50 protein-coding genes and 2 pseudogenes are annotated in these 50,636 nt (G+C 69.6%); 30 read left to right on the top strand and 22 right to left on the bottom strand.

The genetic code is table 11. The features are described from left to right. Positions 1 to 57 precede the first annotated feature (57 nt). Both AB0J64_RS17225 and AB0J64_RS17220 read left to right on the top strand, forming a co-directional pair. Positions 58 to 396: a hypothetical protein gene (locus AB0J64_RS17225; RefSeq protein WP_364027473.1), complete on the top strand. Its 339-nt coding sequence runs from the start codon at positions 58 to 60 to the stop codon at positions 394 to 396. A gap of 89 nt (positions 397 to 485) precedes the next feature. Beyond that, positions 486 to 1,055 (top strand): GNAT family protein, encoded by a 570-nt coding sequence (locus AB0J64_RS17220; RefSeq protein WP_364027491.1) that lies wholly within the window; start codon positions 486 to 488, stop codon positions 1,053 to 1,055. 6 nt (positions 1,056 to 1,061) lie between these two features. On the opposite strand, the gene AB0J64_RS17215 is transcribed toward AB0J64_RS17220, so the two are convergent. Beyond that, complete coding sequence (locus AB0J64_RS17215) at positions 1,062 to 2,345, bottom strand: MFS transporter (protein WP_364027470.1); 1,284 nt, start codon at positions 2,343 to 2,345, stop codon at positions 1,062 to 1,064. Positions 2,346 to 2,514: 169 nt separating this feature from the next. On the opposite strand from AB0J64_RS17215, the gene AB0J64_RS17210 reads away from it, so the two are divergent. Beyond that, positions 2,515 to 3,429 carry a LysR family transcriptional regulator gene (locus tag AB0J64_RS17210; RefSeq protein ID WP_364027467.1) on the top strand — a complete coding sequence of 305 codons (915 nt, stop codon included), beginning with the start codon at positions 2,515 to 2,517 and terminating at the stop codon, positions 3,427 to 3,429. Between the two features lie 3 nt (positions 3,430 to 3,432). Here AB0J64_RS17210 and AB0J64_RS17205 read toward each other — a convergent pair whose 3' ends face one another. Then, positions 3,433 to 3,996, bottom strand: coding sequence for a TetR family transcriptional regulator (locus AB0J64_RS17205; RefSeq protein ID WP_364027464.1), 564 nt, complete (start codon positions 3,994 to 3,996; stop codon positions 3,433 to 3,435). A 72-nt stretch (positions 3,997 to 4,068) separates the two neighbouring features. Between AB0J64_RS17205 and AB0J64_RS17200 the strand changes: the two genes are divergently transcribed. Next, complete coding sequence (locus AB0J64_RS17200; RefSeq protein ID WP_364027461.1) at positions 4,069 to 5,667, top strand: FAD-dependent monooxygenase; 1,599 nt, start codon at positions 4,069 to 4,071, stop codon at positions 5,665 to 5,667. A gap of 7 nt (positions 5,668 to 5,674) precedes the next feature. Here AB0J64_RS17200 and AB0J64_RS17195 read toward each other — a convergent pair whose 3' ends face one another. The 4 genes from AB0J64_RS17195 to AB0J64_RS17180 form a co-directional block, all read right to left on the bottom strand. Next, complete coding sequence (locus AB0J64_RS17195) at positions 5,675 to 6,244, bottom strand: TIGR03086 family metal-binding protein (RefSeq protein WP_364027458.1); 570 nt, start codon at positions 6,242 to 6,244, stop codon at positions 5,675 to 5,677. Between the two features lie 29 nt (positions 6,245 to 6,273). Then, a complete protein-coding gene (locus AB0J64_RS17190) occupies positions 6,274 to 6,810 on the bottom strand; it encodes a hypothetical protein (protein ID WP_364027455.1) in 537 nt (178 codons plus the stop codon). A gap of 153 nt (positions 6,811 to 6,963) precedes the next feature. After that, positions 6,964 to 8,034 (bottom strand): helix-turn-helix transcriptional regulator, encoded by a 1,071-nt coding sequence (locus AB0J64_RS17185; protein ID WP_364027452.1) that lies wholly within the window; start codon positions 8,032 to 8,034, stop codon positions 6,964 to 6,966. Positions 8,035 to 8,191: 157 nt separating this feature from the next. Further along, positions 8,192 to 8,392: a hypothetical protein gene (locus AB0J64_RS17180; RefSeq protein ID WP_364027449.1), complete on the bottom strand. Its 201-nt coding sequence runs from the start codon at positions 8,390 to 8,392 to the stop codon at positions 8,192 to 8,194. Between the two features lie 73 nt (positions 8,393 to 8,465). Here AB0J64_RS17180 and AB0J64_RS17175 point away from each other — a divergent pair, with 73 nt between their 5' ends. Beyond that, the gene (locus tag AB0J64_RS17175) at positions 8,466 to 9,005 is read left to right on the top strand and encodes a hypothetical protein (protein WP_364027446.1); all 540 of its coding nucleotides are present in this window, start codon (positions 8,466 to 8,468) and stop codon (positions 9,003 to 9,005) included. Positions 9,006 to 9,015: 10 nt separating this feature from the next. Here AB0J64_RS17175 and AB0J64_RS17170 read toward each other — a convergent pair whose 3' ends face one another. Beyond that, positions 9,016 to 9,399, bottom strand: a complete 384-nt coding sequence (locus tag AB0J64_RS17170) for a DoxX family protein (protein WP_364027443.1) — start codon at positions 9,397 to 9,399, stop codon at positions 9,016 to 9,018. A gap of 192 nt (positions 9,400 to 9,591) precedes the next feature. On the opposite strand from AB0J64_RS17170, the gene AB0J64_RS17165 reads away from it, so the two are divergent. Next, complete coding sequence (locus AB0J64_RS17165) at positions 9,592 to 10,752, top strand: serine hydrolase domain-containing protein (RefSeq protein ID WP_364027440.1); 1,161 nt, start codon at positions 9,592 to 9,594, stop codon at positions 10,750 to 10,752. 103 nt (positions 10,753 to 10,855) lie between these two features. Beyond that, complete coding sequence (locus AB0J64_RS17160; RefSeq protein WP_364027437.1) at positions 10,856 to 11,977, top strand: methyltransferase; 1,122 nt, start codon at positions 10,856 to 10,858, stop codon at positions 11,975 to 11,977. Here AB0J64_RS17160 and AB0J64_RS17155 read toward each other — a convergent pair. The 5 genes from AB0J64_RS17155 to AB0J64_RS17135 are packed head-to-tail and all read right to left on the bottom strand — an operon-like array spanning position 11,902 to position 15,229. After that, a complete protein-coding gene (locus tag AB0J64_RS17155; RefSeq protein ID WP_364027434.1) occupies positions 11,902 to 12,159 on the bottom strand; it encodes a hypothetical protein in 258 nt (85 codons plus the stop codon). The two genes, AB0J64_RS17160 and AB0J64_RS17155, sit on opposite strands and share 76 nt — an antisense overlap. After that, a complete protein-coding gene (locus AB0J64_RS17150) occupies positions 12,156 to 13,184 on the bottom strand; it encodes an ABC transporter ATP-binding protein (protein ID WP_364027488.1) in 1,029 nt (342 codons plus the stop codon). The genes AB0J64_RS17155 and AB0J64_RS17150 overlap by 4 nt, the downstream gene beginning before the upstream one ends. Beyond that, positions 13,184 to 14,005 (bottom strand): ABC transporter permease, encoded by an 822-nt coding sequence (locus AB0J64_RS17145; RefSeq protein ID WP_364027431.1) that lies wholly within the window; start codon positions 14,003 to 14,005, stop codon positions 13,184 to 13,186. The genes AB0J64_RS17150 and AB0J64_RS17145 overlap by 1 nt, the downstream gene beginning before the upstream one ends. Before the next feature lie 5 nt (positions 14,006 to 14,010). Further along, the gene (gene modA, locus AB0J64_RS17140) at positions 14,011 to 14,808 is read right to left on the bottom strand and encodes a molybdate ABC transporter substrate-binding protein (RefSeq protein ID WP_364027428.1); all 798 of its coding nucleotides are present in this window, start codon (positions 14,806 to 14,808) and stop codon (positions 14,011 to 14,013) included. Between the two features lie 10 nt (positions 14,809 to 14,818). Beyond that, positions 14,819 to 15,229 carry a helix-turn-helix transcriptional regulator gene (locus AB0J64_RS17135; RefSeq protein WP_364027425.1) on the bottom strand — a complete coding sequence of 137 codons (411 nt, stop codon included), beginning with the start codon at positions 15,227 to 15,229 and terminating at the stop codon, positions 14,819 to 14,821. A 531-nt stretch (positions 15,230 to 15,760) separates the two neighbouring features. On the opposite strand from AB0J64_RS17135, the gene AB0J64_RS17130 reads away from it, so the two are divergent. From AB0J64_RS17130 to AB0J64_RS17120, 3 genes are all read left to right on the top strand, one after another. Further along, positions 15,761 to 16,582 carry an FRG domain-containing protein gene (locus AB0J64_RS17130; protein WP_364027422.1) on the top strand — a complete coding sequence of 274 codons (822 nt, stop codon included), beginning with the start codon at positions 15,761 to 15,763 and terminating at the stop codon, positions 16,580 to 16,582. Positions 16,583 to 17,286: 704 nt separating this feature from the next. After that, a complete protein-coding gene (locus tag AB0J64_RS17125) occupies positions 17,287 to 17,760 on the top strand; it encodes a DUF4142 domain-containing protein (protein ID WP_364027419.1) in 474 nt (157 codons plus the stop codon). A 29-nt stretch (positions 17,761 to 17,789) separates the two neighbouring features. Next, on the top strand, positions 17,790 to 18,653 hold the full coding sequence (locus AB0J64_RS17120; protein WP_364027416.1) for an SDR family oxidoreductase: 864 nt from the start codon (positions 17,790 to 17,792) through the stop codon (positions 18,651 to 18,653). 71 nt (positions 18,654 to 18,724) lie between these two features. On the opposite strand, the gene AB0J64_RS17115 is transcribed toward AB0J64_RS17120, so the two are convergent. Further along, positions 18,725 to 19,288 (bottom strand): hemerythrin domain-containing protein, encoded by a 564-nt coding sequence (locus tag AB0J64_RS17115; RefSeq protein WP_364027413.1) that lies wholly within the window; start codon positions 19,286 to 19,288, stop codon positions 18,725 to 18,727. A gap of 339 nt (positions 19,289 to 19,627) precedes the next feature. Next, positions 19,628 to 20,482, bottom strand: a complete 855-nt coding sequence (locus AB0J64_RS17110; protein WP_364027410.1) for a helix-turn-helix transcriptional regulator — start codon at positions 20,480 to 20,482, stop codon at positions 19,628 to 19,630. A gap of 136 nt (positions 20,483 to 20,618) precedes the next feature. Here AB0J64_RS17110 and AB0J64_RS17105 point away from each other — a divergent pair, with 136 nt between their 5' ends. Next, positions 20,619 to 21,614: an aldo/keto reductase gene (locus AB0J64_RS17105; RefSeq protein ID WP_364027407.1), complete on the top strand. Its 996-nt coding sequence runs from the start codon at positions 20,619 to 20,621 to the stop codon at positions 21,612 to 21,614. 36 nt (positions 21,615 to 21,650) lie between these two features. Here the strand turns inward: AB0J64_RS17105 and AB0J64_RS17100 are convergent, their stop codons facing one another. Beyond that, entirely contained in the window at positions 21,651 to 22,193 is a 543-nt protein-coding gene (locus AB0J64_RS17100; RefSeq protein ID WP_364027404.1) for an XRE family transcriptional regulator, read from the bottom strand. A 98-nt stretch (positions 22,194 to 22,291) separates the two neighbouring features. Between AB0J64_RS17100 and AB0J64_RS17095 the strand changes: the two genes are divergently transcribed. Beyond that, positions 22,292 to 23,590, top strand: coding sequence for a benzoate/H(+) symporter BenE family transporter (locus tag AB0J64_RS17095; RefSeq protein ID WP_364027401.1), 1,299 nt, complete (start codon positions 22,292 to 22,294; stop codon positions 23,588 to 23,590). Here AB0J64_RS17095 and AB0J64_RS17090 read toward each other — a convergent pair. The 6 genes from AB0J64_RS17090 to AB0J64_RS17065 form a co-directional block, all read right to left on the bottom strand. Then, entirely contained in the window at positions 23,488 to 24,228 is a 741-nt protein-coding gene (locus AB0J64_RS17090) for a hypothetical protein (protein WP_364027398.1), read from the bottom strand. The two genes, AB0J64_RS17095 and AB0J64_RS17090, sit on opposite strands and share 103 nt — an antisense overlap. 48 nt (positions 24,229 to 24,276) lie before the next feature. Further along, a complete protein-coding gene (locus AB0J64_RS17085; RefSeq protein WP_364027395.1) occupies positions 24,277 to 24,699 on the bottom strand; it encodes a serpin family protein in 423 nt (140 codons plus the stop codon). Further along, on the bottom strand, positions 24,696 to 25,268 hold the full coding sequence (locus AB0J64_RS17080; RefSeq protein WP_364027392.1) for a hypothetical protein: 573 nt from the start codon (positions 25,266 to 25,268) through the stop codon (positions 24,696 to 24,698). Before AB0J64_RS17080 ends, AB0J64_RS17085 begins: the two co-directional genes overlap by 4 nt. Before the next feature lie 60 nt (positions 25,269 to 25,328). Then, on the bottom strand, positions 25,329 to 26,513 hold the full coding sequence (locus AB0J64_RS17075) for an ABC transporter substrate-binding protein (protein WP_364027389.1): 1,185 nt from the start codon (positions 26,511 to 26,513) through the stop codon (positions 25,329 to 25,331). Between the two features lie 325 nt (positions 26,514 to 26,838). Next, positions 26,839 to 27,540, bottom strand: a complete 702-nt coding sequence (gene prfH, locus AB0J64_RS17070) for a peptide chain release factor H (RefSeq protein WP_364027386.1) — start codon at positions 27,538 to 27,540, stop codon at positions 26,839 to 26,841. Continuing rightward, the gene (locus AB0J64_RS17065) at positions 27,537 to 28,727 is read right to left on the bottom strand and encodes an RNA ligase RtcB family protein (RefSeq protein ID WP_364027383.1); all 1,191 of its coding nucleotides are present in this window, start codon (positions 28,725 to 28,727) and stop codon (positions 27,537 to 27,539) included. The genes prfH and AB0J64_RS17065 overlap by 4 nt, the downstream gene beginning before the upstream one ends. Before the next feature lie 541 nt (positions 28,728 to 29,268). On the opposite strand from AB0J64_RS17065, the gene AB0J64_RS17060 reads away from it, so the two are divergent. From AB0J64_RS17060 to AB0J64_RS16975, 18 genes and pseudogenes are all read left to right on the top strand, one after another. Beyond that, positions 29,269 to 29,487 carry a PASTA domain-containing protein gene (locus tag AB0J64_RS17060; protein WP_364027380.1) on the top strand — a complete coding sequence of 73 codons (219 nt, stop codon included), beginning with the start codon at positions 29,269 to 29,271 and terminating at the stop codon, positions 29,485 to 29,487. 816 nt (positions 29,488 to 30,303) lie between these two features. Further along, positions 30,304 to 32,445, top strand: a complete 2,142-nt coding sequence (locus AB0J64_RS17055) for a DUF3427 domain-containing protein (RefSeq protein WP_364027377.1) — start codon at positions 30,304 to 30,306, stop codon at positions 32,443 to 32,445. 427 nt (positions 32,446 to 32,872) lie between these two features. Then, the gene (locus AB0J64_RS17050) at positions 32,873 to 35,455 is read left to right on the top strand and encodes an AAA family ATPase (RefSeq protein WP_364027374.1); all 2,583 of its coding nucleotides are present in this window, start codon (positions 32,873 to 32,875) and stop codon (positions 35,453 to 35,455) included. A 101-nt stretch (positions 35,456 to 35,556) separates the two neighbouring features. Continuing rightward, complete coding sequence (locus AB0J64_RS17045) at positions 35,557 to 36,006, top strand: Hsp20/alpha crystallin family protein (RefSeq protein WP_364027371.1); 450 nt, start codon at positions 35,557 to 35,559, stop codon at positions 36,004 to 36,006. Positions 36,007 to 36,022: 16 nt separating this feature from the next. Next, positions 36,023 to 36,511 carry a general stress protein gene (locus AB0J64_RS17040; RefSeq protein WP_364027368.1) on the top strand — a complete coding sequence of 163 codons (489 nt, stop codon included), beginning with the start codon at positions 36,023 to 36,025 and terminating at the stop codon, positions 36,509 to 36,511. Between the two features lie 26 nt (positions 36,512 to 36,537). Further along, complete coding sequence (dnaK, locus tag AB0J64_RS17035) at positions 36,538 to 38,394, top strand: molecular chaperone DnaK (protein ID WP_364027365.1); 1,857 nt, start codon at positions 36,538 to 36,540, stop codon at positions 38,392 to 38,394. Position 38,395: 1 nt separating this feature from the next. Next, positions 38,396 to 38,890, top strand: coding sequence for a nucleotide exchange factor GrpE (locus tag AB0J64_RS17030; RefSeq protein WP_364027362.1), 495 nt, complete (start codon positions 38,396 to 38,398; stop codon positions 38,888 to 38,890). After that, positions 38,890 to 39,822 (top strand): DnaJ C-terminal domain-containing protein, encoded by a 933-nt coding sequence (locus tag AB0J64_RS17025; RefSeq protein WP_364027359.1) that lies wholly within the window; start codon positions 38,890 to 38,892, stop codon positions 39,820 to 39,822. The genes AB0J64_RS17030 and AB0J64_RS17025 overlap by 1 nt, the downstream gene beginning before the upstream one ends. Further along, a complete protein-coding gene (locus AB0J64_RS17020) occupies positions 39,819 to 40,112 on the top strand; it encodes a chaperone modulator CbpM (RefSeq protein ID WP_364027356.1) in 294 nt (97 codons plus the stop codon). The genes AB0J64_RS17025 and AB0J64_RS17020 overlap by 4 nt, the downstream gene beginning before the upstream one ends. 10 nt (positions 40,113 to 40,122) lie before the next feature. Continuing rightward, positions 40,123 to 42,741, top strand: coding sequence for an ATP-dependent chaperone ClpB (gene clpB / locus AB0J64_RS17015; protein WP_364027353.1), 2,619 nt, complete (start codon positions 40,123 to 40,125; stop codon positions 42,739 to 42,741). Position 42,742: 1 nt separating this feature from the next. Next, on the top strand, positions 42,743 to 43,171 hold the full coding sequence (gene trxA, locus AB0J64_RS17010) for a thioredoxin (protein ID WP_364027350.1): 429 nt from the start codon (positions 42,743 to 42,745) through the stop codon (positions 43,169 to 43,171). Beyond that, positions 43,168 to 44,832, top strand: coding sequence for an FAD-dependent oxidoreductase (locus AB0J64_RS17005; protein ID WP_364027347.1), 1,665 nt, complete (start codon positions 43,168 to 43,170; stop codon positions 44,830 to 44,832). Before trxA ends, AB0J64_RS17005 begins: the two co-directional genes overlap by 4 nt. Positions 44,833 to 44,837: 5 nt before the next feature. After that, positions 44,838 to 45,287, top strand: coding sequence for a DUF1931 family protein (locus tag AB0J64_RS17000; RefSeq protein ID WP_364027344.1), 450 nt, complete (start codon positions 44,838 to 44,840; stop codon positions 45,285 to 45,287). 143 nt (positions 45,288 to 45,430) lie between these two features. Next, positions 45,431 to 46,269, top strand: a pseudogene (gene htpX / locus AB0J64_RS16995) (zinc metalloprotease HtpX); the annotation flags it as partial. A 188-nt stretch (positions 46,270 to 46,457) separates the two neighbouring features. Next, entirely contained in the window at positions 46,458 to 47,036 is a 579-nt protein-coding gene (locus AB0J64_RS16990) for a DUF1345 domain-containing protein (protein WP_364027341.1), read from the top strand. Positions 47,037 to 47,241: 205 nt separating this feature from the next. Further along, on the top strand, positions 47,242 to 48,462 hold the full coding sequence (locus tag AB0J64_RS16985; RefSeq protein ID WP_364027338.1) for an NAD(P)/FAD-dependent oxidoreductase: 1,221 nt from the start codon (positions 47,242 to 47,244) through the stop codon (positions 48,460 to 48,462). Then, positions 48,459 to 48,713: a cytochrome ubiquinol oxidase subunit I gene (locus tag AB0J64_RS16980; protein ID WP_364027335.1), complete on the top strand. Its 255-nt coding sequence runs from the start codon at positions 48,459 to 48,461 to the stop codon at positions 48,711 to 48,713. Before AB0J64_RS16985 ends, AB0J64_RS16980 begins: the two co-directional genes overlap by 4 nt. A 70-nt stretch (positions 48,714 to 48,783) precedes the next feature. Beyond that, the gene (locus tag AB0J64_RS16975; protein ID WP_364027332.1) at positions 48,784 to 49,881 is read left to right on the top strand and encodes an aromatic acid exporter family protein; all 1,098 of its coding nucleotides are present in this window, start codon (positions 48,784 to 48,786) and stop codon (positions 49,879 to 49,881) included. 86 nt (positions 49,882 to 49,967) lie between these two features. Here the strand turns inward: AB0J64_RS16975 and AB0J64_RS16970 are convergent. After that, positions 49,968 to 50,396, bottom strand: a pseudogene (locus AB0J64_RS16970) (MFS transporter); the annotation flags it as partial. Positions 50,397 to 50,636: the final 240 nt, after the last annotated feature.

Here is a 50,636-nt window from a genome sequence, read left to right as displayed (position 1 = left end):
TCAACAACACCTGGGCCCTCGCCACTACCACTCCATAACAAGAGGGTGAGTCAGCTCATGTTGACCCACCCACCAAGATCTTCAGGACACTCCTATGGCCTGTTCCTGGCGGGCGACGTGCCCGTCACCCTCTCCGGCCAGGTCGCCGCGGGTCCGGAGACGTACGAGTGGACCCTGTACGGGTCCGAGCGGTCGTACCGGATCACCGACTGGTCGCGCCTCTGGCGCGGCGTCCACCGGGAATGGACCCCGGTGGACCTCGAAGAGCCGCGCGGCAGCGAGCACACGCGGCTCAGCGAGTTCGCCCGCGCCATGCGGGGCGAGGAGACCACCCTGGCCGACTTCGCCGCCGGCCTGCGAGTCCAGCACCTTGTCGAGCACTTCCACCGGCAGTAGTAGACGGCAGAACACCCTCAGGCGGGATTGCGGCCCACCCGTGAGAGGATCTCCTGGCGATATGGCCTGGTTTGAGCGTTGGGGGCATGATGTACGCAATTTCCCTGGGCGAGGGCGGCGCGGAGTTGCGGCCGCTGGAGCCGTGGCGGGCGGAGGAGTTTCTGGCCCACATGGAGCGGGGCCGGGAGTTCATCGGGCGGTACATCGCGCTGCCGGACGCCGTCACGGATGTGGAGTCGAGCCGGTCGTACCTCCAGTCGTACGCGGACAAGGCCGCTGCGGACACCGGCCGGATCTACGGCATCTGGGCGGACGGCACGCTGGTGGGCGGGGTGCTGTTCCGGACGATGGACGTCAGGCTCGGCAACGCGGAGGTGGGCTGCTGGCTGGAGCCCGCGGCGGTGGGCAAGGGGCTGGTGACCAGGGCCGTACGGGTGATCATCGATTGGGCCGTCGAGGAGCGGGGCCTACACCGCGTGGAGTGGCAGGTCGCGGCGGGGAACGCGGCCAGCGTCGCGGTGGCCCAGCGGCTCGGGCTGACGAAAGAGGGCGTGCTGCGGGAGAGCTACCCGTACCGGGGCAAGCGGCATGACATCGAGGTCTGGTCGGTGCTCGCGCCGGAGTGGCGGTCGGCCCGCACCCTTGCCCAGCGGTCCTGACCGGTCTCAGGCCCGCCTGCGCCACCATGTGACGAGCGCCCCGCCGGCCAGGACCACGGCCGCCACGACGCGGTAGCCGGCGCTCATCCCGTACGTGGCCATCACCGTGCCCATGACGGCGACCCCGACCGCGCTGCCGAGCTCACGGGTGGCGCTGTTGAGCCCGGAGCCCAGCCCGGCCCGCTCGCGCGGCAGCGCGGACATGATCTCGTGCGACAACACCGGCAGGCACACCCCCATCGCCGCGCCCATGACCACCAGTCCGGCGGCGTACACCGGGTACGGCATGGCCGCGTCCGCGAACGACAGCAGCGCCAGCCCCGCCACGATCCCCGCCAGCCCGGCCGGGACGGCGGTGAGGGCGGGCAGGCGGCCCGAGAGGCGCGACAGGATGATCATGGGGATGGTGAGCGGCACGATCGCCAGGCCGGTGACCAGCGGCGAGAAGCCCTTGACCTCCTGAAGGTAGCGGGCGTTGACGAAGAACAGCGCGAACAACCCGAAGAACGTCACCGCCACGCCCAGCGTCCCCGCCCGCAGGCGCGGCAGCGCGAACAACCGGGGGTCGAGCAGCGGCCGCCGCGCGCGGAGCTGGTGCCCGACGAAGACGCAGAACAGCACAACCGCCGCGCCGAACGCCGACAGCACGAGCCCGCTTCCCCACCCGGCCTCGGGCCCTTCGATGACCCCGGCGAGCAGCGCCACGGACGCGGCCGTGAGCAGCGCCGTCCCCGGCAGGTCGAGCGGGGCCGCCTCCAGGCGGGGCGCGCGCGGCACCACCACGGCGACCAGCACCGCCAGCACACCGGCCAGCAGCACCGGCACGCCGAACAGGGCCCGCCACGGCAGATACTCCATGACCACGCCGCCGCCCACGTTGCCGAGGACCCCGGCGGCGCCGGTGGCGGCGGTCCATGCGGCGACGGCGTGCCCGCGCTCGGCGGCCGGGTAGGCGCCCACCGTCAGCGCCAGGGAGGCGGGCATGACCATCGCCGCTCCCGCGCCGCTCACCGCCCTGGCGGCGATCAGCGTGCCGATGTCCGGTGCGAGCGCGGCTACCAGGCAGCCGGCGGCGAACACGCCCATGCCGGTCAGCAGCACCCCCTTGCGGCCGAACCGGTCGCCGGCCGCTCCGGCGGGAATGAGCAGGCAGGCGAAGACGATGACGTACGCGTCGACGATCCAGAGGATCTGCGACGACGACGGGCGCAGGTCGCTTGCGGCGATCGTGGGGATGGCGAGGTTGACGGCGGCGACTAAGGCGACCGCGAGGATCACGGAGGAGGCCATCACGGCCATGATCCGCGTTCGGGCCGGATGTCCGGTTTCCAGCATTGTTGCGGGCATGCGAAACCCCCGGTTTGTGGAGATGGGTGATGAGTTGAGCGGAGGCCTCCCGCGTGATTCACCGTAGACTCGGCATCGGCCTTACCTCAAATGCATCTTTGGCAGGTGTTATATGCGCCAGACGCAACCGAGCCTCGACCTGCTGATCGCTCTGGACGTGCTGCTGGAGGAGTGCAGCGTCTCGGCCGCCGCGCAGCGGCTGCACCTGTCGGAGCCGGCCATGAGCCGCACGCTCGGCCGTATCCGCAAGGCGATGGGGGATCCCGTGCTGGTCCGCTCGGGGCGGCAGATGGTGCCCACGCCGCGGGCGCTGGCCGTGCAGGCGGAGGTACGGGGGCTGGTGGAGGCGGCGAGGAAGGTGTTCACGCCGCCGGGCCGGCTGGATCCGGCCACGCTGGTGCGACGGTTCGTCATCCTGGCCTCGGACGCGGTGATCACCGCCATGAGCGTGGCGCTGCTGACGGAGGCGGCCAGGTCGGCTCCGGGGGTCCGCTTCCACTTCATCCCCGAGGGGTACGGCGACGCGCAGGCGCTGCGTGACGGGAGCGCGGACCTGGAGGTGACCGTGATCTCGGACCCGGCGCCGGAGACCCGCGTCGAGCCCATCATGGTGGACCGGGCGGTGGGCGTCGTACGTCCCGGGCACCCGCTGCTCGACGGCCCGGTCACGGCGGAGCGGCTGGCGGTGGCCGAGCACGTGATCGCCTCCCGGCGGGGCCGCGCGGCGGGCCCCGTGGACGAGATCCTGGCCGGCATGGGGCTGAGGCGCCGGATCGCGGGCTCGGTGCCGACGTTCGAGGCCGCGCTAATGGTGGTGCGGCAGTCCGATCTGGTGGGAATGACGCCGGAGCGGCTGACCGGGCCGCTGGTGGAGGCGCTGGGGCTGGTGAGGTTCCCGATCCCGTTCCCGTTGCCGGAGATGACGCTGTCGCAGGCGTGGCATCCCCGATACGACGTGGACCCCGCGCACGTGTGGCTGCGGGAGCTGGTGCGCGAGGTCCTCGGCGGCCACGACCGAGCAACCTGATGTTCAGTCGAGGAATCCGCGGAGCAGGGCCCGGGCTATGGCGGGAGTCTCCATGGCCGGCACGTCAAGGGTGAGGCGGTCGAAGGCGATGCCGGTCAGCAGGGAGGCGATCGCGTCCACCTGCTCCTGGGTCACGTGCGGGTAGGCGGCCCGGATCTGGGTGGCGCGGATGCGCAGGGTGACGGCGCGAAGTTCGCGCATGAGGGCGGCCAGTTCGGGGCTGCGCGCGGCTTCCAGTGACAGCTCGAACCGGGCGAGATAGCGGTTGCGCGCCGGGCCGGTGCCGGCGTCCACGGCGGCGGCCAGGAGCTCGGCGACGTCCTGCGGGGTGGCCGCGCTGGGGCCGGCCGGTTGTTCCTGCTCGGCGGCCAGCTGCTGGTCCAGGATGCGCCGGGCGATGGCCTCGTACAGGGCGGCCCGGGTGCGGAAGTAGTTGGACGTGGTCCCGGCCGGCACGCCGGCGGCCTGGTCGACGGCCCGGTGCGTCACCTGGGCCAGGCCCAGCTCGTCGATCAGGCGGAGCGCGGTGTCGGCGAGCAGCTCTCGTCGGTCGGTCTTCTTCGGCATGCCCTTGACTCTACTACGCCGTAGTACTACAAATAAGTACTACAGCGTAGTGAAACGGAAAGGGGCGGTCTGATGACGCGGAACATCGAGGTCCTCGTGGTGGGTGCCGGGCCGACCGGCCTGACCCTGGCGCTGGAGCTGGCCCGCCGCGGCGTGCCGTACCTGGTGATCGAGAAGAACGCCGGGCCCGCGATCGGCTCGCGCGGCAAGGGCCTGCAGCCGCGCAGCCTGGAGGTGCTCGACGACCTGGGCGTGATCGACGAGATCCTGGCCAACGGGGAGACCGGCCTGCCGCTGCGCCTGCACCAGGGCCACACCCTCAGCGTGGAGCTGGCCACCGCCGCCGGCACCGGCGCCCGGCCGGGGGTTCCGTACCCGGACCTGGTGCTGCTTCCGGAGTGGCGGGTGGAGAAGGTGCTGCGGGACCGCCTGGCCGAGCTCGGCGGCGAGGTCCTGTACGGGGCCGGGCTGGCCTCCTTCCAGCAGGACGCCGACGGCGTCACCGCCGTGCTGGAGAACGGCGAGACCGTCCACGCCCGGTACCTGGTCGGCTGCGACGGAGGACACAGCACCGTACGGCGGCAGCTGGGCGCCACCATGGACGGACGCACCCACGACGACCAGTACTTCCTGGTCGGAGACGTGACGATCGACGGGCTGCGCGACGACGCCGCCTACGCCTGGTTCGGCGACGACGGCGGCTACCTGGCCGTGTCGCCGTTGCCGAACGCCGACGGCGCCTGGCAGTACCAGGCCAACGTGGTCCCCGGACCCGACGGCTCGGTTCCCGACCCGACGCTGGACCTCTTCCGCGAGCTGTTCGCCGCCCGCTCCGGCCGTACCGACGTGACGCTGACCGAGGCGACCTGGCTGTCGCGCTACCGCTTCAACGCCCGCATGGTCGAGCACTACCGCCACGGCCGCGTCTTCCTCGCCGGCGACGCCGCTCACGTCCACTCCCCGGCGGGCGGTCAGGGCATGAACACCGGCATCCAGGACGCGTACAACCTCGGCTGGAAGCTCGCGGCCGTCCTGAACGGCGCTCCCGGCGAACTGCTGGACAGCTATGACGCGGAGCGCATCCCCGTCGCGGCCGAGGTGCTGGCCGGCAGCTCCCGGGGCTTCGAGTCGGTGTTCGCGCTGCGCGGCGCCCGCCGCTTCCTCCGCGACCACCTCATCTTCCCGCTGGTCAGGCGGCCCGCCATCATGAGCCGCCTGCTCGCGAAGACCAACCAGCTCGCCATCGCCTACCCCGACTCCCCCCTCACCGTGACCGAGGACTCCAGGCACGGCGGCCCGCGCGCCGGCGACCGCGCCCCCGACGCCCGCGGCATCACCGCGGACGGCGCCCCGGTCCGGCTGTTCGACATCACGCGCGGCACGCACTGGACGGTGCTGGGCTTCGGAGCCGAGACCGCCGTACTGCTGCGGGAGCTCCAGGACACCCACGACGCGTACGTCCGCGCCTGCCTGGTCGTGGACTCCGGCCCGGCGGACTTCCCCACGATGCTGGCCGGCCCGGAGGCCGGGCGCCTGTTCCGCGCGCACCCGGGGACGCTGGTCCTGATCCGCCCCGACGGCTACCTCGCCCTCCGCACCACCAGCTCCCGCACCGTCGACGACTACCTCGCCCGGACCGTGTCGCCCGCCGCCGCACCCGCCACGGCCTGAAGGCACGTCAGCGCGGCGCGACGGCGCGGCCGAGAAAGGCCAGCAGCCGGTGGTGGGCGAGGGCGCCGGCCGGGGCGGGGAGCGCGGGGCCGAACATGCCGGGCTGGCGGAAAGCGTCGAAGTCCATGCCCTGCATGATCGTCAGGAGGTCCGCGCAGGACTCCTGGTCGACGAGGTGCTCCTGATCGGTGGCGACGGCCAGGTCGGCGCCGTGCACGAGGAGTTCGGTGAGGTGGATGAGCGCGGCCATCCGGCCGGGGACGGCGCCGAACCCCAGGCGGACGGTCCCTTCCAGCGCGTCGGGGCGGTGCCAGGCCGCGCGGTCGAGGTCGGCCGCGGTGGCGAAGGCGCCGTACGGGTCGGTGCCGAGCCAGTCGGAGTCGTGGTCGGCGCCGGCGTCGGTGCCGGTGAGCTCGGCGGCGAAGATGCGCATGCCGCCGACCAGGTGGTTGAGCTCGGCACGTACGTCCCAGCCGGGGCAGAGCGCGGGGGCGGAGAGCCGGTCGTCGGTGATGCCCTTGACGATGGCGCCGGTCATGTCGAGGGCGCGGTCGATCTGGTCGGTCACGGTGGTCATGTCGTACTCCAGAAGAGGTGAGAACGGGGTCAGGCGGCGTGGCCGAGGACGTCGTCGAGCCAGTCATAGACGCGGGCGAAGGCCAGGCGCTGGGCGCCGGACTGGCAGTGGGCGTCGGCGCCCTGGTCGGCGGTGAACTCCGGCAGCGTCTTGGGGCAGGTCAGGTGCTCATACAGCAGTTCGGGCCGGCCCAGGAAGAAGCCGTCGTCGGCGCCGGCGCAGACCAGCGTGGGGCAGCTGATCTTCTCGGCCATGCCGTCGCGCAGGTGGAAGTCGAGGTACGTGGCGCCGAACGCGCGCGGGGTGTCCACGCCCATGGCGTACATGCCGTGTTCGATCGCCCACCGCATCATCGGACTGGCGGCCATGGCGGCCTCCAGCATGGCGTCGAGCTCGGGGTCGTGCTCGGCCCGCAGGCGGCGCTCGGCCTCGGCGCGCGGCAGGGGAAGGGAAGCGGTGGAGATGTGGCCCAGGTCGTAGACGCCGTCCAGGGCGATGACCGCGGCGACGCGCTGGTCGAAGGCGGCCGCGCGCGGTGCGAGCAGGCCGCTCATGCTTGGCCGCATGGCTTCTCCTAAAGCAGTTAACGGCTGCGTTTAGAAGCACTGTAGGGGGCGGATCCGCGCAAACGCAAGTCACTACTGCGTTAATGGGGAAGGGGTGGTCACGCCGCACGTGCGCGCGTCCGTCGGCGCCTCGGCCGGGTGAAGAAGCGGCGATCAGCCGGCGATCGCCGCGATGAGCTCGTCCCGGCTCTGCGCCCCGGTCTTCCGGTACACCGATTTCAAGTGGTCGTTGACGGTGTAGGTGGACAGGTCCAGGGCGCGGGCGATCTGTTTCGCCGCCGCCCCGGCATAGAGGTGCTCGATGACGCGGCGTTCGCCGGCTGTGATGCCGTACCAGTCGCAGAATGACGGCAGCAGCAGTTTGCCGCCGGCCGCCTGGATGAGAATGGCCACGTCGCTGTCGCCGTTCTCATCCAGCGGCTGGCCGTGGATGAGCACCCAGCGGCCGAAATTGGCCGCCGGCGCGCAGATCAACGGCGTCCAGGCGTGCGGATCACGAGTATGTGTCCGTACGTGCAGGGAGAGCCCCACCCAGAAGGCGTCGGCGATCCAGTCAGGCACCCCGCTCCCGGCGGCCGGCCACATTTGCCGCATCCATGCCCGCGCCTGGGGCGAGATCGACCGTACCGTGTGATCGGCGCCGATCGTGATGACCCCCGTCGGCAGCGCCGGAACGGTGGGTGCCAGCGGGCCGGCCGTCACATATTCGCGCAACGCCACCAGCAGCGCGGGGGCGAGCTGCTGGACCTGGCGGACGTCGCTCTCGCCGAAGGGCCTGCCCCCCTCGGCGCGGAGCAGGCCGAGCAGGCCCCACGCCCCCTGGCGGTCGCGGATCACCAGGCGCAGTTCGCTGCCCGCCCCGTGGGAGGCCAGCACCCGCCGGATCTGCGTGTTGCGCCGGCCGTCGCCGGCGCCCGCTCCCACGACGCACACCGGCACGCTCTGCTGGGCGAGGACCGGCAGCGGGCACGGGTCGCCGTGCAGATAGCGGTTGAGGACCAGGTCGCTGATCAGCGCGGGCCGGTATTCGTGCCAGAAGCTGAACGCTCCCAGGCCGATGCCGAGCGCCGGATTGAGGCCGACCAGCCGGAGCGCGTCGTGCGCCACCCGGCGTCCGACGATCTGCGAAATCGCGGCACCCACTTCGGCCGGGTTGCCGGGCGGGCCGAGCGCCGAGCACAGCTCTCGGGCGATTCGGCCCTCGCTGACCATTCGCGCTTCCATCAGATATGAATTCTAGTTGCCGCCCAAAAGAATGACCAGCCATTAGAATTCAGTAATTGTCGACGCTTTTTCTATTGCCTGCACTATATGTGTAGGCTTTTGTCGATGTGATTCTTATATCCCTTCTATTGCGATTCGGCTCGCGGCGATCGGCTTGTTACCGCGGACCGGAGGGACCCTTGGTGTCGCGTTCGCCTACGGCTGCGGCGAGGGCGCCGATCGTCATCCCGATGCCTGCCAGAGCGAGGGCCGTCTGCTGGGTCATGGGGGAGTCCCTCTCGGCGCCCAACGCGGTCAGCCCCGCGATGAGCAGGAAGAGCACGCCGATGATGAGCAGGGCACGATAGAGATATCGCATGATCGAGGATGCTACTCAGTCAGCCCGGCCGTCGCGGGCCTAACCATATGGTGAAATATGCCATGTGGAGCGGATGAGACAGTTGGTGGGTGAGATGCTCATCTACTGTTTCGTGGTCGCCCTGGCCTCGGGGGCTTTCCTCGCATACTTCTACGTGCCAAGCGGCCAGACGGTGCCGTACGGCGGCGGCTATGAGCCGCTACGGAACATCCCCATGAGCGCCGCGTACGACTCCGTGCTGAAGATCAGCTTTGACGTGCGCGGCGGCCTGTTCATGCGGCAACTGCACCACCAAGCCTCCGTCCTGCTCGTGGTGGGGACCGTCGTGTGGGCCCTGCTCGGTCGTTTCCGGTACGCGTTCGCGCTGGTGGGGCTGGGCCTGAGCCTGCTCGGCGCACTTGCCGGCTACGGATCCGCCGACGACCTGCTGGCCGATACCGTCCTGGGCAAGATCCCCGTCCTCCTCTGGTACGGTCTGCACCTTCTTGCGGCACTGGCCCTGGGCATCGCGCTGGTGGACTCTTCCCGCAGGGAGGCCGCCAGGCAGCCCAGGACGCCGGCCTTCATGGCCCTGAGCCTCTGCCTTGCCGTGCTGGTGATCTTCTGGCTCTGAACGCGCTGACTCAGCCGATGAAGGACTGAGGGCCGAAGCGGCCCCACGCCACGAAGAGGGCCAGGGCGAGATAGGCGAGATTCACCACGATCACCCGGTTCTCGTGACGGCGCAGATGCGTGATCATCGCGCCGACCATCAGCAACGCCACACCGACGGCAGCCAGCGGCACCAGAACCGGCGCGATGCCGAGCACCGCGGGCAGGATCAGGCCCACCGCGGCCAGGACCTCGACGGCGCCGATGGCCTTGATGGCGCCGGAGCCGAAGTCCTCGGTCCATCCCCCGCCGGGGGCGGCGGCCAGCTTCTCCTTGGGCAGGGTCAGCTTGAGGACGCCGCCGGACAGCAGGGCCACGGCCATCAGTGCCGCAATGATCCACAGAGCGATGTTCATGAGGGGTTCTCCTCGCAGGTGATGTGTTCGCCTCAGGAGTACGACGACACAGCCCCTCGGAAGGTCAGGAAGGTACGGCTGGCTGTACCTGAATGCTCCAGTGGGCAGGATCGATCAAAGGTGCCGTCCATCGACATGCTGGGTGATGTCCGAAGCGGACAACCCCTCACCCAGAAATCAGGAGCGTTTCCCATGTCGCGTACCTCTTCCGAGTCGCAGTCCTCCCGGCGCGCGCGGGTTCTGGCGGCGGCGCTGGCCGGGCTGGCAGGCCTGGTCGTGGCGGGAACGCCGGCCGCCGCGGCCACCGGCCTCGACCGCGGCGACCAGGTCATGCAGAAGAAGCTGGACGGGCTGATCACGAAGGACAAGTTCCCGGCGGCGCTGGCCGCGGTGCAGGACGGCGAGGGGCGGACCCGCCACTACACCGCCGGTGTCGCGGATCTGACGACCAGGGCGAAGGTCCCGGTCGACGGTCGGGTGCGGATCGGCAGCAACACCAAGATGTTCACCGCGGTGGCGGTGCTGCAGCTCGTCGGCGAGGGCAAGGTCGACCTGGACGAGCCGATCGAGACGTACCTGCCGAAGGTGGTCCGCGGCAAGGGCATCGACGGGAGGAAGATCACGGTACGGCAGTTGCTGCAGCACACCAGCGGCCTGCCGAACTACACCCGCTGGATGCCCAGCGCGATCAAGACGCGTGATGTCTACCGCTCGCCCCAGGACCTGCTGAAGATGGCGTTCGCGCACAAGGCGTCGTTCGCGCCGGGCAAGAGCTGGGAGTACAGCAACACCGGATACGTCCTGCTCGGTCTGCTGATCGAGAAGGTCACCGGGCGGCCGCTGAGCGATGAGCTCAACGACCGGATCATCAAGCCGATCGGGCTGCGCCACACGTACTGGCCGGCCAAGAGGGATCAGATGATCCGCGGGCCGCACCCGAAGGGGTACGGGTCGGAGAAGCCGGGCGGCAAGCTGGTGGACATCACGAACCTGGACCCGTCCTGGGGGTGGGCGGCCGGGCAGCTGATCGCCACCCCGAGCGACGTCAACCGGTTCATGAGCGCGCTGATAGACGGCAAGCTGCTCAAGCCGGAGCAGCTCGCGGCCATGAAGGACACGGTGAAGGCGCCCGGTTTCCCGGCCGGCTGGGAGTACGGGCTCGGCCTGATCAAGATGCGACTGACCTGCGGCGACGTCGCCTGGGGGCACGGCGGCGACATCGACGGCTACGAGACCCGCAACGGGGTGACCGAGGACGGCCGGGCCGCCACCGTCGCCGTCACGGCGCTGCCCGGCTCCGAGAAGGCCGTGCAGCACGTGATCGACGCGATGGACACCGCCCTGTGCCGGTGACCATCTCCGGGCAGCCGGGCTCCCATTCGTCCAAGACCGAGCGGATCGGTCGCGTGGTAGCTTCCGGGCAGAGCGAGCCCTGATCCCACGAGAGGAGCGGGTCGTGGCTGTGACCAGCACCGGAGACGAGCAAGGCCGGCCGTCGGCATGGGAAGCGGCATGGGAAGTACTGGCACCCGTGACGGACCTGGTCACGCCGATGGCGGTACGGGTCGCGGCCACGCTGGGCCTGACCGATCTGATGGCCGGCGAAGCGGTGCCCGTCGAGGAGCTGGCACGCCGGTCCGGCACCGACGCGGACGCGCTGGGCAGGCTGCTGCGTCACCTGGTCTGCCACGGTGTCTTCACCGAACGCGAGCCGGGCAGGTTCGCGGTCAACGAGCCCGCCGCGCTGCTGGCGTCCGACCACCCTTCCGGGATGCGGGCGCAGCTCGACCTGGGCGCCTTCGGCGGGCAGATGGACCTGGCGTTCACCGGTCTGCTGCACACGGTCCGCACGGGCCGACCGGCGTGGGAGACGGTCTTCGGCGCCCCGTTCTGGCACCATCTGGCCGCGAACCCCCAGCTGAGCCTGTCGTTCGACGCGACGATGGCTGCCGGCGCGGACTACGTCGCCGACGCGGCCGGCGGATACGACTGGTCCGGCGTGCGGCACGTGGTCGACGTCGGCGGCGGCACCGGCGCCCTGCTCGCCAAGGTGCTGCGCGCGTACCCGGACATCCGGGCCACGCTCGTGGACCTGCCGGAGACAGTGGATCGAGGCCGGCGGTACCTGGCCGAGCGCGGGTTGGAGCCGCGGTGCGAGTTCGCCGGCCAGAGCTTCTTCGACCCGCTGCCCGCCGGGGGTGACGTGTACGTCCTCAGGCGGGTGGTGCACGACTGGGGCGACGACGACGCCCTGCTGATCCTGCGTCGGTGCGCCGACGCGGCCGGGCAGCACGGACGGGTCGTCGTGATCGATTCATCCGGCGGTTCCGGCGCCGACCCGGCCATGTTCGCCGAGATGAACCTGCGCATGCTCGTCCTCAGCGGCGGCCGCGAGCGCACCGTCGAGGACTACGTCGCCCTCGCTGCCGGAGCCGGGCTGGACGTCGCCGACGTTCACCGCACCCCGCTCGGACACGTCGTCCTCGACCTACGGGCCGGGGGTCAGGCGCCGCAGGAGCAGGGTGGAGGCGGATCGGCCCAGTGCAGGGCGATGTACGGCTCGACCTGGCCGCAGTAGCGGACCCGCTCACGGGTGATGCGGTAGCGGGCGCACACCTCGGGTTCGTCGGGGGAGCGGCGCGGCACGGGGACGACGAGGATGCCGATGTCCTGGTCGATGTGCGTGAGCAGGCCGTGGCAGGGGCCGCCCAGGCAGATGGCGTTGCAGTCGTGGCCGCCGCCGTGCCGCTGGGTGCTCATGCCGGGTACGCGTGGGTCTCGGTGGCCTTGACCGAGGCCCAGATCGTCTGACCGGGGGTCAGGTCGAGGTCGGCGAGGGCGGCGGGAGTGATGTCGGCGAAGGCGGTGATGGGGCCGTCGAGATGGACACGTACGTTGTCGCCGTGGCGTTCGACGCCCTCGACGCGGGCCTGCCAGACGTTGCGCGGGCTGCCGTCCGGGCGGGAGCGGTAGAGCGCCACGGCCGCCGGCGCGAACGCGACGAACGCGGGCCCCTCCAGCGGGTCCGACGTGCTGATCAGCAGCTCGCCCACCTTGACCCGGCCCCCGTCGGCCACCCCTCGGTACAGGTTCAGCCCGACCAGGCGGGCCACGTAGTCGGTGCGCGGGCGGCGGGCGACCTCGGCCGGGGAGCCCTGCTGGACGACGGCGCCGTTCTCGATGACGATCAGCCGGTCGGCCAGCACCATCGCGTCGAGCGGATCGTGGGTGACCAGCACGGTCGCGCCGTCGAAGTCGGCCAGGTGGCGGCGGAGCTGGGAGCGTACCTCCAGCCGGGTGTGGGCGTCCAGCGCGGCCAGCGGCTCGTCCAGCAGCAGCAGGCGCGGCTCGACGGCCAGCGCCCGGGCCAGCGCGACCCGCTGCGCCTGGCCACCGGAGAGCCGCCTGGGCTTGGCCGCGGCATGCTCGGCGAGGCCCACACGCTCGAGGAGCGCGGCTGCGGTGCGCCGGGACTCGGCCTTGGGGACGCCCTGGCAGCGCGGGCCGAAGGCCACGTTGTCCAGGGCGGACAGGTGCGGGAAGAGCAGGTAGTCCTGGAAGACCATGCCGATCGGGCGCTCTTCGGCGGCCAGGATGTGCAGGGGCTGCCCGCCGAGGTCGATCTGCCCGCCGGTCATCGCCGTCAGCCCCGCCAGAGCGCGCAGCGCGGTGGTCTTGCCGGCGCCGTTGGGGCCGAGCAGCGCGACCACCTCGCCCGGGGCGACCTCCAGAGTGAGATCCAGCGTGAACGCGGGCCGGGTGACGACCAGGTGGGCGTGGAGCATCACGGCGTGCTCACCCACCGATCGCGCAGGCTGGCCAGGATGACGACCGAGACGGTCAGCAGGACGAGGCTGAGCACGATGGCCGCCTCCGGCTCGGTCTCCAGCGCCAGGTAGACCGCCAGCGGCATGGTGCGGGTGGTGCCAGGGAAGTTGCCCGCGAACGTGATCGTGGCGCCGAACTCGCCCAGCGCCCGTGCCCAGCACAGCACCGCACCGGCCACGACACCCGGCATGATGAGCGGCAGCGTGACCCGGCGGAAGACGGTCCAGCGCGAGGCCCCGAGCGTCGCGGCGGCCTCCTCGAAGCGCCGGTCGGCGCCACGCAGCGCCCCCTCGACGCTGATGACCAGGAACGGCATCGCCACGAACGCCTCGGCCACGATCACGCCCGCGGTGGTGAACGGCAACGTCACCCCGAACGTGGCCGCCAGCCACTGCCCGATCAGCCCGCGCCGCCCCAGCACCAGCAGCAGCGCCACACCGCCGACCACAGGGGGCAGCACCAGTGGCACGGTCACCAGGGCCCGCACCACCCGCAGCCCGGGGAACTCGACCCGGGCCAGCAGCCAGGCCAGCGGCACCCCGAACACCAGGCACAGCGCCGTCGCGATCGTCGCGCACACCAGCGACAGCCGCAGCGCCTCCAGCACCTGCGGCTCGGCCAGCCGCTCCAGCAGCGTGGGCCAGGGCGCGCGGACCAGCAGCCCGGCCAGCGGCAGCACCAGGAACGCCAGCCCGGCCACCGCGGGCAGCACCAGCATCCAGGGCGGGCGGCCGGCAGCCTGACCGGATGACGCCGAGCGGCGCTTGGAGGTGGCCATCCGGATCAGGGCGCCTCGAAGCCGGCCTTGGTCAGCACGTCCTTGCCCTGCTGCGACAGCACCAGATCCACGAACTGCTTGGCCAGCTCACCGGCAGGGGCCTTCGCGAGAGTGGCGATCGGATAGTCGTTGATCGCCTTGTCCGCCTCCGGGAACTCGACGCCCTTCACCTTGCCCGCCGAGGCGATCACGTCCGTCCTGTAGACGAGCGCCGCGTCCACCTCACCCAGCTCCACCTTGGTCAGCGTGGCCTTGACGTCCTGCTCCAGGGTGACCGGCGTGACCTTCAGCCCGGCCGCGCCCAGCGCCTTGACCGCCGCCGCCCCGCACGGCACCTGCTCGGCGCAGAGCGCCACCTTCACCTTGGGGTCGGCCAGGTCCTTGAGCTCGTCGACCTTGGCCGGATTGTCCGCGGGGACGGCGATCTGCAGCTTGTTGCGGACGAAGGTCGTCGGCGCGCTCGCGAGGGAGGCGTCGGTGACCGTCTTCATCGTGGCCGGGCTGGCGGCGGCGAACACGTCGGCCGGCGCGCCCTGGGTGATCTGCTGGGCCAGGGTGGCGCTGGAGCCGAAGTTGAACTTCACCGTCGTGCCCGGATGGGCGGACTCGAAGGCCTTGCCGAGCTCGCCGAACGTACCGGTCAATGAGGCAGCCGCGAACACCGTCACCGTCTTCGCCGCATCGCCGGCGGCGGGGGCGGACGCCGTGGAGGCGGCCGGCTCACCGGAGCCGCACCCCGACAATCCCAGGGCGAGCGCGACGGGCAGGGCGACGACCCACCGGGAGAACCGACTGACGACCAAGGGGGGCTCCTCACTGACTGGCGGCCACGCGTTCGTGGCCCGGAATCTCCACGACGACGTTGGTGGACTTGATCACGGCGACCGCCACCACCCCCGGCTCCAGGCCCAGCTCGTCGGCGGCCTGGCGGCTCATGAGCGACACCACACGGAACGGCCCCGCGGCGATCTCCACCTGCGCCATCACCGCGTCCCTGATCACCTCGGTCACGATCCCGCGGAAGCGGTTGCGCGCCGAGGAGCGCCCGCCGTCGACCGCCTCGACCTGGGCACGGGCGAAGGCGGCCAGCTCGGCGCCGTCCACCTGCCGGTGGCCGTGCTCGTCCCGCTCGGCAGCCAGCCGGCCCGCGTCCACCCAGCGGCGGACGGTGTCGGAGCTGACCCCGAGCAGCGCGGCGGCCTCGCTGATCCGAAACGTCGTCACAAGCCTCACGATACCTTTCGCACATTCCAACCTGAATACCGGTTCCATGCCGCAGCAGCGATGGGGTTTCGGCTATGACATGGCATTCGCGAGGGCCGTGACCGGTCGGCAGGCGCCGGGCAACGTGCACACCTTGACCTTGGTCGTCTCCCTGTCGCGGTCGACGGCGCGCCGGTGCCGGCACGGGTTCAGCTCCAACGGCCACGGCGAGGTCGGCGGCCGGACGCCCGCTGCTCGGTATCGACCCCCGACCTGGGACGATGGACGGCGGCGGCGTGTTTCCGACGGTGGCGGCTGGGCAAGTGCGGGCCCATGGATCATTCACAGGCGCCGATCCTGCAAGCATTGCGGTGCGTCACCAGCATTTACAAGATGGGTTCCGGCCTGGAGGAGAGCTCGGTCTTCCACCTGCAGCGCGGCATGGTCGTACCGGACGCGGCCGACGCCTCCCTGAGCACCATCCGTGTGGTGGCCGGAGACCGTTGACGCGGGCCTCGGCGCGGTGAGGTGTGTGGGGAAGGGGGGATTCGGGTGGATCTGATCACGGTGTCCTCCTGGAGGGAGCTGGATGACGCGATCAGCAAGGCCGGCGGCGGTGACGGGCCGCTGCACGCGCATTCCACGCTGGTCTTCCGCGGCCTGTCGCGGAGCACGTACTCGCACACGTCCGGCCTGGCCCGGCTGAAAGGCGACTACGCCGCCCTCGAATCCCATCTGCTCCGGAACTTCCGCAAGTACGCGCACCGGCAGGCGCCTGGTCCGGCGATCTGGGACTGGCTGGCGCTGGGCCAGCACCACGGCCTGCCCACCCGGCTGCTGGACTGGACCTTCTCCCCGTTGGTCGCCCTGCACTTCGCGACCGCGTCGTGGCCCGAGGAGGACGCCGTGCTGCTCGCGGTGGACTGCGCGTGCGTGCACCGGCTGCTGCCGGAGCCGCTGCGCCGGGCACTCGAAGAGGAGGGAGCGCTCCTGTTCACCACGGAGATGCTCGCGAAAAGTGCTCCCACCCTCGCCTGCTTCGACCGGCTGGGCGCGGAGGAGCCGTTCCTGGCGTTCTTCGAGCCGCCGTCGCTGGACGAGCGCGTCGTCAACCAGTCGTCGGTGCTGTCGGCGTTCTCCGAACCGACGTTCCAGCTCGAGCAGTGGTTCGAGCGGCATCCGCGGCTGTGGCGCGGATGGATGATCCCGGCCGAGGTGAAGGCGGAGATCCGGCAGCGCCTGGACCAGGCGAACATCACCGAGCGGGTGCTCCTCCCCGGGCTCGACGGGCTGGCGGATTGGCTGCGGCGCTACTACTCGCCCGGCTCGATCCGGTACGGCGAGGGCGACGGCGGCGCCACCATGGCCGAATGATCCGCTGCCCTCGACGTGGTCGGCCACGCGCGGCCTTACCAACTGCGGAGCGTTCGGCGGCGAGGATGCGGAAGGATCGTGGCAGCTCATGCCGGGTGCCCGGTTTAGCCCGGATCGTGAGCGGTAGCGGACATAGGTACCCCAGCAGACGTGGGTGGCCGCCGGCGCAACCCCGATGTGGTGGCAGCCACCCTTCACCGTGGAGGTGAAAGATCGTGGCGTTGCCGACCCGATGTCATCGTGCGGATCTGTGGAGCGGTGATTGGCGACGTAGGCCCGAAGCAAGCCTGCGGACCGGTACGCGCAGGCAATGACGGGGGAGGTGCAGACCCATTTTCGTTCTGGCGTTGGCCGTCCCCGTGGTGGGATTGATCTGCCTGATGCTCATGCAAGTTCTGGAAGAGGCGTTGCTGCCGCAGCCTGCTACGCTCCCTCCCCCCGAACCTGAACGTCCGCCCCAGGAGCACGCCACCTCACCGGAACCCGCAGCCGCACCCACTCCCGCCATGAGGCGGTCCCTCGCGGGCGGGAGCCACAGCCGGCACCTGCAGCTCTCCCCCCGGCCACACCGGCGCCCAAGCCGACGGCCGGCCTTGCGGGATGCGCGGGTCGCCGCTTCGGTGGCGGTAGCGGTGCCCGAACGGCGAACCGGATCCGTCGTCGAGGACGGGCACGAGACACTCCCCCCTTAGCCGAGACTTCGCGTGCTCCACGCCGGCGCGCTCGCACAACCGGAGCCGAATCAGCGGGACCGGACCTTCCTGCATCAGGCGCACCAAGCCAATCTGGCCGAGATCCAGGCAGGCCAGGCCGCCCAGGACAAGGCGGCCGGCGAAACAGTCCGCAAGCTGGGCGCCAAGCTCATCAGAGACCACACCAAGATGGACCGCGACGTCCGTCGGGTGGCCGAGCAGGCAGAGGTGGATCTTCCCGCCAGACCGACCCCTGAGCAGCGTCGCCAGCTCAAGCAGGTGGCCGCCCATAGCGGGGCGGACTTCGACCGGGCATGGCTGGCCTCGCAGATCGCCGGGCACCGCCGGACTCTCGCCAACGGCGCCACAGAGCTGCGGGACGGATCCTCGCCTGCGGTCAAGATGCTCGCCACCGATGCCAAGCCCATCGTCCAGACGCACCTGGACCTTTTGGTGGACGCCGAGAACGGGGACGTCGGGCGTTAAACCTGACCAAGTACGGGCATGCGCCAGCCATGCCAGAACAACCGGACAGTACGCCACCCGCCCAGAAGCAGCCGTACCCGGGGCACACCGAACGCATGGAGCCCGAGCCGCGTGACGAGATGCGTCACTACACCGGCACCGGCCTGCTGGACGGCAAGCGCGCCCTGATCACCGGAGGCGACTCGGGGATCGGCCGGGCGGTGGCCGTGGCCTTCGCCAAGGAGGGGGCCGACGTCGCGATCGCGTACCTGAGCGAGCACGAGGACGCCGGGCACACGCTGAAACTGGTGGAGGCCACCGGCCGGCGATGCGTGCTGATCCCGGGCGACCTCGCTGACAGCGACCACTGCGCCTCCGTCGTGGAGCGTACGGTCGCCGAACTGGGCGGCCTGGACATCGTGGTGAACAACGTCGCCTACCAGCAGCCCGTCCAGGCGCTGGAAGAGCTGACCGAGGAGCAGTGGCAGCACACCTTCGACGTCAACATCCACAGCTTCTTCCGCGTCACCAAGGCGGCGCTGCCGCACCTGCGCGAGGGCTCGGCGATCATCAACACCTCGTCGATCAACGGGCTACGCGGCAACAAATCGCTCATCGACTATGCCGCCACCAAGGGAGCGATCAACGCCTTCACCTATTCGATGGCGCAGAGCCTCGTGGAGCGCGGCATCCGGGTCAACGCGGTGGCCCCGGGGCCCGTCTGGACACCCTTGATCCCGGCGACCATGCCGGAGGAGAAGGTGGAGCAGTTCGGCAAGCAGGTTCCGATGAAGCGGGCCGCCGACCCCGACGAGATCGCCCCGTCGTACGTGTTCTTCGCGGCCGGCCGCCTCTCGTCGTATTACACAGGTGAGATCCTCGCCCCGATCGGCGGAGAGACCCTGCCCGGTTGAGGCGCGCACTGTCCGGCCGGGCGGCGGGGCGCCGGCTCCAGCCGCCCTGGTTTTACGCTCCCTTGACCCTGCTAGGAACGCCCCCGGCCGGTGAGAGCATCGCGTATGCGGTCCACCAGCCCGGCCCCCGGCGCCAGGAGCTTGTTGGCCGGCGGGGTGTCCGGCGCGGACGGGTGCGGCCGCGTGGGCGCCATCTTCTTGGCCCGCTCCACCTTGCCACCCAGCTCGACCAGCTGATCGGCCGGGCATGCCTCACGAAGGCGCGGGAACAGGTCGTTCTCCTCCTCCCGGATGTGGGCCCGGATCTGGCCCATCAGGAGCTGCATGGTTGGCCAGAAGTCGGTCTGGCCCGGCTCCAGAGCCTCCAGCCGCTTCATCGTCTCCTCGGCGTCGGCGTGCTCGGCGATCTCCTGGTCGGCCAGCTTGCCGCCGCCGGGCACGTGCTCGCGTACGGTCGGGTAGAGGTACTCCTCCTCGGCGACGGAGTGCCGTACGAGCTCGATGACCACCTTCTCGGCCAGCGTCTTGGCCTGCTCACCGCCGTCCCCGCTCATCTGCTCGAGCTGGGTGAACATCTGCTCGACCTCGCGGTGATCGGTGACCAGGACCTCGATCATGTCCTGCTGCGCGCCCATGACCGCCCCCTCGGTGTCGGTGTTCGGCTTGTCATGGGGCCCGCCGCGCGCCGCGGGTGATCATGTCAGCGACGCCGACGGGCGCCTCACCGCCCCCCTTCCCGCTGGCAGGGGGTGAAACCTGCTGAGGACGTCTGGAAGAGGCGTCTGGCACACGCGCTAGCCCCGGAGTCGACCTCTCATGCCGACGGGCGGACGTCGCAGGACTCCCATGCGGACACGCCGTGACGGCGACTCCCTGACGTGGATCCGTAAGTCGGCCGCCCAGCAAGCCTGCAGTTCGGGGACAGCCACTCCGCCGAGTACCGGGCCGGTGTCCGTGGTCGGCCGCTTCACCGTTCAGGGCGTGCCCGTTGCCTCCGCGGGGAATTCCTCGATGCCGAGCACCCGCAGCAACTCCAGCCGCTCGCGGGTCTCGGTGTCCGCCGGGGTGAGCACCACCAGCTCCTGACCCTGGTCGGGAGTGACCAGGGTCTCGCAGTCCATCACCAGGCGGCCCACCCGCGGGTGCAACATGGTCTTGCGGTCGGCGCGCCGGACCGCCACCTCGTGCTCGGCCCAGAGCCGCCGGAAGTCGGCGCTGGCGGCCTGCAGACGGTCGACGAGCCCGGCGATCGTGGCGTCGCCGGACCGGCGGCCCGTGGCCGCGCGCAGGTCGGCCACGAGCTGACGGGCGTGATGCTCCTGCTCCTCGGGCGGGCGGACGGCGCGGACGGCGGGCTCGGTGAACCAGCGGTATACGACGTAGCGCCGGTCGCCGGAGAAGCCGGTCTGGTCGCCCGCCAGCAGGACGGCCGCCCGGTTCTGGGCGAGGACCTCGCCCAGGTCGGACAGCACCAGGGCCGGGGTGTCGCCGAGCAGGTCGAGCATGCGCATCAGGCCGGCGCGGGCCAGGCGGGCCACCCCGTCGGCGGGCGGTGGCCGGTGGCCGGCCAGGTGGAACAGATGGTCGCGCTCGTCGTCGGACAGGCGCAACGCCCGGGCCAGCGAGCCGAGCAGCTGCGTCGAGGGCTGGCTGCTGCGGCCCTGCTCGAGGCGTACGACATAGTCCGCCGACATGCCGGCGAGCATCGCCACCTCCTCCCGGCGCAGGCCGGTGGCGCGGCGGCGGGGGCCGTCGGTGAGGCCCACCTCGCCCGGCCGGATCGCCTCGCGGCGGCGGCGCAGGAAGTCGGCGAGCTGGTCACGTTGCATGGCTTCATACTGCCTGGCAACAGGCGAGCCGAGCCAGGGAGCGGCTCTCCCATGATGAACGCTCCGCTTCCGCCCGTACCGATCCAGGCCCAGGGTTGGGGAGACGACAACGACATCGACAACGAGGGAGAACGTGATGCAGACACGAACCCTGGGCCGCACCGGACCGGCCGTTTCCGCGCTGGGCCTGGGTGCGATGGGCATGTCGGGCGCTTACGGCGCGGCCGACCGCGCGGAGAGCATCGCCACCGTGCACGCCGCGCTGGAGGCCGGCGTCACGCTGATCGACACCGGCGACTTCTACGCCATGGGCCACAACGAGTTGCTGCTGGCCGAGGCGCTGCGCGGCAGGGATCGCGACAGCTACCAGCTGAGCGTCAAGTTCGGCATGCTGCGAGGGCCGGGCCCCGAGTTCGGCGGGCATGACTGCCGTCCGGAGGCGGTGAAGAACTTCCTGGCCTACTCGCTGACCCGGCTGGGCACCGACCACATCGACATCTACCGTCCCGCCCGGCTGGACCCTGCGGTGCCGATCGAGGAGACGGTGGGCGCGATCAAGGAGATGGTCGACGCCGGGTACGTACGGCACATCGGGCTCTCGGAGGTGGACGCGGCGACGATCCGCCGGGCGCATGCCGTACACCCCATCGCCGACCTGCAGATCGAGTACTCGCTGATCTCGCGCGCGGTGGAGGCGGACGTTCTGCCCACACTGCGGGAGCTCGGCATCGGCCTGACCGCGTACGGCGTACTCAGCCGCGGCCTCATCTCCGGGCACTGGACCGCCGGCCACACCCCCGGCCCTGGCGACAGCCGCGGCTTCAGCCCACGGTTCACCAGCGGGAACGTGGAACACAACCTTGCCCTCGTGGACGCCCTGCGCCGGGTCGCCGAGGCGAAGGGCAGCACCGTCGCCCAGCTGGCCATCGCCTGGGTGGCCGCACAGGGCGAGGACATCGTGCCGCTGGCCGGCGCCCGAACCCGCGGGCGGCTGGCCGAGGCGCTGCCCGCGATGGACCTGAACCTCACCGCGGACGACCTCGCCGAGATCGAGAAAGCGGTGCCGCCGGGTGCGGCGCGCGGCGACCGCTATCCGTCCGTGTTCATGTCCAACCTCGGCGTGGGCAACTGAGCCCAGCTTGGCCGCCGTGTGCGTGGTTCCGGTGGCTCAGGCCTGACGGGGGGAGCGGATCAGCAGGGTGGCCAGTGCTTCGTCCGGGCCGACGGTGCTGTAGATGTGCGGGACGTCGGCCTGCCAGGAGATGTGCTCACCTGGCCCAGCCAGCAGGGGGGCGTCGGCCGGGCCGGCGCGCAGCACGCCCGCGTAGACCGTGACGTGTTCGGTCACGCCGGGGGCATGGGGTGGCGAGTGCTGCACGATGCCGGGGCGGACGCGCATGCGCAGCAACTCGAACGTCGCGGTCGGCTCCTCGAAGACCTCCAGCAGCGTGGCCGTCACGGCGGCTCCGGGCACGTGGACGGCCTCTGCGGGCGGTGCGCCGGGCTCCAGAACCAGGGCCGTCAACGGTACGCCCAAGGCCCCCGCCACCGCGTAGAGCGTCTCCAGCGTCGGGTTGCGGGTGCCCAGTTCCAGGCCGGACAGGGTGGCCTTGCCGATGCCGGCGCTGCGGGCCAGCGCCGACAGGGAGATGCCGCGGGCCTCCCGCAATCGCCGCAGCCGGCTCCCGATATCCGTGTCACGGCCGTCCACCCGCCAATCCTTGCATTCCGCCGCCGGACTTGTCCCGCAGTGGCCACGTGGCTATGGTTCGTTCCGTAAACGGAACGACTGGATGTCAAGGAGCGGGCGTGCGGGTGCAGGCCGTCATGGCGGGGCTGGTCAGCGCGGTGGTCGGCTACGCCAGTTCGTTCACCGTCGTGCTCGCCGGGCTGCGTGCCGTCGGGGCGACGCCGGGGCAGGCCGCGTCCGGGCTGCTCGCCCTCTGCTGCGGCGTCGGGGCGGTGGCGATCTTCCTCGGGCTGCGGTACCGCATGCCGATCAGCATCGCCTGGTCCACCCCCGGGGCGGCGCTGCTGGTGGCGACCGGTCCCGTGCCCGGCGGCTTCCCGGCCGCGGTGGGCGCGTTCATCGTCTGCGCCGGGCTCATCGTCCTCGCGGGCCTGTCGCCCTGGCCGGCCCGGGCGATCGCCGCCATCCCGCGTCCGATCGCCGGTGCCATGCTGGCGGGCGTCATCTTCAGCCTGTGCACCGCACCGGTCCGCGCCGTCGTCGACATCCCGCTGCTGGCCGTGCCCGTCGTCCTGACCTGGGCGGTGTTGCAGCGGTACCTGCGGCAGTGGGCCGTTCCTGGCGCGCTCGTCGTGGCGGTCATCGCCATCGCGGTGCACGGGCCCGGCAACGGCCTGTCCGCCGCGGCGCTGCGGCCCGTCGTCGAGCTGACCACCCCGACACTGAACCCGTCCGTCGTGGTGAGCATCGCCATCCCGCTGTTTCTCGTCACCATGGCCGCGCAGAACGTCCCCGGTATGGCGGTCATGGCGACGTACGGGTATGCACCGCCCCTGCGCCCGGTCCTCGTCGCGACCGGCCTGGCGAGCGCGGTGGCGGCGCCGTTCGGCGGTCACGCGGTCAACCTGGCCGCGATCACCGCGGCGCTGACCGCCGGCCCGGACACCCACCCTGACCCCGGCCGCCGGTGGATCGCGACGGTGGCCCTCGGCGCCGGCCAGCTGACGCTCGGCCTCGGCGCCGGCCTGGCCATGGCTCTGGTGCTGCTGTCCCCACCCGTGCTGGTCATCGCGGTGGCCGGCCTGGCGTTGCTGCCGGCGCTCGGCTCGTCGCTGGCCGGCGCGGTGACCGAGCCGGAGGGCCGGGAGGCCGCGGTGGTCACTTTCGTGGTCACCGCGTCGGGGATGACGATCCTGAGCATCGGCGCGGCGTTCTGGGGCCTGGTCGCGGGCGGCCTGACCGCACTCCTGCTGCGCAGGCGCCCACCGTTGGAACAGCAATCGTCATCCACCACGGAAGCCGGGGCGGAAGGTCATCAGTCGTCGAGCGATCCGAACAGCATCCCAGCGGCGATCCCGGCGAAGAACAGCGCGAACACGATCTCCCAGACGAGATCAGCCCCGGTGTCCAGGCCGTAGGCCAAGGCATTCGTCGCCGTGTCCACCGGCAGGAAACTCATGAACATCCAGGCGAACGTGCGGAAGCCGAGCATGAAGAACCCGTCCCACCAGCCGAACAGCAGCCCCCACAGCAGCACCCCGAGGCCGAAGAAGGCCAGGTACAGCCAGACGTCGAGAGTCGCGCCGGACTTCGGCAGGAACCACTGCGCGTCACCCATCACCTCCACGCCGACGACCTCCCCGCGCCAGAGCCGCAGTGTGGCCGGCTGTCCCTCCTTGGCCTTGGTGTAGAAACCCGACGACACGTCGCGGGCCTGCCGGGAACCGTCGGCCCGCCGCCAGGTGACCTCGTAATGGGTGGTCGTGGTCGTGGTCGTGTGCGTTTGGCCGTTACCGTCGTTGGACGTCGTGGTCGAGGTCGTGGTGTAGGTGCGCCGGCCGGCAATGGAGCCCGCCTCGCTGCCGAAACAGTCGCCGATGCCCCGCTCGCACGCCACGACCTCGCGGAACTCTCGGGTCTGCCGATACGGGCCGGCGGCGCCAGCGAGCGCCGCCACGAGCACACCCAGTCCGAGCGCGATCACGATCCATCGTCCGGGGGAACGCTTGGGCAGCGATACGCGGCGTGGCAGCAGACGGAACCGGATAAGCCTCATACCCCATCCCTACAGCCTTCTGCCGGAGCGCCTACAGCAGTGCGTCGCTCAGTTACCGGGCTCTGCGGTCCAGGTTTCGGGTTCGGCGACCCAGCCGGCGGTCAGAATGAGATGGCTTCGGCGGTCAACCGTGAGGAATCCGAAGGGATGGTGGAAGTCGAGGTCGATGTGCCTGACGCGGTAGGGAGGTGGTGGGGCTGTTCCGCCGCCGACGGCGCCGAAGGCGGTCATCGCGGCGGACTCGAAGCCGGTGGCTTGAAAGGTGGCGACGGCGTTCTGCCGGGCCTGGGTGACGGCGAGGGGTTGGGCGCTGATGCCGGGGAAGTGCCCGCGAGTCACGTCGGTCACCGCTGCCAGGCCGAAGACCTCGGGCAGGTCCAGGAGGTCGTGCGTGGAGGTGACGGTGAAGCGCGGGACCCTGACGTTCAGTACGTCGTCAGGGGCGCGGTCGCGGACGTGGCGAACGGTCATTCCGGGTCCTGGGCTGCCCGCACGCAGGAGGCCGGCTTCGGTGGCGGCATGCACCCATGACGCGAAGCAGAGTGATCGGCCCGGCGGGGGGTGGTGCGAACGGTCAACGCCATGGCCAGCACCAGGAGCGTCCGGTCGATCACCTGAAGGGGCATGGCGGGGATGAGCCCACCGGTCTGCTCGGCGGCCCATGCGTCGAGCCGGAGTCGGTCCGCGGCGGGGTCTGACGTCAGTTCGCCGTGCATGCCCGCGGGAAGCGCGGTGATCCAGGCCGGATGCAGTGTCAGGTTCGGCCGGGACCACAAGCCCGGCGCCGACCGGATCGCCGGAGACCCGTCCATGATCGACAGCACGGCTCGGGCCGCCCGGGAGGCGGTGGTGGCGTCCATCCCGACGGCCTCCTGCAGTTCCCTGCGCCCCTGTCCCTCGGCGGCCGATGCCAGGTGGGCCAGCAGCGGCCAGGCGCCCGCGCCGGCCATCACGACCGATTCCCCCGTACAGGTCTCCGCCCATCGAGCGGTCAGCGCGTTCACCGCGGTCACCGAGTCGTGCTGGTGCTGCCGGTTCATGCGGGCGACCGTACAAGATCCAAAGGTTTTCGGGCGAGGGCTTTTCGTAGTGGTTCCAGCTCAAAGGGCGAAGGCGAGATCGGCGTTGGGGCGTACCTCCGGCAGGCGGGTGCTCGTCACGATCGCCAGCTCGGCCGGATGCCTCCCGCCCGGCCGCCACTGGCCGCCCACCAGCGGGATCAGGGCCACGTTGGGGGTCGGCCCGCTGGTCCAGTCCAGCGGGCCCGCGATGGTGTCCAGCCGGGTGCGGCTGATCGCCTGGGCCACCGAACGCCGGTCGGCGAGGTCATCGGCGGTTGACAGGGCGTGGACAGCCACCTCCACCAGGGCGTAGGCGAGGCCCAGGGGCTGCAGCCACTGGTTGCCGGTGCGCTGCTCGTAGGTCTCGGCCAGCAGGGCCGGTGTGGTCCCGTCCAGACTGGAGCGGAACGGGTGACGTGGCGACCAGTAGACGAGGGTGGCGATGCCCACGCCGCTCAGGTCGCCGGCCGCCGAGGTGCACGGATAGGTCAGCCAGCGGGAGGAGGTGATGAGGCGGGGACGCAGCCCGTGCTCGACGGCCTGACGGTGGAACACGGCAAGGTCGTCCTCGGTCGCGGCGGTGGTGATGATCTCGGTGCCTGTGTGCCGGAAGTGGTCGATGTACGGGGTGAAGGTCGTGGCGGGCTCCCGGTAGCCACCGGGGTCCACCAGCCGGTGTCCTCGTTCGGCGGCCTGGGGCAGGAAGCCATGGTGGGGGTGGCGCAGCAGGCGACCCGGCAGTTGGTTGTTCCACAGGCAGCCGACCGGCGCGGAACGCGGCGCGCACAGCTGCCACATCTCGGTGAAGACGTCGGCGATATCGTCCAGGCCCCACGCGAAGTGGTAGGTCCAGGCGAAGGGGCGCGAAGGGTCCCCGCCGCGCCCGTACACGTAGGCCTGCCAGGGAAAGGTCGTGGACACACAGGGCACGCCGAGCTCTTCGCAGGTGTCGGCGACCGCGGGCAGCACCTGGGTGCCGCCCAGGGTGAGCACGACCTGCGCCCGTTCATGCTCCACGAGCTCGTGCACCGCACGGCGGGCCACGGCTGGGTCGGAGCGGCTGTCCCGGCCGGCCAGGCGGAGGTTGTGCCGTCGGCCGTCGTTGACGACATGGGTCACGGTCGGCGCCAGGAGATCCAGGACGAAGGACAGGGGGTCGCCGAGCCGGGACAGCCTGCCGGTGCGGGGGATGACGGCACCGATGCACAGTTCTCCGACGGCCATCGTCGGCCCCTCCTTGCGTGTCGCACCGTAAGTACTGCGTCGCTCCAGGTAATCATTGCGTCACTGTTGAGCGGATCCTGACGCGCCGCCACCCGCCGTAGACCGTGATTCAGCTTGGTCTCGCGCAGCACAGCAGACCTGACCTGCGGACCTACGCAGTGCGGTCACAACTCACGAACAGCCGCGGTCAGTTCTCGCACCCGTAGCCACTGGATGCTCCGCGCGCCGCACACAAAAGTTGCGGTCAGGCTGAGGAGCAAGTGCGCGCGATCGGGCCAGGTCGGGCACTGCCCGCCCGGCCACAGCGGCCCGCCGAGCGCCTCGGTCAGCCCTGTTCGTTCACGGTGGGCGCGGCCGAGGTGGACCGCCGCCGTCGCCGGCGCGTCCGCACCTGCGGGATCAGGTCCTGCTTCGACGTTTCCGGGCGTTCGACGCGGGTGGGGTTACCGCGTACGAGCTCATCATGGACACGCCACCGGGCGGCGGTGACGGCGCGCTCCGCCGCCTCGTCGCCGTGCTCGATGCGCTCCCGCAGCAACCGCATGGCGATCCGGCGATTGAGGCTGAACTGCCGCTCGGTGTCGACCACGACGACGATCCCCGTGGGCCGGTGGGTCGCCCGTACGGCCGTGCTGGCCTTGTTGCGATGTTGACCACCGGGTCCGCCGGTCCGGCAGGCGACGATGTCGACGTCTGCTTCCGCGAACGTCGTGCGCGGGGCGTCGACCCGGCACGGTTGGGCGATGACGTACCAGTTCTTCCGGCCGGTGCCGGCCCGGTACGGGCTGGGGGCCTGCCAGCACAGGGTTCCGGTCCACGAGGCGGCGAATGCCTCGGCGCCGTCTCCTGCGATCCGGATGAGGACCGATCGGTAGGTGCCAGGCCGGTCACCGGGGACAGTATGGGTCCGACGGGTCTCCAGGTTCTGCCGGGTGGCGTCGGCTTCCAGGCGGTGCAGCAGCTGAGCCAGTGCCCAGGCGCATTCCTGCGGGCCGCGCCCGGCCGACAGGAGCAGGTGGACGCTCACGGCCGGGCTCGCTTGCGGCGGCGGTCCCTCTGAGGTGTGGACCCGAGGTCGGGCGTCTTGTAGGTGACCAGAGGGATCGTGGTGGCCACGGGGGTGGCCAGGTCATGCTCGACGAGGTCGGCGATCACCTGCTCGATGCGCTTGTACGCCGTCGGCGCCTCCTCGAAGAGCAGTTGCCGGTCGCCGCACACCACCAGCGACCCCACTGGCGTACGGCGCAGTTCCTCGACCGTGTGCTTGGCCCGGCCTCGGCGCAGGGCGTCGGCACGCGACATCTTGCGGCCCGCGCCGTGCGCCACGGAATGGCCGGCGTCCGGCCCGGCGTGGGCGGCAACGAGGTAGGACGGGGTGCCGCGCGTACCGGCGATGAGCACGTCGCGGCCGTCACCCGGCGCCGCCCCCTTGCGGTGCAGGTAGATCCCGTCCCTGACCTCGACCAGGTTGTGGCACTGGTCGACGATCGGCTCGGTGGGCTCGGCCCCCAGGGCATGGGCGACCCGGGCGGCCAGCAGCCGCCGGTTGAGCGATCCCCAGCGTACGGCGTCGTCATGCATCGCCAGGTAGGCACCGGGATCAGGGGCCGGACCCGCGCCGTGGACCTCGGTGTGCGCGCGCAGGATCCGCTCGCCCAGCCCTCGCGAACCGCTGTGAACGACGAGAACCAGGTCACCGGCGGCGAGTCCAAGACGGCTCGCGTGCCCCGGCTCGAAGACGGTCCCGATTCGCGCCAGCTCGACGAAGTGGTTGCCCCGGCCGACCGTCCCGAGCCCCTCGACGTGACCGGCGGGAATATCACCCTTCACCACGGCCCAGGCGGGATCGTCGGCATCCTGCTCAGGGTCCAGCGCGCGATCGAGATCGGGGAACCGGGCGGCGAGCTTCTCGGGTACGGCGCGCTTGAGCTTGATGGGGAACACGGCGATGCCGCAGCCGATGTCGGAGCCCACCAGGAACGGGTACAAGACGGTCGACGCCATGGCGGCGCCGATGGGGGCGCCCTTGCCGGGGTGCAGGTCAGGCATGGCGGCGACGTGCATCATGCCGTCGAGTGCGGCCACCTGGTGGCACTGCGCGACGGCATCGGACTCGATCCAGCTTGTGGGGGAGGCGAACACGGTGACGGTGGCCGACCCCATGGCCGGCGTGGACGGCGGCGAAAGCTCCTGCCGGGAGTGTTGCTGAGACAAAAACGCTCTCTTCGCAGAACAGGGAATGGGCGGGCGGCATCACGGCGCGAGTCGGCGCCGTGGTATTTCGCAGTAATGGGGTGCTGTCCGTCAGAGCATCATGGACACCACGTTCCCTGAGCCCCGTCATGCGAGGCAAGCGATTTTCGGCCGTACGGGCTTGCACGCCTGCACACCCTCACGCAACGACGTGCGGGTGCGTTGCGGTCGAAATTCGGCCGCCCGCGCCGATCGGAGGCCCCTCAGCGAAGTCGGCTGTGTTGGAGCGCCAACAGAATGCAACTATGCGACAACTTTGTGTAACGGCAAGCCGTCTCACAATGCGTCACACCTTCCACTCCCGGAGGACCTCCCCATGGACCCGCTTCGCCTGACGCTCCCAGCCTGCGCCACCCTCCTGGCTGCCCTATGTCTCGCAGCGTGTGGCGGCTCATCTCCAAGTGCACCCGTCGAACACACCGTCACCGCGACCGTGCCAGCTCCCACCGCCACAGTCACAGAGACCGCCGAGCCGGCCACGCAGAGACCGGGCTCGGCAGCCATGAAGGTGCCGAACGTCGTCGGGATGAACCTCCAAGTAGGCCAAGACACGCTGCAGGCCGCAGGCTTCTATGTGCTCGACGACCAGGACGCCACAGGTCAAGGCCGCCTCCAGATCTACGATCGGAATTGGGTCGTCACGAAACAATCCCCAGCCTCCGGCAGCAAGGTGACCACGGACACGCTGATCACCCTCTACGCCAAGAAGATCGGTGAATAGCGGCACGCGACTCCGTCACAGGCGTACAGACGAAAGCGAGCGCCGCCCACGCGGTGCTCGTTTGCAGCCGGTTACGACAGGAGCCGGCGTTCACTGGCGAGGACCAGGCTGAAGCGATGCTTTGAGCCTCAGCCGAGATCTCAATCGCATCAACCGGGTCGGCTGAAATCTGAGAAGAGTTAGTCAGTCAGTAATACGCCTGGTTGTTTTTGATCGGCGGGGCTCCCTGAGGACGTGTCGCCGGACGGGCGGTGGCGCGTGGCGTGGCGGTATCCGCGCTACGAGACGCCGCTGCACAAGATCACGCTGATCGACCGTAGATCCGATCGGCGGGTGACACTCCGCCTGCCGGGCGGTACGGGGGCTCCGAGCTGGTCGCCGGACAGCAGATCGCTGCTCTTCATGGCGTACAAGCCGTCACTCCTGCCGTGGTTCCGGCGCAGATCGACCGCTATGGCTGGTTCAGCTGGACGCCCGACGGGAGGAGGGTGCTGGCGAACCCGGATCCCGGGAAGCCCCCCGGCGCTCTACGATCTGAGGGTAGCCCGCCGGCGCGTCTACCAGGACGTCGGCGAGCCGGCCTACGGCAATAGCCCGGCACCCTTTCCACCGTCCGGCAAGCTGTTCGTCACCAGGACCCGGAAGCCTTGCGGCGGCGAGGAAAGCATCCGTGTCGTCCACGCCGGGACCGGCGCAGTCTTCTTCCACAAGGCCGGTGCCACCTTGATCAAGGAACAGGGACCCGTGCTCTACGGGACGCACATCCTGCGTCTCCACCTGACCCGGAGGTGACGCAGGATCAGCGGCCCTGATGAGGTGGCCGACCTCGACCGGGAGCGCACCATCCACGACCGGCACCGCAACCTGCTGGTTGCCGCGACCGGCACGGGCAAGACCGTGGTAGCCGCGTTCGACTACCGCAACCTGCAGCAGCGGCTGGGCCGGCAGCCGACGTTGCTGTTCGTGGCGCATCGGCGAGAGATCCTGGCTCAGGCGATGCGCACGTATCGGCAGGTGCTGGCCGTACCGGACTTCGGTGAGCTGCATGTGGGGGAGGAGAAGTCGCGGCACTGGCGACATGTGTTCGCCAGCGTGCAGTCGCTCACCCGCCGGATCCTGGAGTTCGACCCCGAGCACTTCGACGTCGTGGTGATCGACGAGTTCCACCACGCCGCCGCGCCGACCTATCGGCAGATCATCAACCATCTCGAGCCGAAAGAGCTGCTCGGCCTGACCGCGACGCCGGAGCGGTCCGATGGCACGTGGGTGCAGGATGAGTTCTTCGACCGGAGGATCGCCTCCGAGCTGCGGCTGTGGGATGCGCTGGATGCCGATCTGCTGTGCCCGTTCCACTACTTCGGGATCAACGACGGGACCGACCTGTCCGGGGTGAGGTGGACGCGGGGCTCCTACGACGTCTCCGCTCTCGACAACGTCTTCACCGGCGACGATGCACGTGCCCGGCTGGTGTTCAACGCGGTGCGCGACAAGGTGAGCAACCTGGAGACCCTACGCGGGCTGGGATTCTGTGTTTCGGTGCGGCATGCACACTACATGGCTGAGTTCTTCACTCAGCATGGGCTGCCTTCGCTGGCGGTGGATGGATCGACGGAGGACGGCACTCGGAAGGCGGCACTTCGGGCGCTCGCGGATGGGAAGATCAGGTTCTTGTTCGCGGTGGACCTGTTCAACGAGGGTCTGGACGTGCCCGACGTCGACACCCTGCTCATGCTGCGGCCCACCGAGAGCGCCACGATCTTCCTGCAGCAGCTTGGGCGCGGACTCCGCCGTACGCCGGAGAAGGACGTGCTGACCGTGCTCGACTTTGTCGGGCAGCACCGTAAGGAGTACCGGTTTGCCAACCGGTTCCAGGCGCTGACCGGGTTCTCCCGAGGGCGGCTGGACAAGCAGGTCAAGGACGACTTCCCGCTGCTGCCGTCGGGGAGCCAGATCGTGTTGGACCGGGTGACCAAGGAGCGGCTGCTGGCCGATCTCAAGGTTCAGCTCGGGGCGACGGTAAATACGCTGTCGCAGGAAATCCGCTCTCTCGCGGAGCTGTCGCTCATGAGATATCTGGAGGAGAGCGGGCGCGATATCAGCGACCTGTACCGCAATCGTCGCTATTGGACCTCGCTGCTGCGCCGTACAGGACTGTTGTCCGGGGAAGGCTCGGCACTGGAGCACGAACTGGGGCGACGTGTCCGCGCGTTGCTGCACGTGGACGACCGGACGCGCGGCGAAGCCTACGCTCGGCTGCTGCAGCCAGATGGCCCCCGCTACGCGTCGCTGTCCCCAGCTGATCAGGCCTTCGCTCGGATGCTGTTCTTCTCGTTCTGGCGTGATGGGGGTGGGTTCGCCTCTTATGACGAGGCGCTGGACCAGCTGCGTGGCGAGACGGCGCTGTGCGACGAGATCAGGCAGGTGCTCACTTACGGCATCGACCGGCCGCGGTACGTGGCTAAGCCGGTGGAGCTGGATGGCGTGCCGCTGGCGGTCAACGCCCGCTACTCCACCGACGAGGTGCTCGCGGCGATCGGCTGGGCCTCGGTGGGTGGGCTGGTGCCCTCCACCATGCGTGAAGGGGTTGCCTGGAGCCCCGCGGCCCAGTGCGACGCGCTCCTCGTCACCTTGCAGAAGAACGAGAAGGAATTCTCACCGCAGACGATGTACCGCGACTACGCCCTGACCTCGCGCCTGTTCCACTGGGAATCCCAGAATCGGACCAGCGCTACCTCGGCCACTGGTCGCCGCTACCAGAACCATGTGACGGAGGGCAGCCACGTGCTGCTGTTCACCCGCGAGCGTAAGGAGAACGAGCTCGGCCACCCCGAGGCCTTCGTCTTTCACGGCATGGTCCGCTACGTAGAGCATCGAGGCGAGCGGCCGATGGGCATCACCTGGCGGCTGGATGACGATATGCCTGCAGACTTGTTCCGCCGCGCGGCGATTGCCGGATAAACGGTGTGAGGTGGACCTCGCACCCACGATGAGCAGGAGATTCCAGGCTTCTCGCAGTCCGCCGCAACGTGCTCATCCGAGGTATGAACTGGTCGACCAGCCGGCCAGGGTGAATGAGCTGGCTTGGCCGTCCTGGCGAGGCTTGGCGTCTACTGTGACCCGGCGCGCCGTCGTGTCACCCAGCTGAGCGCGCGATGCTGCGGTCGGCCCAGGCGCGAGCGTTCGCCAAACTGGGTGTGCTTGAACGGCGCGTAACCGGTCTCCGCAATCTCGTCCACCTCTTCGAGTTCTCTTGCGGCACTACAACCCTGGCTCCAGCCGCCCCGAACCACATCCCCAAGGCATGTAGTGCACCGAGCACAAAAGATCTCGACAGGCATGGGTTTCGCCCCTCCGGCGCCGGAAAGCGCTCGATTGGAGGGGCGAGATGCGGGGACGCGAACGGGAATGGCGCCAGGTCGAGGGGCTATTTCGTACGCTGCGACAAGGCGGGACCGGCACGCTACTCGTAGACGGTGAACCCGGGGCGGGCAAGAGCAGGCTGCTGAACGAAGCAGCCGATGCCGCTCCCCACCACGGCATCGGCGTGATCCGCGGCAGCGTGGAGGAACTCGGCGAACTCGTTTCGTGCGGCTTCCTGCTGGAAGCCCTTGACCTCCCGTTCGAGGCAGAGTCCGTCGGCTCACCGGCGCACCTGCTGGACCGCCTGACGAAGGGCTTCGAAGAGCGGGCCGGAGCGCCGGTGCTGGCCGTCTTCGACGACCTGCACCGGGCCGAACCAGCGACGCTGAAGACCGTCCGTGTCCTACACGACCGGCTGACGACCCAGCCCGTCGGCTGGTTGCTGAGCGGCTCGACCGCCGAGAACGACGGCCGGGCCGCCTGCCTGTTCGGCCTCCTGGAGCGGAACGGCGCCGCGCGGATGACGCTCTCGCCGCTCTCGCCGGAAGCCGTCGCGGAGCTGGCAGCGGACATGCTCGGGAGGCCGCCCGATCCGACGACGCGTGCGCTGGTGGCCGGTGCCGGGGGCAATCCTCTGCTGATCATCGAATTGCTTGCCGGCCTGCGTGACGAAGGCCGCCTCGATGCGTCCTGCGATGCCATGTCACGTGCCCATATGCCCGCCCGGCTGCGAACGGTGGTGCGACGCTGGACCGGTGCCCTGGGCGGGGAGGCCAGAAGCCTGGTGGAGACGGTCGCCGTGCTCGGCGGGTCGCTGCCGATCGAGCAGGCCGCGTCGCTGCTCGGCACCACACCGGCCGGCTTGCTCTCCGCCATCGAGGAAGCCACGGCGGCGGGCATTCTCGATGTCACCGGGCGTGGGCTCGCCTTCCGCTACGAGCTGGTCGGGACCGTCACCGCCACATGGGTTCCTCCGCCAGTACGGGATGCACTGCTGAGCCAGTCCGGCGCTCTCACAGACCTCGAACCGGCGGGCGCCCCTTTCACCGCTTCGGCCGCTGCCGTCCACGCGGCGGTCGCCGATGGACGGCTGGAGGAGGCCGAGAACATGGTCCAGGAACGTCTCGCCGGCAATCTCTCCGCGCAACACGTGGCGGAACTACGATGCCTGCTGTCGGACATCATGTACCAGACTGGCAGGGACGACGAGGCGATCCACGAGGCCGACAGCGTGCTGGCCCTTCCGGCCGGCTGGCGTCACGTGCGCGACCGCGCGGCCGTCGTGAGGCTGTACGCCATGACACGCCTGCGTGACGACCACGTACGCGCGTACGCGGATCGGATCATCAAGGGCGAATCCGGGCACGGCCCAACGGTCACGGCCGCCGCGCTGACCGCCCTCGCTGCGATCGAGCGGGACGAAGGCAGGCTTTCGAACGCCTTTGCACTGGCCGAGGATGCCTGGCGGCTGGCCGGTATGGACCGGCCGGACGAACGCCGCTACGAGGCCTGTCTCATCATCGCGGCGATGCTCATCGATGTGGGCCACCTCGACGAGGCGCGGGCGATGCTCCAGCAGGCACGCACGGACATGCTCGCCCATGACCATCTGGCCTGGGCGGCGGATGTCGCGGCATTGGGGGCTCGCGCCGAGTTCGCCGCCGGCCGGTTCGACCGTGCGGTCACCGAGGCGAGGAGAGCCCTGAGCCTCGCAGCCGCTCACAACACGCCGCTGGCCGCCGAGGTGGCCAGCGTCGTGCTTGCCGCCGTCGCTCTCCGGCGGGGCGATCTGCGAGAAGCGACGCGACGTGTCGCGGGCCCCGCTGAGGGATCGAGCGAAGCACGTGCGCGGCACGCCCTGCTGGCAGCCCAGGTCACCGAGGCGCGCGACGGCCCCCGGAGCGCGATGATCTTGCTCGCGGATCTCTCCGGCCCGCTCCAGCAGCCGTCTTCGCTGCTCGCCATGGATCCGACGGTGAGCGCGTGGATGGTCCGGGTCGCCATGGGAGCGGGAGACCGTTCAACGGCCGAGTCCATCGTCACCATGGCGGAGGCCCGCAGTCACGCCAGCTTGGGGTTCCCGATGTTGGCCGCGTACGCCGCGCACGCCCGGGGCCTGCTCGATGGCGATCGCGAGGCTCTCGCCCTTGCTGCCGAACATATCGAGGACATATGGGCGCAGGCCTCGGCCGAGGAGGATCTTGGCGTGGTGCTGAAGGCCGTCGGCGAGCCACAGGAGGCGGTCACCAGTTTGGATCGGGCCTTGGCGATCTACCATGACATCGGAGCCACCAGGGACGCGGCACGCATCCGCCGGAGGTTGCGCGGCATGGGGGTGCGCCGCTCCCACTGGCACTATACCCAGCGGCCCGTTTCTGGCTGGGACAGCCTCACGGAAACCGAGCATGCCGTCGCGCTGCTCGCCGTCGACGGATGGACCAACCGGCAGATCGCCGAGCAGATGTTCCTTAGCGTCCATACGGTCGCGTTCCATCTGCGGCATGTCTACCGCAAGCTGAGCATCGGTTCCCGCGTCGAGCTCACACGCCTCGTGGTGGCGCAGGGACGTGTCGGTCCCGACCGGTCGCACGATGAGAGGCCGAACTGAGCCGCCGAAACTACACGCGTGGGGGATGTGCCCGCGCAGCGCGCCGACAAGGGTCAGAACTGTAAGTACCGGACCCGCACCCCATCCCAGGAGGGGGACCGATGGCACTGCTGGCAATGCGCCGCACGGGCGGCCAGACATACCCGATACGCGAGTTCGAGGACGTCTACGACCGGCTGGGGCAGCTGATGAATGCAGCCCTGGGAGAGGCCGCCGAGCAGGGGCCCACAGGCGTGTGGACTCCCATGGCTGACATCTCGGAGACCGAGGACTCGTATGTCGTGGAGGTCGACGTCCCCGGTGTGAAGAAGGATCAGATAGACGTCCAGTTCTCCGAGCGCGAACTGATCGTCACCGGGCAGATCGAGGAGCGCGAGCGTCAGAGGCGGCACCGCAAGACGCGCAGGACCGGCAGCTTCGAGCTGCGCACGCTGCTCCCGGGAGAGGTCGACGCTGAACGGGTCGAGGCGCGCCTGGCCGACGGCGTGCTGACCATCACCGTTCCGAAGGCGGCGGCCGCCAAGCCCCGTCACATCGAGGTGACCGCCTGAGGCGGGAGGAGGAGCCGTGTCCGTCACGCCGACCGGTCCCATCACGGCCAACAGGGAACTGCTCGCCAGTTACCGCACGTATCAAGAGGCGCAGAAGACCGTCGACTACCTGTCGGATCACGGGTTCCCCGTGCACGGAACGCTGATCGTGGGCGTGGGGCTGCGCTCGGTGGAGCATGTCCTCGCGCGTATGACGTACCTTCGCGCGGCCGGCTGGGGCGCGCTGAGCGGAGCCTGGTTCGGCCTGCTCGTCGGCCTGTTCTTCGGGATCTTTGCGGCCACGGCCGCGTCCCTGGCCGCCCTGGTCCTGTGGGGGCTGCTGGGGGGCGCGGTCGCCGGGGCGATCTTCGGCCTGATCGCGCACGCGGCGCACGGCGGACGGCGTGACTTCGTCTCCGAGACCGGCCTGGTGGCGGACAAGTACGAGGTCCTCGTCGACTCCGAGCACGCGGCGAGAGCCCATGAGCTTCTCGGGAAGGCGAACGAACAATGGCGAAAGCAGTAGGAATCGATCTTGGAACTACGAACTCGGTGATCGCCGCCACGGAGGATGGTCACCCCACGGTGCTCCCCAACGCGGAAGGCTCGCGCACGACCCCGTCCGTGGTGGCGTTCACCACCGAGGGTGAGCGCCTGGTGGGTCAGCTCGCGCGGCGCCAGGCGATACTGAACCCGAAGGGAACGATCTACTCATCCAAACGTTTCATCGGCCGTCGCTACGACGAGGTCGAGAGCGAGATCCACGCTGTGTCGTTCGACGTCGTCGAAGGGCCGCAGGGAGCCGTCCGCTTCCAGGTCGGCGACAAGCAGTATGCGCCGGAGGAGGTCTCCGCGCTGGTCCTGCGCAAGCTGGCCGCCGACGCGGCGAAGTACCTCGGCGAGAAGGTGACCGAGGCGGTCATCACCGTGCCGGCGTACTTCAACGACGCCCAGCGCCAGGCCACCAAGGACGCGGGGCGCATCGCCGGCCTCGAGGTGCTGCGGATCATCAACGAGCCGACCGCCGCGGCCTTGGCGTACGGGCTCGACAAGAAGTCCAACGAGACCGTGCTGGTCTTCGACCTCGGCGGCGGCACGTTCGACGTGAGCATCCTGGACATCGGTGAAGGGGTGGTCGAGGTCCGCGCGACATCCGGCGACGGGCATCTCGGGGGCGACGACTTCGACCGCAGGATCGTCGATCACCTGGCCGACGAGTTCCAGCGGGAGCAGGGCATCGACCTGCGCAAGGACCCGCAGGCACTGCAGCGCCTGTTCGAGGCGGCAGAGAAGGCCAAGGTGGAGCTCTCGTCGGTGACCCAGACCACGGTCAGCCTGCCGTTCATCACAGCGGACGCCTCCGGTCCCAAGCACCTCAACACCACGCTTATGCGGTCCACCTTCGAGAAGATCACCACGGACCTTGTCGAACGCTGCATCCATCCCGTCGAGCAGGCGATGGAGGACGCCAAGCTCAGGCCCGCGGACATCGACGAGGTCATCCTCGTCGGCGGATCCACCCGGATCCCTGCCGTCCAGAACCTCGTCCGCAGACTCACCGGGGGCAAGGACCCTAACATGACGGTGAATCCGGACGAGGTGGTCGCCATCGGAGCGGCGATCCAGGCGAGCATCATCAAGGGTGAGGTGCAGGACGTCGTGCTGCTCGACGTCACGCCGCTCTCGCTCGGTGTCGAGACCCTCGGCGGGCTCATGACCAAGGTCATCGAGCGCAACACCACCATCCCGGCCCGCCGGACCGAGACGTTCTCTACGGCGGAGGACAACCAGAGCGCCGTGGACATCGTGGTCCTGCAGGGCGAGCGCGAGCGTGCCGCCGACAACCGGGTGCTCGGGCGCTTCCGGCTGGAGAACATCCGTCCCGCGCCACGAGGGGTGCCGCAGATCGAGGTCACCTTCGACATCGATGCCAATGGCATACTCAGCGTCTCCGCGCGGGACAAGGACACTGGCGCTGAGCAGCGGATCACCATCAGTGAGAGCTCCAATCTGGACAAGTCGGAGATCGAGCGGATGGTCGCGGACGCCGAGCAGCACCGCACCGAGGACGCCCGGCTCCGGGAGACCATCGACGCGCGCAACGAGCTGGACTCGGTCGCTTACCAGGTGGAGCGTCGGCTGGGGGAGCTCGGCGACGCCGTGCCCGTGCACGAGAAGGCTCGTGCGGAGCAGCTCGTCGGCGACGCCCGCCAGGCGATCAAGGAAGAAGCGCCCATCGACCGGCTGCGCTCGCTCAGCGGGGAGCTCCAGCAGGTGTACCACGGGCTCGGCGCTGCGGTCGGCCAGGCCGAGACGTCAGGCGTGCCGCCACGGGCGAGGACCGAGAGCACCCCAGGCGCCGACGACGACGTGATCGACGCGGAGTTCACCACCTCGGAGCCGCAGTGACATGACCGAGAACGCACCCGAGGCTCAGGCGGAACAACGCGAGGAAGCCGCCGCCGTCCCTCCAGAGGCGAAGCTCGCGGAGCTGGAGGACCGCTGGCTACGCGCCGTCGCAGACCTGGATAATCTCCGCAAGCGGATCGCCCGCGACACTGAGCGGCTCCGGACCGAGGAGCGGGCCAGAGTGGCGGCGGAGTGGCTGCCCGTCCTGGACAACCTGGAACTCGCGCTGAGCCACGCGCCGGAGGGCGGAAACGCGGTTCTCGAAGGGGTGCGGGCGGTGCGCGACCAAGCCGTCGCCGTCCTGTCGAACCTCGGCTTTCCCCGCCGCCAGGAGGTGGGCGTCCCCTTCGACCCCACTCGCCACGAGGCGGTGGCCACCGTCGAACGGCCTGACGTCGAGCCCGGCACCGTCGTGGAGGTGTTGCGTCCCGGCTATGGGGACGCTGAGCGGCAACTCCGGCCCGCGATCGTGGTCGTCGCGAAGAAGGCGGAGTGATGGCCGCGCGGCGGGACTTCTACGAGGTGCTCGGCGTGGACCGGAACGCCGGTGCCGACGAGATCCAGCGGGCCTACCGCAAGCTCGTGCGCGCCTACCATCCGGACGTCAACAAGGATCCAGGAGCTGAAGACAGGTTCAAGGAGATCTCCGAGGCCTACGCCGTGCTCTCCGATCCCGAGACGCGCCGCCGGTACGACGCGTTCGGGCACGACTTCCGTCAGGTGCCGCCCGACGTGGACCCCGCGGAGTACGCTCGCGCCCGCGCGGGTGCCGGCGTCCGGACGGGGGCAGGCGGCGCATGGCGGTCGGCACGGGCCGAGGACGTCGGCTTCGGCGCGGGCATCGACCTGGACGACCTGCTCGGCGGCATGTTCGGTGGCAGGCGGCGCGGGGGTCCTGTGCCCGGCGCAGACCAGGAGGCGCAGCTGACGCTGACAGTGGAGGAGGCGTACCGCGGTGGCCGTCGCGGAATCACGCTGCCCGGAGGCAGGCGGCTGGATGTCACGATCCCGCCCGGGGCCACGAACGGGCAGCGCATCAGGCTCGCCGGGCAGGGCGGGCGCGGAAGCGACGGAGCGCCGGCAGGCGATCTGCACCTGATCGTGCGGATCGCCGACCATCCCCGGTATCGCGTGGAGGGCCGCGACATCCATACCACCCTGCCGCTCGCTCCTTGGGAAGCGGCACTGGGCGCCACGGTGCCCATCGACACACCGGGCGGCGAGGCGAAGCTGAAAGTTCCGCCGGGCACGTCCAGCGGTCGTCGCCTGCGCTTGAGAGGGCGCGGCATGCCCAACCCGCGCGGCCCCGCGGGCGACTTCTTCGCCGAAGTCCGGATCATGGTGCCGCCCACGCTCACCGACACGGAGCGACGCCTGTTCGAGCAGCTCGCCGCCGCATCGCGGTTCGACCCGAGGAGGCGCTCGTGATCTACGCACTGGTACGCCCGGCCCGGCTCGACCTCGATTCCTACGCGCGGGCCACGAGGCTGCACCCGGAGATCGTCCGCCGGCTGGTGACGCTCGGACTGCTGGAGCCGGACAGGGACGCCAGAGGGGAGCTGCGCTTCGCCCCCTCCCAGGTCACGGCGGCCGCCCGCATCCAGCGGCTGCACGAGGGCCTGTCCATCAACTACGCCGCGATCGGCGTGGTGATCGACCTCCTCGACCGGATCGAGGAGCTCGAGACCGCCCTACGCGGCCCTAAGCCACGACGCTAAGGGGACTGGAGTGGACCCGAACAGGATGACGCAGAAGACACAGGAAGCCCTGCACGACGCCCAGACCAAGGCACTGCGGCACGGACACACCGAGGTCGACGGGGAGCACCTCCTGCTGGCCCTGCTTGACCAGCCCGAGGGGCTGGCGCCCCGGCTGCTGCAACAGGCAGGTGCCGACACGCAACGTCTTGGCGGCGACCTGGAGGCGGAGTTGGCGCGCCGACCCAAGGTCAGCGGCCCAGGCGCTGCGCCCGGCCAGGTGTTCCTCACCCAGCGCTTGGCACGGTTGCTCGACGCCGCAGACCGGGAGGCCGGCCGGCTCAAGGATGAGTACGTCTCGGTCGAACACCTGCTGCTGGCCCTGATCGAGGAGGGCTCCGCGACCGCGGCGGGCCGGCTGCTGCACGGCCAGGGCGTGACCAGGGACCGGTTCCTGCAGGCGCTCACCGCCGTCCGGGGCAACCAGCGGGTCACCTCGGCCATGCCCGAGGTCGCCTACGAGGCGCTGGAGAAGTACGGACGCGACCTGGTCGCCGACGCCCGCGCGGACAAGCTCGACCCCGTAATCGGCCGCGACACGGAGATCCGTCGCGTGATCCAGATCCTGTCCCGCAAGACCAAGAACAACCCTGTGCTGATCGGCGACCCCGGCGTCGGGAAGACGGCCGTGGTCGAAGGGCTCGCCCAGCGGATCACCCGCGGCGATGTCCCAGAGGGGCTGCGCGACAAGATCATCTTCAGTATGGACATGGGCGCGCTCGTCGCGGGAGCCAAGTACCGCGGGGAGTTCGAGGAACGCCTCAAGGCCGTGCTGAACGAGGTGAAAGCGGCAGAGGGCCGGATCCTGCTGTTCGTCGACGAGCTTCACACGGTGGTCGGCGCCGGGGCGACCGAGGGTGCCATGGACGCGGGCAACATGCTCAAACCGATGCTCGCGCGCGGCGAGTTGCACATGATCGGCGCGACCACGGTGCAGGAGTATCGCCAGCACATCGAGAAGGACGCCGCTCTAGAGCGGCGGTTCCAGCCGGTGCTGATCGACGAGCCCTCGGTCGAGGACGCCGTGTCGATCCTGCGCGGCCTGCGCGAGCGGCTGGAGGTCTTCCACGGTGTGAAAATCCAGGACGGCGCTCTCGTCGCCGCGGTGACCCTGAGCCACCGCTACATCGCCGACCGGTTCCTGCCGGACAAGGCGATCGACCTGGTCGATGAGGCATGCGCGATGATCCGCACCGAGATCGACTCCATGCCCGCCGAGCTCGACGCGCTGACCAGGAAGGTGATGCGCCTGGAGATCGAGGAGGCGGCGCTGGCCAAGGAGAACGACCCGGCGAGCCGGTCCCGCCTGGAGGAATTGCGCCATGAGCTTTCCGCGTCACGCGCGGAGGCCGAGGCGATGCGGGCGCAGTGGGAGGCCGAGCGGTCGGCCCTGCGCAAGGTGCAGAGCCTGCGGCAGGAGCTGGAGAGTGTGCGGCGGGAGGCCGAACAGGCCGAACGCGCCTACGACCTCAACCGTGCCGCCGAACTGCGCCACGGCAGGCTCCCCGAACTGGAACGCCGGCTTCGCGCGGAGGAGGAGCGGCTCGGCACCCGGCAGAACGGCCACCGGCTGCTGCGCGAGGTCGTCACGGAGGACGAGATCGCATCCATCGTCTCCCGTTGGACCGGCATCCCCGTGACCCGGCTGCAGGAGGCGGAGCGGGACAAACTGCTCCAGCTTGATCAAATCCTGCACGAACGTATCATCGGGCAAGAGGAGGCCGTGCGGCTCGTGGCCGACGCCGTCATCCGCGCTCGCTCCGGCATCAAGGATCCTCGGCGCCCTATCGGATCGTTCCTGTTCCTCGGACCCACCGGCGTCGGCAAGACCGAGCTCGCGAAGTCCCTCGCGGCGGCCCTGTTCGACACCGAGGACAACATGGTGCGCATCGACATGAGCGAGTATCAGGAGCGCCACACGGTCAGTCGGCTCGTCGGTGCTCCTCCGGGCTACATCGGTTATGAGGAGGGCGGTCAGCTCACGGAGGCGGTGCGACGCAAACCGTACTCGGTGGTGCTGTTCGACGAGATCGAGAAGGCCCACACGGACGTGTTCAACACACTGCTACAGGTTATGGACGACGGGCGGCTGACCGACGCGCAGGGCCGCACGGTCGACTTCCGCAACACCGTGGTCATCATGACCTCGAACATCGGCTCCCAGCACCTGCTGGACGGGGTCACCGCCGACGGGGAGATCAAGCCCCAGGCACGCGAGAGCGTGATGGGGGAACTGCGCATGCACTTCCGACCCGAATTCCTCAACCGGGTGGATGACATCGTGCTGTTCAAGCCTCTGACCGAGGCCGAGATCGAACGCATCGTGGACCTGATGTTCACCGAAATCAGAGACCGCCTGGCCAGCCGCCGGCTCACCCTGGAGGTCACCGAGGACGCACGCCGGCTCATCGCCAACCAGGGCTACGACCCCGTCTACGGTGCCCGGCCGCTGCGCCGGTTCATCGCCCGCGAGGTAGAGACCAGGATCGGACGCGCTCTGCTCGCCGGCGACGTGCCCGACGGGTCGACCATCACGGTCGGCGCCGACAAGGGTGAGCTGAACGTCACCTTCTATCCGCCCAGGACCTGACATGCACACCGTGAATTGCGCCAACTGCGGCAGACCCAACAGGGTCCCGGACGCCTACCGAGGCAGGCCCCTGTGCGGGGTCTGCCACCGGCCGCTACCGTGGATCGCCGACGCTGACGACAGCACCTTCGCCGAGGTCGCCGAACGCGCCGACCTTCCCGTCCTCGTCGACTTCTGGGCGCAGTGGTGCGCGCCGTGCCGGACAGTCACCCCGGCACTCGAACAACTCGCCCGCGAGATGGCGGGACGGCTCAAACTCGTCAAAGTCGACGTGGACGGTTCTCCGGCCCTCGCCCGGCGATACACGATCACGGCCGTCCCGACACTCATGGTGCTGCACGAGGGCCGCGTTGTGGCGCAACGTGCAGGCGCGCTGCCCGCGGCGCAGTTGCGCGAGTGGGTCGAAGACACAGTACGGGCACCGTCATGACGGCCTCACCTGCCTGCGCGGTCGAGACGCCTGACCTGTGCGGGGCCTATCCCCGGCTGGACGAGCAGCAGATCGCCGAGCTGTCGCGGCACGGCGAGCGGCGATCCGTATCGGCGGGCGACATCCTGCACCGGGAGGGCGAGCAGGCCCGTGAGTTCATCGTGATCCTGCGGGGCAAGGTGGCCATGGTCGAGGGGGACGGCGCGAAACAGCGGACGATCGCCGTCCACGGCCCCGGACGTTTCCTCGGCGAGCTCGGCCTCCTCACCGGCCAGGCGGGATTCGTGACCGCGGTCGTGCGGGAGCCCGGCGAGGTGCTGGCCGTCCCGGCCGACGAGGTGCGGACACTCGTGGCGGGCGACCCGGCGCTCGGCGACCTCATCCTGCGGGCCTACCTGACCCGCCGCGCCCTGCTGATCGGCCTGGACGCCGGGTTCCGCATCATCGGCTCCCGATACTCACCCGATGCCCGGCGGCTGCGCGAATTCGCCGCTCGTAACAGGATCCCTCACCGGTGGATCGACCTGGAGGAGGACGAAGCCGCGGACGCGCTCCTGCGCGAGCTGCGTATCTCCCCGCACGACACCCCGGTGGTGATCTGGCACGGCGACCGGGTGCTGCGCAACCCGACCACGGCCGAACTGGCGAAAACAATCGGCCTGCCTGTCCCCGCGTCGGGCGACGCCGTATGCGATGTGATCGTCATAGGTGCGGGACCCGCAGGCCTGGCCGCCGGTGTGTACGCGGCCTCTGACGGCCTGACAACCGTCGTGCTCGATGCCGTGGCTGCGGGCGGTCAGGCGGGCACCTCGTCCCGCATAGAGAACTATCTCGGCTTTCCCACGGGCGTCTCGGGCGCCGAGCTCGCCGAGCGTGCCGTCATCCAGGCAGGCAAGTTCGGCGCCCGCCTGACCGTCCCAGCCGAGGCGAGTGGGCTGGAACCGCAGGAGGGCCACTACGGCATCATCGTGGAGGGCGAGTGCGCCGTGAAGGCCCACGCCGTGATCATCGCGACCGGCGCCCGCTATCGGAAGCTTGACGTTCCCCACCTGGAAAAATTCGAAGGATCCGGCGTCTACTATGCGGCGACACCGTTCGAGTTGCGCATGTGCCGACGATCGCCCGTGGTAATCGTCGGCGGCGGGAACTCCGCGGCCCAGGCGGCACTTTACCTGATCAGGAACGCGTCGTCGGTGCGCATGCTCGTGCGCGGCGGCGACGTAAACGCGAGCATGTCCCGCTACCTCGCCGACGAGATCGACCGCACTCCCGGCATCGAAATCATGTACCACACCGAGGTACGCGAACTGCTCGGAGACCACACGCTACGGGCTGTCCGCGCGCAGAACACGCGAACAGGAGAACTGCAGGAGATCCCGACCAGTGCGTTGTTCACCTTCATCGGAGCCGAACCGCACACTGAATGGCTGAAGGGTACCGTCCCGCTGGACGACCGCGGCTTCGTCGTCACGGGTCAGGGTACGTCGCCCTGGGGCTCCCTCCTCCCCCTGGAAACCGGGCACCTGGGCGTATTCGCCGCCGGCGACGTTCGCAGCGGCTCGGTCAAGCGGGTCGCGTCCGCAGTCGGAGAAGGCGCCATGGCGGTACGCCTGGTCCACGAAAGATTCACCACCACAGGCAGTCAAGAGAGAGGACGGTGATCCACATGCCCGTGATCGCAGTTTCCAGGTTCGAGCACTTCTTTCGCGCCGCCGCGGGACTCGACGTGGACAAGGCCGACCTCAAGCGCTACAGCGACTTCGTCAACCGCAAACTGTACGACATGCTCATCGTCGCCGAGGCCGCCGCGAAGTCGAACCGGCGCGACATCATCCAGCCCTGGGACCTGCCCATCACCAAAGGGCTGCAGGAGAGCATGCACGACTTCCGGGACCTGGACGAGGAACTGGACCTGGCATCGGTCCTGGCGGAGCTCGCGGCGCTGCCTCCGCTGGATCTGTCGCTCAGTGAAGAAACCGAGGCCCGGCTGCCGGCCGTGGCGGGTGGGCTCTCCGTGGCGCTCGCAAGGGCGATCAGAGCCATAGAGCCTGATCGCAAGAACCCGGCGAGCAAGGAGTGGACACGCACAATCCGTGTCTTCGACCTGCTGCTATGACGAGGTTTGGCGCGTTGCTGGTGCCTCTGCTCGCCACGCGATCGGATGGCGGCTGCTCGGGCACAGGAAGGCCTGGCCCACCCCACAGGAAGGATGGGCTCGAGCGCGATGGGTAGTAGATGCGTTCGAGGAAGGAGGACGCCATGCGTCACAACGGTTTGCGTACCGCGGCGCTGCTCGGCGCCCTGTCTGCTCTGATCATCCTGGTGGGGTGATGGCTCGGCGGCAGCACCGGAATCCAGATCGCCGTCCTGGTCGCGCTCGTCAGCAACGGCATCGCCTACTTCTTCTCCGACAAGATCGCGCTGTCGGCGATGCATGCCCAGCCCGTTCGCCCCGCTGACTGGCCCGCGCTGCACCAGATGGGTCCGCGAACTGTCGGAGGAGGCGCGACAGCCCATGCCCCGGCTGTATGTTTCGCCGATCCTGCAGCCGAACGCGTTCGCCACCGGGCGCAATCCGCGTCATGCCGCGGTCTGTGTGACCCATGGGATCACCCAGTTGCTGAACGAACGCGAGCTGCGCGCGGTCCTCGGGCACGAACTGCCGCACGTCTACAACCGCGACATCCTGATCTCCTCCGTGGCGGGGCCCTGGCCACGATGGTTACCTACCTGGCCTACATGGCCGGGTTCTTTGGCGGGGGAGACGATGACGAGGTCCCGGCTTCCTCGGGGCCCTCCTGATGATGATCCTCGGGCCGGCCGCGATGATCCAGATGGCCATCTCCAGGGCGCGGGAGTATCAGGCCGACAAGTCCGGCGCCCGGCTGACCCGTGACCCGATCGGGCCGGCCAGTGCGCTACGGAAGATCGATGTGGGCACCCGGCAACTGCCGCTGCCGGAGACTGGCCGGCTCTCCTCGACCTCGCACCTCATGATCGCCAACCCGTTCCGTGGCGGGGGCATCGGGAGGCTCTTCTCCACCCACCCACCGATCGCCGACCGGATCGCACGGTTGGAGGCCATGGCCGTTTACCGCCGCCGATCTGGCTGTGCTCCGGGCCGGCGGGTAATTCCTCGGGGCGAGCGTGCGCTGGACTCGCACGTCGAAGGGGTGGCGTCGGGCCGCCCTGTGACACTCTGGTGCAGGTGAGGGCAGCGTGGGAGCGTCGCGGACGGCGGATACTTTCCTTGCGGCGGGTTTTGATGTGCGCTCTGCTCGGTGCCGTGGCCGGCGCAGGCGTCGCGCTCAGCGGCGCCCCTGAACTGTTCTTCTTCGTCACCTGGGATGTGGCTGTTTCCCTCGTACTGGCGTGGGCGTGGCAGATCAGCTGGTCGCAGGACCACGAGGGGACCAAGCGCATCGCCGAAGAGGAAGGCGGTACGCACACCACCGACACGGGCATCCTGATCGCCGCGGTGGCCAGTCTCGCGGCCGTCGTGGCCGCCTTCCTCCGCCTGGGCAGCGATCAGGACCCGGTCGCCGCGATCGCAGTGATCTTGAGTTTGGTGACCGTGGTCCTGTCCTGGACTTTGACGAACACCGTTTTCGCCCTCAAGTACGCGCGCTTGTACTACGTCGAGGTTGACGGAGGCATCGACTTCCGGCAGGAGGAGCCGCCGAGCTATAGCGACTTCGCTTACACGGCGTTCACCGTAGGGATGGCTTACGGGGTATCAGACAATGTGCTGGCCAGCACCCGCATCCGGAAAGTCGCCTTCGGGCACGCCCTGCTTTCCTATCTTTTCGGCACCGTCGTTATCGCGGTGTCCGTCGGTCTCATCGCCAACCTGGGACAGCGATGAGCCCGTGTCGATGCCTGACGATCTCGAACAGTCCGCCTGGAGCGTCGAGACGGTACTGGCCGGGGCCGATCAACCAGTATCAGCAGAACGGTCTCGCATACGCCCAGGTCAATCCACGAGTCGCAACTCCTGCCTCCCGCAGATTTAACGGACACAGGGCAGGCTATAGGCCTCCGAGGGGGTGGCACGGGGCACGGAGATGGTCATGAGACGAAGAACTCGCGTTGTGGTCGTGGGGGCGGGTTTCGCCGGGCTGGCCGCAGCGCGAACCCTGGCCAAGGCAGGCGCGCTGGTCACGCTGATCGACCACAACCCGTACTCGACCTTCCAGCCCCTGCTCTACCAGGTGGCTACGGCCGGGATGAGCATGTCCGACGTGTCCTACCCCATCAGGACCTACGCCGCCAAGTGGCCGAACGTGCACGCCCGTCGGGGTGCGCTAAGCACGGTGCTGCCCGAGAAGCGGCGCGTGGAGTTGGATGACGGAAGCACGCTGGACTACGACTTTCTCGTGCTGGCCACCGGTGTGACCACCAACTGGTACAACGTGCCAGGCGCGCCGGAGAACGCACAGCCGCTTTATTCGCTCAACGACGCGGCAGCGTTGCGGCGGCGGCTCCAGCACTGTCTGGAGGACGCGGTGGTGGGCCGGCGCGACAGCGTCCACGTCGTGGTGGTGGGCGGGGGCGCGACCGGGGTCGAGATTGCCGGGACGCTGGCCGAGCTGCGGCGGCGCACGCTGCCGCTGACGCATCCCGAGATTCGTCCCGACCAGACGAGCGTGACGCTGGTGGAGCGCTTCGACTTCGTGCTGGCGCCGTACAAGCCGCGGCTGCGAAATGCGGCGGCGGCCGCGCTGCGCAAGCGAGGGGTGCGGCTGCGGCTGGGCGCCACAGTGGCGTCGGTGGAACCGGATGCGGTGGGGATCGTCGACGGGACGCACGTGCCGAGCGACGTGACCGTGTGGGCGCTCGGCGTGACTGCGCCCGCCTACGTGGCGGAATGGGGGCTGCCGCAGATCAAGGGCGGCAGGATCAGGGTTACCGAGGCTTTGAGCGTGCCGAAGCATCCCGAGATCTTCGTGGCCGGCGACCTGGCCGGGCCGCCCAAGCCGCTGCCGCAGCTCGCTCAGCCGGCGATCCAGATGGGAGAGCACGTGGGCAAGCAGATCCTGGCGGCGGCTCAGGGACTGCCGCTGCGGCCGTTCTCGTACCGGGATCCGGGGATCATGGCGACCGTGGGCCGGGCCGAGGCCGTGTTGCAGTTGTCCAACGGATTGACCATGCGTGGGTGGCCGGCGTGGCTGATGTGGATCTTCATTCATGTGGCGTACCTGCTGGGCGGGCGCAACCGGATCACCGTGCTGGTCAACTTCTTCTGGCGGTACGCCGGTCCGCGCCACGCCGCCACCAGCGTCAGCCAGTGAGCGCCGCCGAGCGGCTCGGCGCGCTCGCGGCGCTGGTGGGCGCTCTCGGCACCCTCGTCTCCGGCGACATCCTCGGCAAGATCATGACCGAGACCCAGCCGATGAAGATGGCCGCCGCGGAGGCGCTCTACGAGACTCGGCAGCCCGCAAGAGGTGATAGACGACCCGGAAGCCGCCAGGCGGGGCACCACGTCTGGGGGTGCGATGATGGCACTTTCCGCCGCGAGGCGATGGCTGGACCGGTGGGGTGACCGAGTCCCCGGCTTGGGTCGATGGCGGCGTGGGCTACGCCGCTGGGTGCGGCGTGAGAGGCAGTTGCTGATGCCGACGGTGACGGTTACCGTCGGCTGCCTGGTGGCTTGGTGGATCTCCACCGAACTGATCGGCTCACCTCAGCCGGTGCTCGCTCCCACCGGCGTGCTGCTGTCGGTGACGGCGACCGCCTACAGCACCGTGGTCCAGGCCGTCCAGCAGACCGTCGCGGTGCTGGTCGGACTGGCGGCTGCTATCGGCTTCGTGCAGGTGTTCGGCACCAGCGCCGCCACCATGGCCGTCCTGGTCGCGGTCGCGCTGGTGGTCAGCAGAACAGTCGGCATACCGTGGCGGAACACACAGGCGCCCATCACCGCCCTACTCGTGTTCGCCCTGGGCCGCGAGTACGGCATGGTGCGACTGCTCGACATTGTCATCGGCGCGTTCGTCGGAGCCACGCTCGTACTGATGATCCCGCCCCGTCACGTGGGCCGGGCCGCTAAGGACCTGGCCGACCTGGCCGATGATCTCGCCGACCTTTGCTCCGACCTGGCCGAAGGCGTCAGACAATCCTGGACCGCGCACCAGGCGCAGAAATGGCTGGCCCGCGCCAGACGCATGTCCGTCAGGCTGCGTTCGGCCCACGAGAGCGCTGAACGAGCCACTGAGTCCCTGCGTTTCACCCTACGCCGGGCGCGAACCCGCCAGCGCCTGCGCCGCATCATGCAGGCTGTCCTATGCCTGGAGCACGCCTGTCTTCAACTGCGCGGCGTCGCCCGTGCCCTCGCCGACCTGGCTGCCGGGGTTCGCGGCCTGCCAGGACAGCGCGAGACCGGCAGTTTTCCCCAGGTCTTCGCCGACCTGCTGGATGCGATCGGGAAGGCTTACGCCTGTTTCGAGCACCTGCTGGTCGCACCCGGCGGCGGCGAGGACCTGGTCCGCCTGCGCGCCGCCGTAGCGGAAGGCGAGCGTCTCGAACGCGCTGCTCGCAAGCAGATGGCAGAGATCGATCCGCATTCACCTCTCTGGACGTTGTACGGCGCGCTGCTCGACGACTGCGTCCAACTGCGACATGAGGTCGATCCCGACGACGGGCCACATCGCGAAGCCATCCCCCCACGCGCCCGTGACCAAGCGGCCCGGCTCACGTCACGCCGGCGACACTGACCATCCGCCGTCCAGCAGGTTCACCGGGGTGTTGTCGGCCTGTACGCCGCGGGGCTCTACCTGAGTGATGGATCGTAGTGAGCGAGTCAGCCCATTTCCTCCAGCTTGCGGCCCTTGGTCTCCCTGATCCATCTGGCGACGAAGACGAACGACAGCAGAGCCATGACGGCGTACCCGGCGTAGGTGATCGGCAGATTCCACGCGGCGAGCGCCGGGAACGAGACCGAGATCAGCCAGTTGGCCAGCCACTGGGCCGCAGCGGCGACGCCCAGGGCGGCGGCGCGGATGCGGTTGGGGAACATCTCGCTGAGCAGCACCCAGACCACCACGCCCCACGACAGTGCGAAGAACAGCACGAACGCGTTGGCCGCCGCGACGAGCGCGATCAGTCCCTGCGGGTCCGGGAGCGTAACCCTGCCGTCGGTCACCCTGGCCGCGCTGAACGCCCACGCCGTGGTGGCCAGTGCGATCGCCATCCCCACCGAGCCGATCATTAGCAGTGGCTTGCGGCCGACGTTCGAACTCCTGCAGCGAGATCTGTCGATCGCGAGTTCGGACGGGCGTCATAACGGAATGGCGGCCGCCACGGTGCCTCCGTGGGAAGGCATTGGGAAGGATCATCCGCAAACGATCAGCGACAGCCGTACAGCACCGGACAGATCAAGAAGCCCTTGACTGGCGTTTCCGCTGGTCAAGGGCCTTTTAGCGCTGATCGAAGATGGTGCCCCCGGCAGGATTCGAACCTGCGGCACCCG

The sequence above is a fragment of the Nonomuraea sp. NPDC049695 genome (genome assembly GCF_040674955.1).
Classification (GTDB): Bacteria; Actinomycetota; Actinomycetes; order Streptosporangiales; family Streptosporangiaceae; genus Nonomuraea; species Nonomuraea helvata.
Note: the sequence above shows the minus strand (reverse complement) of the source record. Positions and strands in the feature narration are given on the sequence as shown.

Bases quoted from the DNA above. Each gene is read 5' to 3' on its own strand.
- AB0J64_RS17215 (WP_364027470.1), bottom strand. From the start codon at position 2,345: ATGGCCTCCTCCGTGATCCTCGCGGTCGCCTTAGTCGCCGCCGTCAAC.
- AB0J64_RS17090 (WP_364027398.1), bottom strand. From the start codon at position 24,228: ATGAGGCTTATCCGGTTCCGTCTGCTGCCACGCCGCGTATCGCTGCCC.
- AB0J64_RS17200 (WP_364027461.1), top strand. From the start codon at position 4,069: ATGACGCGGAACATCGAGGTCCTCGTGGTGGGTGCCGGGCCGACCGGC.
- AB0J64_RS17155 (WP_364027434.1), bottom strand. From the start codon at position 12,159: ATGAGCACCCAGCGGCACGGCGGCGGCCACGACTGCAACGCCATCTGC.
- AB0J64_RS16985 (WP_364027338.1), top strand. From the start codon at position 47,242: ATGAGACGAAGAACTCGCGTTGTGGTCGTGGGGGCGGGTTTCGCCGGG.
- AB0J64_RS17105 (WP_364027407.1), top strand. From the start codon at position 20,619: ATGCAGACACGAACCCTGGGCCGCACCGGACCGGCCGTTTCCGCGCTG.
- AB0J64_RS17145 (WP_364027431.1), bottom strand. From the start codon at position 14,005: ATGGCCACCTCCAAGCGCCGCTCGGCGTCATCCGGTCAGGCTGCCGGC.
- AB0J64_RS17210 (WP_364027467.1), top strand. From the start codon at position 2,515: ATGCGCCAGACGCAACCGAGCCTCGACCTGCTGATCGCTCTGGACGTG.
- AB0J64_RS17110 (WP_364027410.1), bottom strand. From the start codon at position 20,482: ATGCAACGTGACCAGCTCGCCGACTTCCTGCGCCGCCGCCGCGAGGCG.
- AB0J64_RS17120 (WP_364027416.1), top strand. From the start codon at position 17,790: ATGCCAGAACAACCGGACAGTACGCCACCCGCCCAGAAGCAGCCGTAC.
- AB0J64_RS17170 (WP_364027443.1), bottom strand. From the start codon at position 9,399: ATGAACATCGCTCTGTGGATCATTGCGGCACTGATGGCCGTGGCCCTG.
- AB0J64_RS17180 (WP_364027449.1), bottom strand. From the start codon at position 8,392: ATGCGATATCTCTATCGTGCCCTGCTCATCATCGGCGTGCTCTTCCTG.
- trxA (WP_364027350.1), top strand. From the start codon at position 42,743: ATGCACACCGTGAATTGCGCCAACTGCGGCAGACCCAACAGGGTCCCG.
- AB0J64_RS17175 (WP_364027446.1), top strand. From the start codon at position 8,466: ATGAGACAGTTGGTGGGTGAGATGCTCATCTACTGTTTCGTGGTCGCC.
- AB0J64_RS17205 (WP_364027464.1), bottom strand. From the start codon at position 3,996: ATGCCGAAGAAGACCGACCGACGAGAGCTGCTCGCCGACACCGCGCTC.
- AB0J64_RS17050 (WP_364027374.1), top strand. From the start codon at position 32,873: ATGCGGGGACGCGAACGGGAATGGCGCCAGGTCGAGGGGCTATTTCGT.
- AB0J64_RS17075 (WP_364027389.1), bottom strand. From the start codon at position 26,513: ATGGCCGTCGGAGAACTGTGCATCGGTGCCGTCATCCCCCGCACCGGC.
- AB0J64_RS17025 (WP_364027359.1), top strand. From the start codon at position 38,890: ATGGCCGCGCGGCGGGACTTCTACGAGGTGCTCGGCGTGGACCGGAAC.
- AB0J64_RS17195 (WP_364027458.1), bottom strand. From the start codon at position 6,244: ATGACCACCGTGACCGACCAGATCGACCGCGCCCTCGACATGACCGGC.
- AB0J64_RS17030 (WP_364027362.1), top strand. From the start codon at position 38,396: ATGACCGAGAACGCACCCGAGGCTCAGGCGGAACAACGCGAGGAAGCC.
- AB0J64_RS17005 (WP_364027347.1), top strand. From the start codon at position 43,168: ATGACGGCCTCACCTGCCTGCGCGGTCGAGACGCCTGACCTGTGCGGG.
- AB0J64_RS17220 (WP_364027491.1), top strand. From the start codon at position 486: ATGTACGCAATTTCCCTGGGCGAGGGCGGCGCGGAGTTGCGGCCGCTG.
- AB0J64_RS17080 (WP_364027392.1), bottom strand. From the start codon at position 25,268: ATGAACCGGCAGCACCAGCACGACTCGGTGACCGCGGTGAACGCGCTG.
- AB0J64_RS17085 (WP_364027395.1), bottom strand. From the start codon at position 24,699: ATGACCGTTCGCCACGTCCGCGACCGCGCCCCTGACGACGTACTGAAC.
- AB0J64_RS17000 (WP_364027344.1), top strand. From the start codon at position 44,838: ATGCCCGTGATCGCAGTTTCCAGGTTCGAGCACTTCTTTCGCGCCGCC.
- AB0J64_RS17190 (WP_364027455.1), bottom strand. From the start codon at position 6,810: ATGCGGCCAAGCATGAGCGGCCTGCTCGCACCGCGCGCGGCCGCCTTC.
- AB0J64_RS17225 (WP_364027473.1), top strand. From the start codon at position 58: ATGTTGACCCACCCACCAAGATCTTCAGGACACTCCTATGGCCTGTTC.
- AB0J64_RS17165 (WP_364027440.1), top strand. From the start codon at position 9,592: ATGTCGCGTACCTCTTCCGAGTCGCAGTCCTCCCGGCGCGCGCGGGTT.
- AB0J64_RS16975 (WP_364027332.1), top strand. From the start codon at position 48,784: ATGCCGACGGTGACGGTTACCGTCGGCTGCCTGGTGGCTTGGTGGATC.
- AB0J64_RS17060 (WP_364027380.1), top strand. From the start codon at position 29,269: ATGAAGGTGCCGAACGTCGTCGGGATGAACCTCCAAGTAGGCCAAGAC.
- AB0J64_RS17045 (WP_364027371.1), top strand. From the start codon at position 35,557: ATGGCACTGCTGGCAATGCGCCGCACGGGCGGCCAGACATACCCGATA.
- AB0J64_RS17150 (WP_364027488.1), bottom strand. From the start codon at position 13,184: ATGCTCCACGCCCACCTGGTCGTCACCCGGCCCGCGTTCACGCTGGAT.
- AB0J64_RS17185 (WP_364027452.1), bottom strand. From the start codon at position 8,034: ATGGAAGCGCGAATGGTCAGCGAGGGCCGAATCGCCCGAGAGCTGTGC.
- AB0J64_RS17115 (WP_364027413.1), bottom strand. From the start codon at position 19,288: ATGGGCGCGCAGCAGGACATGATCGAGGTCCTGGTCACCGATCACCGC.